66 protein-coding genes, 1 other RNA gene and 1 CRISPR repeat array (1 of these 68 cut by a window edge) are annotated in these 51,231 nt (G+C 60.6%); of the genes, 53 read left to right on the top strand and 14 right to left on the bottom strand.

The window, feature by feature from the left end:
* Positions 1-170: 170 nt before the first annotated feature.
* A CRISPR array of direct repeats spans positions 171-1,541; the repeat unit is 29 nt; unit sequence CGGTTCATCCCCGCGTGGGCGGGGAACAG.
* Positions 1,542-1,621: 80 nt separating this feature from the next.
* From cas2e to BW967_RS16135, 12 genes are all read right to left on the bottom strand, one after another.
* Complete coding sequence (cas2e, locus tag BW967_RS16195) at positions 1,622-1,909, bottom strand: type I-E CRISPR-associated endoribonuclease Cas2e (protein WP_076486135.1); 288 nt, start codon at positions 1,907-1,909, stop codon at positions 1,622-1,624.
* Complete coding sequence (gene cas1e / locus BW967_RS16190) at positions 1,906-2,862, bottom strand: type I-E CRISPR-associated endonuclease Cas1e (RefSeq protein WP_076486146.1); 957 nt, start codon at positions 2,860-2,862, stop codon at positions 1,906-1,908. The genes cas2e and cas1e overlap by 4 nt, the downstream gene beginning before the upstream one ends.
* Complete coding sequence (cas6e, locus tag BW967_RS16185) at positions 2,859-3,530, bottom strand: type I-E CRISPR-associated protein Cas6/Cse3/CasE (protein WP_076486134.1); 672 nt, start codon at positions 3,528-3,530, stop codon at positions 2,859-2,861. Before cas6e ends, cas1e begins: the two co-directional genes overlap by 4 nt.
* Positions 3,527-4,210 carry a type I-E CRISPR-associated protein Cas5/CasD gene (gene cas5e / locus BW967_RS16180; protein ID WP_076486133.1) on the bottom strand — a complete coding sequence of 228 codons (684 nt, stop codon included), beginning with the start codon at positions 4,208-4,210 and terminating at the stop codon, positions 3,527-3,529. Before cas5e ends, cas6e begins: the two co-directional genes overlap by 4 nt.
* Positions 4,210-5,295, bottom strand: coding sequence for a type I-E CRISPR-associated protein Cas7/Cse4/CasC (gene cas7e, locus BW967_RS16175; protein ID WP_076486132.1), 1,086 nt, complete (start codon positions 5,293-5,295; stop codon positions 4,210-4,212). Before cas7e ends, cas5e begins: the two co-directional genes overlap by 1 nt.
* Positions 5,292-5,786 (bottom strand): type I-E CRISPR-associated protein Cse2/CasB, encoded by a 495-nt coding sequence (gene casB / locus BW967_RS16170; RefSeq protein ID WP_076486131.1) that lies wholly within the window; start codon positions 5,784-5,786, stop codon positions 5,292-5,294. The genes cas7e and casB overlap by 4 nt, the downstream gene beginning before the upstream one ends.
* On the bottom strand, positions 5,783-7,252 hold the full coding sequence (casA, locus tag BW967_RS16165; RefSeq protein ID WP_076486130.1) for a type I-E CRISPR-associated protein Cse1/CasA: 1,470 nt from the start codon (positions 7,250-7,252) through the stop codon (positions 5,783-5,785). The genes casB and casA overlap by 4 nt, the downstream gene beginning before the upstream one ends.
* A gap of 79 nt (positions 7,253-7,331) precedes the next feature.
* Entirely contained in the window at positions 7,332-9,836 is a 2,505-nt protein-coding gene (locus tag BW967_RS16160) for a CRISPR-associated helicase/endonuclease Cas3 (RefSeq protein ID WP_083952292.1), read from the bottom strand.
* A gap of 114 nt (positions 9,837-9,950) precedes the next feature.
* Positions 9,951-10,682, bottom strand: a complete 732-nt coding sequence (locus tag BW967_RS16155; protein WP_076486129.1) for a terminase small subunit — start codon at positions 10,680-10,682, stop codon at positions 9,951-9,953.
* 2 nt (positions 10,683-10,684) lie between these two features.
* Positions 10,685-11,605 carry a hypothetical protein gene (locus tag BW967_RS16150; protein ID WP_076486128.1) on the bottom strand — a complete coding sequence of 307 codons (921 nt, stop codon included), beginning with the start codon at positions 11,603-11,605 and terminating at the stop codon, positions 10,685-10,687.
* A 346-nt stretch (positions 11,606-11,951) separates the two neighbouring features.
* A complete protein-coding gene (locus tag BW967_RS16140) occupies positions 11,952-12,884 on the bottom strand; it encodes a hypothetical protein (RefSeq protein ID WP_076486126.1) in 933 nt (310 codons plus the stop codon).
* 26 nt (positions 12,885-12,910) lie between these two features.
* Positions 12,911-14,101: a tyrosine-type recombinase/integrase gene (locus BW967_RS16135; RefSeq protein WP_076486125.1), complete on the bottom strand. Its 1,191-nt coding sequence runs from the start codon at positions 14,099-14,101 to the stop codon at positions 12,911-12,913.
* A gap of 647 nt (positions 14,102-14,748) precedes the next feature.
* On the opposite strand from BW967_RS16135, the gene BW967_RS16130 reads away from it, so the two are divergent.
* Entirely contained in the window at positions 14,749-15,039 is a 291-nt protein-coding gene (locus BW967_RS16130) for a hypothetical protein (RefSeq protein WP_139327850.1), read from the top strand.
* A gap of 9 nt (positions 15,040-15,048) precedes the next feature.
* Here the strand turns inward: BW967_RS16130 and BW967_RS16125 are convergent, their stop codons facing one another.
* Both BW967_RS16125 and BW967_RS18985 read right to left on the bottom strand, forming a co-directional pair.
* Positions 15,049-15,543: a hypothetical protein gene (locus BW967_RS16125; protein WP_076486123.1), complete on the bottom strand. Its 495-nt coding sequence runs from the start codon at positions 15,541-15,543 to the stop codon at positions 15,049-15,051.
* A complete protein-coding gene (locus BW967_RS18985) occupies positions 15,540-16,460 on the bottom strand; it encodes a S24 family peptidase (RefSeq protein WP_245826584.1) in 921 nt (306 codons plus the stop codon). The genes BW967_RS16125 and BW967_RS18985 overlap by 4 nt, the downstream gene beginning before the upstream one ends.
* Positions 16,461-16,611: 151 nt before the next feature.
* On the opposite strand from BW967_RS18985, the gene BW967_RS16115 reads away from it, so the two are divergent.
* From BW967_RS16115 to BW967_RS15870, 52 genes are all read left to right on the top strand, one after another.
* Positions 16,612-16,905 (top strand): helix-turn-helix domain-containing protein, encoded by a 294-nt coding sequence (locus BW967_RS16115; protein ID WP_076486122.1) that lies wholly within the window; start codon positions 16,612-16,614, stop codon positions 16,903-16,905.
* Positions 16,902-17,228, top strand: a complete 327-nt coding sequence (locus BW967_RS16110) for a hypothetical protein (protein WP_076486121.1) — start codon at positions 16,902-16,904, stop codon at positions 17,226-17,228. Before BW967_RS16115 ends, BW967_RS16110 begins: the two co-directional genes overlap by 4 nt.
* Positions 17,218-17,370, top strand: coding sequence for a hypothetical protein (locus tag BW967_RS18775; RefSeq protein WP_175610472.1), 153 nt, complete (start codon positions 17,218-17,220; stop codon positions 17,368-17,370). The genes BW967_RS16110 and BW967_RS18775 overlap by 11 nt, the downstream gene beginning before the upstream one ends.
* Positions 17,367-17,648, top strand: coding sequence for a hypothetical protein (locus BW967_RS16105; protein WP_076486120.1), 282 nt, complete (start codon positions 17,367-17,369; stop codon positions 17,646-17,648). Before BW967_RS18775 ends, BW967_RS16105 begins: the two co-directional genes overlap by 4 nt.
* A complete protein-coding gene (locus BW967_RS16100; RefSeq protein ID WP_076486119.1) occupies positions 17,648-17,887 on the top strand; it encodes a Lar family restriction alleviation protein in 240 nt (79 codons plus the stop codon). Before BW967_RS16105 ends, BW967_RS16100 begins: the two co-directional genes overlap by 1 nt.
* Before the next feature lie 55 nt (positions 17,888-17,942).
* Complete coding sequence (locus tag BW967_RS16095; RefSeq protein WP_245826582.1) at positions 17,943-18,791, top strand: ParB/RepB/Spo0J family partition protein; 849 nt, start codon at positions 17,943-17,945, stop codon at positions 18,789-18,791.
* A 1-nt stretch (position 18,792) separates the two neighbouring features.
* Positions 18,793-19,260 (top strand): hypothetical protein, encoded by a 468-nt coding sequence (locus tag BW967_RS16090; protein ID WP_076486117.1) that lies wholly within the window; start codon positions 18,793-18,795, stop codon positions 19,258-19,260.
* Between the two features lie 5 nt (positions 19,261-19,265).
* Positions 19,266-21,491, top strand: coding sequence for a Mu transposase C-terminal domain-containing protein (locus tag BW967_RS16085; protein WP_076486144.1), 2,226 nt, complete (start codon positions 19,266-19,268; stop codon positions 21,489-21,491).
* 29 nt (positions 21,492-21,520) lie between these two features.
* Entirely contained in the window at positions 21,521-22,288 is a 768-nt protein-coding gene (locus tag BW967_RS16080; RefSeq protein ID WP_076486116.1) for an AAA family ATPase, read from the top strand.
* Positions 22,288-22,887, top strand: coding sequence for a hypothetical protein (locus tag BW967_RS16075; protein WP_076486115.1), 600 nt, complete (start codon positions 22,288-22,290; stop codon positions 22,885-22,887). Before BW967_RS16080 ends, BW967_RS16075 begins: the two co-directional genes overlap by 1 nt.
* The gene (locus BW967_RS16070) at positions 22,878-23,243 is read left to right on the top strand and encodes a helix-turn-helix domain-containing protein (RefSeq protein ID WP_076486114.1); all 366 of its coding nucleotides are present in this window, start codon (positions 22,878-22,880) and stop codon (positions 23,241-23,243) included. Before BW967_RS16075 ends, BW967_RS16070 begins: the two co-directional genes overlap by 10 nt.
* The gene (locus BW967_RS16065; RefSeq protein ID WP_076486113.1) at positions 23,236-23,460 is read left to right on the top strand and encodes a hypothetical protein; all 225 of its coding nucleotides are present in this window, start codon (positions 23,236-23,238) and stop codon (positions 23,458-23,460) included. The genes BW967_RS16070 and BW967_RS16065 overlap by 8 nt, the downstream gene beginning before the upstream one ends.
* The gene (locus tag BW967_RS16060) at positions 23,453-24,103 is read left to right on the top strand and encodes a DUF3164 family protein (RefSeq protein WP_076486112.1); all 651 of its coding nucleotides are present in this window, start codon (positions 23,453-23,455) and stop codon (positions 24,101-24,103) included. The genes BW967_RS16065 and BW967_RS16060 overlap by 8 nt, the downstream gene beginning before the upstream one ends.
* A gap of 73 nt (positions 24,104-24,176) precedes the next feature.
* The gene (locus tag BW967_RS16055) at positions 24,177-24,458 is read left to right on the top strand and encodes an HU family DNA-binding protein (RefSeq protein ID WP_076486111.1); all 282 of its coding nucleotides are present in this window, start codon (positions 24,177-24,179) and stop codon (positions 24,456-24,458) included.
* An RNA gene (locus tag BW967_RS16050) (hammerhead ribozyme type II) lies at positions 24,458-24,529 on the top strand. Before BW967_RS16055 ends, BW967_RS16050 begins: the two co-directional genes overlap by 1 nt.
* A gap of 6 nt (positions 24,530-24,535) precedes the next feature.
* Entirely contained in the window at positions 24,536-25,501 is a 966-nt protein-coding gene (locus tag BW967_RS16045) for a hypothetical protein (RefSeq protein WP_076486110.1), read from the top strand.
* Between the two features lies 1 nt (position 25,502).
* A complete protein-coding gene (locus BW967_RS16040) occupies positions 25,503-25,721 on the top strand; it encodes a hypothetical protein (RefSeq protein ID WP_076486143.1) in 219 nt (72 codons plus the stop codon).
* Complete coding sequence (locus BW967_RS16035; protein ID WP_245826581.1) at positions 25,718-26,167, top strand: regulatory protein GemA; 450 nt, start codon at positions 25,718-25,720, stop codon at positions 26,165-26,167. Before BW967_RS16040 ends, BW967_RS16035 begins: the two co-directional genes overlap by 4 nt.
* Positions 26,164-26,361, top strand: coding sequence for a hypothetical protein (locus BW967_RS16030; protein WP_076486109.1), 198 nt, complete (start codon positions 26,164-26,166; stop codon positions 26,359-26,361). The genes BW967_RS16035 and BW967_RS16030 overlap by 4 nt, the downstream gene beginning before the upstream one ends.
* Positions 26,361-26,585 (top strand): hypothetical protein, encoded by a 225-nt coding sequence (locus BW967_RS16025; RefSeq protein WP_076486108.1) that lies wholly within the window; start codon positions 26,361-26,363, stop codon positions 26,583-26,585. The genes BW967_RS16030 and BW967_RS16025 overlap by 1 nt, the downstream gene beginning before the upstream one ends.
* Entirely contained in the window at positions 26,585-26,953 is a 369-nt protein-coding gene (locus BW967_RS16020; protein ID WP_076486107.1) for a helix-turn-helix domain-containing protein, read from the top strand. Before BW967_RS16025 ends, BW967_RS16020 begins: the two co-directional genes overlap by 1 nt.
* Before the next feature lie 73 nt (positions 26,954-27,026).
* Positions 27,027-27,959, top strand: a complete 933-nt coding sequence (locus BW967_RS16015; RefSeq protein WP_076486106.1) for a lysozyme — start codon at positions 27,027-27,029, stop codon at positions 27,957-27,959.
* Positions 27,959-28,471: a 3TM-type holin gene (locus BW967_RS16010; RefSeq protein ID WP_076486105.1), complete on the top strand. Its 513-nt coding sequence runs from the start codon at positions 27,959-27,961 to the stop codon at positions 28,469-28,471. The genes BW967_RS16015 and BW967_RS16010 overlap by 1 nt, the downstream gene beginning before the upstream one ends.
* Positions 28,468-28,728: a hemolysin XhlA family protein gene (locus BW967_RS16005; RefSeq protein ID WP_076486104.1), complete on the top strand. Its 261-nt coding sequence runs from the start codon at positions 28,468-28,470 to the stop codon at positions 28,726-28,728. Before BW967_RS16010 ends, BW967_RS16005 begins: the two co-directional genes overlap by 4 nt.
* Positions 28,715-29,218 carry a DUF1804 family protein gene (locus BW967_RS16000; RefSeq protein WP_076486103.1) on the top strand — a complete coding sequence of 168 codons (504 nt, stop codon included), beginning with the start codon at positions 28,715-28,717 and terminating at the stop codon, positions 29,216-29,218. Before BW967_RS16005 ends, BW967_RS16000 begins: the two co-directional genes overlap by 14 nt.
* Positions 29,215-30,870 carry a phage terminase large subunit gene (gene terL, locus BW967_RS15995; RefSeq protein WP_076486102.1) on the top strand — a complete coding sequence of 552 codons (1,656 nt, stop codon included), beginning with the start codon at positions 29,215-29,217 and terminating at the stop codon, positions 30,868-30,870. The genes BW967_RS16000 and terL overlap by 4 nt, the downstream gene beginning before the upstream one ends.
* Positions 30,870-31,022 carry a hypothetical protein gene (locus tag BW967_RS18770; protein ID WP_175610471.1) on the top strand — a complete coding sequence of 51 codons (153 nt, stop codon included), beginning with the start codon at positions 30,870-30,872 and terminating at the stop codon, positions 31,020-31,022. The genes terL and BW967_RS18770 overlap by 1 nt, the downstream gene beginning before the upstream one ends.
* Complete coding sequence (locus tag BW967_RS15990) at positions 31,019-32,395, top strand: DUF935 domain-containing protein (RefSeq protein WP_076486101.1); 1,377 nt, start codon at positions 31,019-31,021, stop codon at positions 32,393-32,395. Before BW967_RS18770 ends, BW967_RS15990 begins: the two co-directional genes overlap by 4 nt.
* Before the next feature lie 65 nt (positions 32,396-32,460).
* Positions 32,461-33,963: a PBECR2 nuclease fold domain-containing protein gene (locus BW967_RS15985; RefSeq protein WP_245826580.1), complete on the top strand. Its 1,503-nt coding sequence runs from the start codon at positions 32,461-32,463 to the stop codon at positions 33,961-33,963.
* A 103-nt stretch (positions 33,964-34,066) separates the two neighbouring features.
* Entirely contained in the window at positions 34,067-34,621 is a 555-nt protein-coding gene (locus BW967_RS15980; RefSeq protein WP_076486100.1) for a phage virion morphogenesis protein, read from the top strand.
* 269 nt (positions 34,622-34,890) lie between these two features.
* Positions 34,891-36,006: a hypothetical protein gene (locus BW967_RS15975; RefSeq protein ID WP_076486099.1), complete on the top strand. Its 1,116-nt coding sequence runs from the start codon at positions 34,891-34,893 to the stop codon at positions 36,004-36,006.
* Between the two features lie 12 nt (positions 36,007-36,018).
* Positions 36,019-36,363, top strand: coding sequence for a DUF2190 family protein (locus BW967_RS15970; protein WP_076486098.1), 345 nt, complete (start codon positions 36,019-36,021; stop codon positions 36,361-36,363).
* Positions 36,364-36,374: 11 nt separating this feature from the next.
* Entirely contained in the window at positions 36,375-37,331 is a 957-nt protein-coding gene (locus BW967_RS15965) for a major capsid protein (protein ID WP_076486097.1), read from the top strand.
* A 64-nt stretch (positions 37,332-37,395) separates the two neighbouring features.
* A complete protein-coding gene (locus BW967_RS15960; protein WP_076486096.1) occupies positions 37,396-37,623 on the top strand; it encodes a DUF7210 family protein in 228 nt (75 codons plus the stop codon).
* Positions 37,624-37,690: 67 nt separating this feature from the next.
* Positions 37,691-37,966: an Acb2/Tad1 domain-containing protein gene (locus BW967_RS15955; protein ID WP_076486095.1), complete on the top strand. Its 276-nt coding sequence runs from the start codon at positions 37,691-37,693 to the stop codon at positions 37,964-37,966.
* A complete protein-coding gene (locus BW967_RS15950; protein WP_076486094.1) occupies positions 37,963-38,394 on the top strand; it encodes a gp436 family protein in 432 nt (143 codons plus the stop codon). Before BW967_RS15955 ends, BW967_RS15950 begins: the two co-directional genes overlap by 4 nt.
* A complete protein-coding gene (locus tag BW967_RS15945) occupies positions 38,388-38,819 on the top strand; it encodes a phage tail terminator protein (protein ID WP_076486093.1) in 432 nt (143 codons plus the stop codon). Before BW967_RS15950 ends, BW967_RS15945 begins: the two co-directional genes overlap by 7 nt.
* Before the next feature lie 2 nt (positions 38,820-38,821).
* Entirely contained in the window at positions 38,822-39,025 is a 204-nt protein-coding gene (locus BW967_RS15940; protein WP_076486092.1) for a hypothetical protein, read from the top strand.
* A 2-nt stretch (positions 39,026-39,027) separates the two neighbouring features.
* Entirely contained in the window at positions 39,028-39,954 is a 927-nt protein-coding gene (locus BW967_RS15935) for a phage tail tube protein (RefSeq protein ID WP_076486091.1), read from the top strand.
* Positions 39,955-39,964: 10 nt separating this feature from the next.
* Complete coding sequence (locus BW967_RS15930) at positions 39,965-40,342, top strand: hypothetical protein (RefSeq protein ID WP_076486090.1); 378 nt, start codon at positions 39,965-39,967, stop codon at positions 40,340-40,342.
* 125 nt (positions 40,343-40,467) lie between these two features.
* Positions 40,468-40,695 (top strand): DUF1799 domain-containing protein, encoded by a 228-nt coding sequence (locus BW967_RS15925; protein ID WP_245826579.1) that lies wholly within the window; start codon positions 40,468-40,470, stop codon positions 40,693-40,695.
* Between the two features lies 1 nt (position 40,696).
* A complete protein-coding gene (locus tag BW967_RS15920) occupies positions 40,697-43,720 on the top strand; it encodes a phage tail tip lysozyme (protein ID WP_076486088.1) in 3,024 nt (1,007 codons plus the stop codon).
* A complete protein-coding gene (locus BW967_RS15915; protein ID WP_076486087.1) occupies positions 43,717-44,475 on the top strand; it encodes a hypothetical protein in 759 nt (252 codons plus the stop codon). Before BW967_RS15920 ends, BW967_RS15915 begins: the two co-directional genes overlap by 4 nt.
* On the top strand, positions 44,475-44,987 hold the full coding sequence (locus BW967_RS15910) for a DUF1833 family protein (protein ID WP_076486086.1): 513 nt from the start codon (positions 44,475-44,477) through the stop codon (positions 44,985-44,987). Before BW967_RS15915 ends, BW967_RS15910 begins: the two co-directional genes overlap by 1 nt.
* Positions 44,984-45,382, top strand: coding sequence for an NlpC/P60 family protein (locus BW967_RS15905; RefSeq protein ID WP_076486085.1), 399 nt, complete (start codon positions 44,984-44,986; stop codon positions 45,380-45,382). The genes BW967_RS15910 and BW967_RS15905 overlap by 4 nt, the downstream gene beginning before the upstream one ends.
* Complete coding sequence (locus tag BW967_RS15900; RefSeq protein ID WP_076486084.1) at positions 45,376-48,045, top strand: phage tail protein; 2,670 nt, start codon at positions 45,376-45,378, stop codon at positions 48,043-48,045. The genes BW967_RS15905 and BW967_RS15900 overlap by 7 nt, the downstream gene beginning before the upstream one ends.
* Positions 48,038-49,147: a hypothetical protein gene (locus BW967_RS18575; protein ID WP_108188652.1), complete on the top strand. Its 1,110-nt coding sequence runs from the start codon at positions 48,038-48,040 to the stop codon at positions 49,145-49,147. The genes BW967_RS15900 and BW967_RS18575 overlap by 8 nt, the downstream gene beginning before the upstream one ends.
* Positions 49,147-49,680 carry a hypothetical protein gene (locus BW967_RS15890; protein ID WP_076486083.1) on the top strand — a complete coding sequence of 178 codons (534 nt, stop codon included), beginning with the start codon at positions 49,147-49,149 and terminating at the stop codon, positions 49,678-49,680. Before BW967_RS18575 ends, BW967_RS15890 begins: the two co-directional genes overlap by 1 nt.
* Positions 49,681-49,698: 18 nt before the next feature.
* A complete protein-coding gene (locus BW967_RS15885; RefSeq protein ID WP_139327849.1) occupies positions 49,699-49,986 on the top strand; it encodes a hypothetical protein in 288 nt (95 codons plus the stop codon).
* Between the two features lie 133 nt (positions 49,987-50,119).
* Positions 50,120-50,794, top strand: coding sequence for a hypothetical protein (locus BW967_RS15880; protein ID WP_076486081.1), 675 nt, complete (start codon positions 50,120-50,122; stop codon positions 50,792-50,794).
* 5 nt (positions 50,795-50,799) lie between these two features.
* Complete coding sequence (locus BW967_RS15875; protein ID WP_076486080.1) at positions 50,800-51,111, top strand: hypothetical protein; 312 nt, start codon at positions 50,800-50,802, stop codon at positions 51,109-51,111.
* Between the two features lie 3 nt (positions 51,112-51,114).
* Positions 51,115-51,231 carry the 5' end (the start) of an SUMF1/EgtB/PvdO family nonheme iron enzyme gene (locus BW967_RS15870; protein ID WP_076486079.1) on the top strand. It continues 963 nt past the right edge of the window, so 117 of the gene's 1,080 nt are visible here — the first part of the coding sequence; its start codon is at positions 51,115-51,117; its stop codon lies off the right edge, out of view.

The raw sequence follows: 51,231 nt of genomic DNA, 5'->3' as shown, positions 1-51,231 counted from the left end.
AGCATTTTGGACTGCGAGCGCCTATCGCTCCGCATTGCCTGAGCGGATGCTTCGCGAAAAAGCACTGCGGGGCGCGATCGACTGCTTTGGGCCGAGCACGTTGGTAAGGCCAAGACCAACGTGAGGGGCGGGGAACAGCCTGCCGTGGTGAGTGCAAGCAGGATCGCACGCGGTTCATCCCCGCGTGGGCGGGGAACAGCAACTTCTCAAGGGTGGTGGTGCTATCACCGACGGTTCATCCCCGCGTGGGCGGGGAACAGACAATCCGCGCGGCGGCGTTGGCTTTCTCTGCCGGTTCATCCCCGCGTGGGCGGGGAACAGGAAGGCGCTCGCGAAGCGTCAGAGAAATTTGGCGGTTCATCCCCGCGTGGGCGGGGAACAGGGTCAACAATGGGGGGCTTTGGAAATGAGCGGCGGTTCATCCCCGCGTGGGCGGGGAACAGTTGTCGGGCTCACGCTTGGCGCGGTGCAGGAGCGGTTCATCCCCGCGTGGGCGGGGAACAGCGTCGCCAGTCGGATCAGCGCCGCCGTTACCGCGGTTCATCCCCGCGTGGGCGGGGAACAGACCTTTCGCGCTTGCCTGCGGAATATTCCGTCCGGTTCATCCCCGCGTGGGCGGGGAACAGGCAGCTTTGGTCCAGTTTTTCATGCGAAATTCCGGTTCATCCCCGCGTGGGCGGGGAACAGGGCCTGACGGATTTTGCGCTGAATTTCCGGCCCGGTTCATCCCCGCGTGGGCGGGGAACAGAAGGCGGGGGACTTACTAATATGCAACCCGCGCGGTTCATCCCCGCGTGGGCGGGGAACAGATGCGCGCCAGATAGGCCGGGCCGCCAAGCATCGGTTCATCCCCGCGTGGGCGGGGAACAGTCCCCTCCATATGTAAGTAGAGCACGGGCCTGCGGTTCATCCCCGCGTGGGCGGGGAACAGCTCGCGATCTTCCCAAACGCGCAGCCCATCGGCGGTTCATCCCCGCGTGGGCGGGGAACAGGAAACAAGCGATGGCATTGTCACATAGTAACCCGGTTCATCCCCGCGTGGGCGGGGAACAGCTAACCAGCGTTCCGTCATCAATGGCGAGCGGCGGTTCATCCCCGCGTGGGCGGGGAACAGATATCACCACCAGCAAGAAAGCAATGCAGCACCGGTTCATCCCCGCGTGGGCGGGGAACAGCAATATGAGGCGGTGATTGCCAACGCTGCGTTCGGTTCATCCCCGCGTGGGCGGGGAACAGAGCCGTTGTCAGCAGTTGAGCGGTCACGCCGTCGGTTCATCCCCGCGTGGGCGGGGAACAGTGCAAAACTGCACCCATGGCAACCAAGGTATTCGGTTCATCCCCGCGTGGGCGGGGAACAGAGCGGCCATTTCCTGACGATAAACGGCATCGGCGGTTCATCCCCGCGTGGGCGGGGAACAGGAACCACGAAACCTTTTTCCGCACGATCCGGCCGGTTCATCCCCGCGTGGGCGGGGAACAGGGCTCAATGTTTCGATGAATGGGCTAGCAGCGCGGTTCATCCCCGCGTGGGCGGGGAACAGTCTTCCTGTAGACGCTTGATCTACCAAGTTTTTCACAATGTCAAAGAGCCTACCGATTTTGGAGCGGCTTTCCCCTCGCCTTAACGGGGTTTTTCGGGCCTGAAACTCACCAGTTTCAAACCGTCAAAATCCACGGGCACCCGACGGTTCGTGCCCGCAGTTCGAAAATCATAGCCCTGATCTGTTGGCGCTTTCCAGACCATCACCGCATCCCCCTGATCAAGCCCTGTCAAAACCTGATCCCAGATCATTTCGCGGGTCTTGGCGGAATAATCGCCAACATAGACACCGGCACGGACCTCAACGAGCCAAGCCGCCAAACGCCCGCGCAACCTTGGGGGCGCGTTCGAGACCACCACCACAATCATCCGCGATGCCCTGCATCCCCCGATTGCCCCTTGGGAAAGGCGACCGGCATGGCTTCGGGCGGGGGCTCGGGGCGTGGTAAGTCCCCCGCGGACAGCACCTCTTCAATCGCGGGAATAATGCGCCCCAAGAGCCCCGTGCGTCGAAACGCATCGCGGCAGGCAAGACGCACGGCACGGTCGGGAGACATATCGAGTTTGCCCTTTGCGGCTTGCCCCGCAATCCGGAACGCCTCTGGCACCACGGTTTCAAGTTTGAACAGATCTGCAATGTCATAGACGAAAGAGAGCGGTTTGCCCGAGTGCAAAAAGCCAATCGCAGGGGCGTAGCCTGCGGCGAGAACCGCCGCTTCGGACAGACCATGAAGACAAGCGGTGGCGGCAGAAAGGCAGCGGTTCGGGGTATCGCCCGCCTCCCAATCGGCGGGGTCATATTTGCGCCGCTTCCATTCAACGCCATGTTGCTGCGCCAAAAGGGCGTAGGTTTCGCGCACCCGCACGCCTTCTATACCACGCAACTGATCGATAGAGCGGCGCGCCGGGGCCTCTTCGTCAAAACGCATTGCAAACATTTTGCGCACAACACGCAAGCGCGCGGCATCATCAAGCGCGATGCGAGCCTGCCACAAAAGCCGATCTGCGCGCGCCCCGCCGGGCTGGCCTGCCGAATAAAGCCGCACACCGCCCTCGCCCACCCAAGTGATTAATGTGCCCACGCGGGCAGCCAGCGCCACAGCCGCATGGCTAATGCGCGCGCCCGGTTCAAGCATGATGCCAGCAAGCCCCCCCACAGGAATTTGCGTGCGCGTGCCATCGGCATTGACCGCTACAAAAGCCCCATCAAGCACGTCAAGCTTGGCGCGCTCCACAAAGACAAGCGAAGCGCGATCCTTCATCGGGATCGGTTTTGGCGGGGCCAAACCGGGCAGCGAGGCCCCCTGCCCCTTGGTGCTCATGGCGCGCGCCGGATTAGCATCAAACCGCAACCAAAAGCCTTTGCGCGCCCAAACCCCTGAGAAACTTGTGCAAGAAAGGCAGCGGGATCGGTGATCTCGATGTGTCCGGTCAGATCAAGGATCCCGAATTGCGGCTGGCCCTTACGCGGCCCGCGGTGGCCTTCAAGCACCTCGACCGAATAATCCTCTGCTTGCGCCTGAAGCAGCTTAAAGCCCGCCTTCTCTCCTTGCCGAGACAGCCAAGCCATCCCTTCGGTTTGCGCTAGTGCCATCCGTTCTTCGGCCCGCGCGTCTTTCGGTAGTGTGTGCAGCGCATCCATCACCACATCAACCCGTGCGCCACCGCGCTTCATCCGCGTGGCATTGGCGCGTAATGAAAACTCAAGTTTGGTTCCTTCGGTCAGGGCTGGAGCGAAGGGCTTGATCCGATGCTGCGTAAAAAGATCAGTCTGCAAAGGCGCGCGCGCCGAAAGGACAAGAAACTTGCCCGCCGCTTCCTCGCGCCACAAAAAATCACGGCGACGGTCTGTCCCATCGGCAAAAAGAGACCAAAGCAGGTTATGGGCGGCAGAACGGCGTAGCCCTTCTGCAGACGGCATAAGAAGCGGTGCAAGGGCTTGTGCCGATGGGGAACGCGCCAACGAAACTTGGCTCAGATAGAGGCTCATGGCGCAGCCTCCAATACGATTTCCACCGCGCGACGCGCCACCATGCGCGGTGCGAAATGCCAAAGTTTGCGGTCTACAGGGCGATCATGCACCACCTCCCCCTTCGTGGCCCCCTCGACAAGCGTCCGCGCCACCGGGACGCCACGCGCACAAAGCCACGGCGGCGCGGAGAGATGCGCCAAAGCGTGCTCGGGCGTTTCGGCTTGCACCAGTTTTGCGCCGGGCGGGGCTGACAGCGGGCAAGATTTACGCCCAAGATAGAGGGTAAAATGAGGCTTTTTTAACGCTTCACACAGCGGCTCAAGCCCCTCGCCTTGCACCGCCACCCCATAAAAAACGCCCGCGCGGTAATCACGCAAAGTAATGGTGGTATTGGTGCGCCCGCGCGCATCGCGAAGGGCCTCGGGGCGGGAATTGGGGCGTTTTGCGGCAGCGGTGGGCACAGTTTCAATGGTGTGATAATCGCGCAAAGGCGCCCCGGCCTCAAAGATCGCGACGGAAACGTCAAGCGCGTCAAGGGCGGCAAAATCCCCTTCACGCCGGATGCCAAGCGCCGCCCCCATAAGCCCAAGGATCGCCGAACGACCGGGCCAATCCAGCGCGCCGCGCCGTTCATGCCCGGCCAGTTCGCCCATTGCCCCAAGGCTGGCGGACAAGCCAAAGATGAGGAAGGGCTGCATCACGCCCCCCGAACCGCATCAGCCACAAAGGACACGATCTCCTCAAGCGTGCCATCGCCCGCAAGCGTATCGAGCGTGCGGAAGGCTTCGGGCTCACCCGCAAAATAGCATTGGTCGATCTTTGCCGCAGTGCTCTCAAGCGCCTTGACCGAGGCTGCGCGCAAATCATTGGCCTGCAACGCGCGTAATTGCCGGTCAACGGGGGTAAAGAAGGCCCCAGACAAATCGCGCGGGGCGCGCGGACCGCATTCAGCACGGATGTGAAACGCCATCGGATGATGGGCAAAGCTGTTTTGCTTCCCGCGCGGCGTGGCCTGCGCCAGTGACCGCGCAAGCGCCTCTATCCCTTTGACGGCCAAGTCTCGATCACCGGCGAGGTTTTCGATCAGCAAATCGGCGTTCACGCAGACATAAAGGTAATAGATGCCTGAGCCAAAAGCGGTTTCGCCCAAATGGCCTGCGCCGGTATCTTCGTCCTTGTTGAGGTCATCCACCGCCGAATACCAGTCTTCTTCGGCCTGCGCTGCATGGGTGGTAATGGCATGGCTCACCTGCACCGCTGCATCGCGGTTGAAGTCTGGATCATCGGCCAGCATCCGCCCGAACATAGCAATGTCGATCGCGCCATCGGCACGGCGCAGCACCATCTTTTTCAGGTCTTTATCGGAAGGCAGCGCCTCACCGGCGACGATCTTTTCCGCTAATTCCTCGGCCAATTTGCGCTCAGCGGGGGAAATAAAGGCAAGCGTGGTGGCTTTCTTGCCGCCTTCCTTCTTGTCCTCGAGCTTGCCAAAAATCACCGCCACCTTGTCGGCGGCCTCCTGTGCGGCTTTGTCTGACGCCCCTTTGCCAATCAGATGCTCCACCAACAAGTCATGCAAAAGCTTGGTGCGCTTGCCCATTTGATCAGCCAAATCGAGCGCAAAAAAGCTGCTTTCGCGCAGCGCGCGCTTAAGCGATTGCGACGAGAGCCGCAACCGGGGCACGCCGCCCACCATCGCCTGCTTCGGGCGCCCCTGATCATCGCGGTTCGGGTTCGAGGGGCCATAGCTTGTGAGCAAGTGAAATTGCACGAAGGTCGTCATTGGGTTTTCTCCTCAATCGCTTTTGCGGGCGCATCAGCCCCGAAATAGTCAAAGCACCAGCGCGGCCGTGCCGCCTCCCAGTGCAAAATGTCTGCGGCAAGAGCCGCGACATTGCATTTGTGGTCTGCCATCGTGATCGCGCGACGCATCAGATCGGTCAGTTCGGCCCCTTCCGCGCGGATCAGGCGTTGGAAACGCAGCGGCGAGAGCACTGGCTCCACACCGCCCAAGCGCCGCGCCAGCCGCGCGCTGGTATGCTCGCGCACCTCTGCCAAGAGCCCGGCGAGTTGCACCAGACGCTCTGCCTGCATAGGCCCAAGAGACAAATCCCGCGCCAGTTCCTGCACCGCCGGTTCGCACAAAACCGCCATCGGCGCGGCCCGGCGCAACCGTGCCGCCAGCGCCTTTGCCGATGAGGTTTCACGCGCGGCGATATGCTTGCTCCACCAACCCAGCACCACTGCTCCCGGCCCTTTTGGCTCCTCACTCATGCCGCTTTTCCTTTCTTTTTCTCTGGCAAAGGCAGACCAAGCGCCTCGTAAATCGCTTTGCCCTGCTTGCCGTAACCTGCAAAGGCGAGACCAAGGAACTTCCACGCATCGAACAGCTTTTGCATCTGGTCCGTTTCGCGCGCCTCAATGCCCTCGAACGCCAATTTCTCGAACTGTCCCATTGCCTGGCGTTTAAGATCGCCGAGCCATTCCGCGGTTGGATCGCCCCCGGCCTTGATCGTGGCAAGATGCGCGAGGAACCGAGTTTCGGTCTCGGCAAAAAAGGCCTCGCGTTGCGCCTCACGGGCCTCTCCACCGGCGAGAACGAGCTCCAATGCTCCGCGCAGGGCGACGCCCGCCGCCTCTGCGGCTTCGATCAACCCCGCAAGGCAGATCCAGCCTTCGTCCGGCAGATCGAGCACCGGCTGCACCGACATAATGAAATCGCGTGGCTTCATATTATCCATCGCCCAGCCCGCAACGATCATTGTGCCGCCGCCGCGCCGCCCGTTCCAGTCTCGCCAGCACAGGGCCAATTCAGACAACTCGTTGTCTTTTTGCTCTACGACAATCCCAAGCCAGTTGCGATAACCGAACCGCCCGGCACGCGGATGCTTGGGCAACCATTCGGGGCCCGGTTTCATTCGGTAATAGGGGCTAAGCGGGTGTTTCCAGAGCGCGTAATTCGTGCCGTAAGGCCGCTGGATCACGCCGGTTACCCGATCCCCCTCGGCCACAAGCCGCAGCCGACGCGGCTGACCGAAAAACGCTTCAGGGCCAAACAGTCCCCCCTCGGGCGGCAAAGCCTGCTGCCCCTTGTCGGAAATGCGGGTGGGCCGCATCCAAGGTAGGTCCGCACACTGAGCGGGCACACCATAGGGCACATTCGCCCAGATCAACTCCCATAAACTTCCCAGCCCCTCGCGCGGATCCACTAGGGTGACCAGCGGCCCGCCACCCCGCATTGACGTGCGATTGCCCGCCCCGCCCGCAGGGGCGAAGGCCTGAAACGTGTAAAGCGCCATCGCGGCCATGGGCAGATCGAGAACCGTATATCGGTTCCGATGCACCATGAGATCAGCATTGTTTTTGGCTGTATTGCCCCCGGAACTATCAATGAACAGCATGTCGAGCGGGTTTTCCGCCCCCGTGAGCGGCTCGAAATCCTGTAAAAACCGCGGCCCGTCGCCCAATAGGTTGAAGGCGGGTGCAAAGGTCGCCAACTTCTCACGTAGCCGCGCCGGATCGGGTGCGGTGCGGCGTTTCCAGTCGGTCACATCGGCGGGCGGATCGGCCAGAAAGACCAGCCCAGTCAGCAATTCAAGGCAGGCAATATTGAAATCGGGGCGGCTCCAGTCGGGGGCCACAACATCCGGCTCCGTCATTTGCCAAGGCGCGATGACCTTTTGGGAACCATCCCGGCATCGCACTGAAATCCAAGGATCTTCAATCAAATTGAGCGTCATTCACACCTCCGCCCACAACCAATACGCGCAATGAACCACCTCCGAAGCCCGCCGTAAATGGGGGCAATTCTTTGAGGTGTCAGGAAATGTCACCGTCAAACAACAAGCCAAGTGACCTGTCATAGCGCAAGCCCTCGCAAATCGTGCCGTCCTCTGTCACCAGACAAACCTTCAGATCGGCGCGCTTCCACTCGGGCCAGTCTTGGGTCACCGCGCGGATCTCTGGCGCGGCTTGATCAGGCAACGGCAATTTATCGAGCCGCGCGGCACGTGCCGATACCTCTGAAAGCGCCCAAGCCTCGGCTAACGAAAGGCCCTCTCGTTCTGCCCAAGGCTCAAGCCCATTAGGGGTGGAGCGCGCCAAAACGAGGGTGCGGCTCGGCCCGCCAAGGCGTGTGGGGTAGCTGGTGTCTGAACTGGCCCCGCCGCCATCGCGATAGCCCGCAGCAAGATCAACAAGATTATGCACCGCCTGCGTGCGATGCGCGGCTGCTTTGCCCAAGGCCTCAACCTCTGCACGCCCCAGCACCTCAGGCACGGGTTCCGCCTCAGGCCCATGCACAGCCTCGATCAAAGCGCGCAGACCTTTTGGTGCTTCGATCCGCCCTGCCGCAAACACCACCCGCGCGGTGCGCCAAACATCGGCAAGGTCATAAACCCAAGCCCCTCGCCCCAAAGTAACGCGCAGCCAACGATCATCCGCGACATGGTCAGGGTCCGGAGAGAGCACCTGCAAAACAGGTGCCGCGACCGGGCGCCTGGCATGCGGGCGCTCGTCCATATGCCGCCAAAGCCGCCCGGCCCGCTGGATAAGCGCCGCGATAGGCGCAAGGTCGGTGACCATCACATCGAAATCGAGGTCAAGCGAGGATTCGAGCACCTGCGTGCCAACCAAAGTGAAGCCTGCGCGCCCCGTTCCCGCTTTACCAACCCGTGCCAGGACCTCAGCCTCAATCCGCTTACGGTCGCATAGAGCAAACCGGGCATGAAGCAGATGCGCGAAAATCCCTTCGGCCCGTAGCGCCTCGACCGCGGCAACCGCCTCGTCAACCGAATTGCGCACCCAAACGCAGGCTGCCCCCTGCCCCGCAGCTTCCGCGATATGCCCCACAGCCCGTTCAACCGCATCCAGCCGCTCGACAAGCACCGGCCCTTTCACTGGACGTGGGTCAGACGGAAAGGCCGTGATCGCGTCTCCGCGCGCGACCGTCAAGGCGGGATAAGCCGGGCTGACAGGTCCACCGCCATAGGTCGCCAAAAGCCTTTCGCGCAATGCCATCGGAAGGGTCGCTGTGAGCAAAATCGCAGAACCGCCGGCAGCATGGTGCATCTGCAACAACCGCTCAAGCTCGGTGGCGATATATGGCTCGCCCATCTCATGCACCTCGTCCACGATGAGTATCTTCGAAGACAAACCGAAATGGCGTAAGCTTTGGTGCCGCACCGGTAGAACTGACATCAGCGCCTGATCAATGGTCCCCACGCCGACATCGGCCAAAAGCGCGCGGCGACGACTTTCCGCCAACCACGCAGTGCAACCGGGTTCATCTTCGTGCCGCTCCCCATCCGCTATCACATCGCGAAAATCCGCAGACAGTCCAGCGCGACCATGCGCCAATGTGAGCGTGGGTTGGGCAAACATACGCCCCAAAATTAGCGCCGCCCGCCGAAACATCGCGTCCGCCGTCGCCATTGTGGGAAGGGCGAAATAGAGCCCGCGCCCCTTACCCGCTTGCACCATGCGATGCGCAAGAATCAGAGCGGCTTCCGTTTTGCCCGCCCCGGTTTCATCCTCGATCACCGCAAGCATTGGCCCTTTGGGCAAAGGCAGATCCGTGCAGGCCGCCTGCATCGGGCGTAGGGTAAAATCGAAAACAGGCCCACTCTGAACCGCCGCTCCCGATAGGCCAGCTTGCGCAACAGCGACCGCAGCGGTCTGGCGCGCCTGCGCAAGATAATCTGAAAGGTCCGGCCCCGGTGCCTGCGCCTTGAACCATCGCGTATTCGAACCCACCCAGTCGGCTGCCGCACATAACCCCGGCAGCCACCATGAAAACCGAACCGCCTCTGGTAAAGCCAACCCTTCTAGTGAAGCCTCTGGCCATAGGGCGCAAAACGCTTCAATTACCTCCGCAGCCGCGTCTGCCCCCATACCAACATGACGCACAGCGTTCATGTAGTCTCGGATACGAGGGGGTTTCGGCAATGTGCCCAAATTGAGGCTTGGCGGCTTGCCATGATGCCCGGCCACAGCAGCGTAAAGCGTGCAGCGCGTGTCAGGATCGCCGCCCATCCTTGGCGCGAGCAAGTCATCATGCTTGTGCAACAACACCTCGGTCAATTCCCAATGCCGCGGCCCTTGGGCCTGCGCACCCCGAACCATCGCACGAAAACTGTCGCTGATTTTGCCGAGATCATGCAATGCAATGAGCAAAACGAAAGCGTCTCGCAAGTCAGGAGCCAGTTGAAAAGGGGCGATCAAACGCTCAGCAACGGCGGCAACATCCAACATATGATAAACCGCTGGATGCTCTGGCATCCCTGCGCATTCAGGACTCTTGCCGGGCCACTCTAGAAGCAACATTCTGACCTATGCATTGGAACTTAGGGAATATTTTTCTTAGCAAATTGATGACGCAACTTGAATATCTGCCATCCTTCGAACTCAAGCAATTCTTCAACAATTCTGGCCTTGGTATTACCGCTTAAGCGGCGCCTTTGAGCTCGCACCCAACAGTTGGGCAAGCATGTTGCGAAACGGAGCCGCGGGATCTGCCTGGTTATTTGCCTTGAAGAGGCCAAAATGCTCGGCCAACAATTCCAATGCTTTCAAGCGGCTAGGCGTCTTCAACTCAATCCCATTGCGTGTTTGCCTTACCCCTTCAAATAGAGCCAATTCATCTGGCCCTAGATTTGCGCTATCGGCATACCAAACATAGCGAATGCCCAGACCATCGCATTCCGGGCAATTGGGGTCTGGACGCGCAGTGAGCCTGTATCCAAAACCGCCCGAGGCGAGCGGAACCTTACGTCCTTCAGCCTGCGCAGAATCACAGGCTTCACGGTATTCGCGCGCGCTACGCCAATGAAACTCATGGCTCTTCCCCCAACAGTAACGACAAGCACCAAGGTGTAAAGCCATGAGATTACGGCGGTCCGCAAAAGCAATCCGTGCGAGTTGCCGTATAACGTCATCTCCACTCAGCTTGAGTCGCGCTGAACGCTCTGCCTTCAACACGTTGATCTGAGCCATCACGCGCGGATCCTTGAGCAAACGGCTGGCCTGTTGATCTGCATTGGCACGTGCGTAACCCGCGCGGATTGCGGCCTGCGTCGCGTTCAGATCAATCAGATATTCCTGACAAAAGCGCTGCTGGCGCGGGTTTACTGGGCGAACCAGTGAGTTTGGCAATGAAGAGGGCAATGCCATGTTCAAACCTCAGCTTGAGAAGCCAAATGGGATTTCGACATGGTAAACGATCCAGAGCGTAACCTTGACAAACCTTGGCTTTTTTCAGCTTTCTGGGACTCGACTTGTAAAAGCCGTGCTATTGCGAAACGCGCGTTGCGGCCTGCCGTACCTGAAATCGCGCCCTGAGCCGCGTCATATCTGCCATCAACCTGTGAGCCGCCGAAAGATCGACCGCGCACCGGCTTTTCACGGTTGTTGATCAGCTTCCCGCGAAAAAATCTTTGTGATGGCTCACCTTTTCCGAGATAGGCCGCCAAGAAATACCCTTGACGCGCTTTGCGGGTATCACGGGCCAAATGCCATGAACCAATTTCACCACAGGCGAATTCGCCTTCCGTGACCTTGTCAGCTGCACGAACATGATCAGCTTCGGACTCATAGGTGATTTTGGCGATGTATGCTGCAAGTTCGCGCTGGTATTTTTCTGATGCATGCAACGCCAAATGCCAATGCTCACCGGCAGGCCCCGCGGACTCACGTACCCATATGTAAAATGGCGGAAGATCGCGACGGGTCATCCATTTCCGCAAAAGCTCCATGAGATAAGAAATCCGCTGTGGGATATGCTGACAACGCAGTGGGTTCACGTCCTCGGCACAAAACAGGCTTTGCCAGCGCAAAGTGAGAAGCGTGTCGAGCGGATGGTTTAGACGGGCAGCGACACGCGCAGCTTCAAGAAACCGGCGCTGAGTACCGATTGGCAGCTCATCGGTCTGATGCGCCAAAGGAGGCTTATACGCCAGATGATCCGCGCAAGCTGAATATATGGTCGAGTTCCGTTTAACCGCGATTTCAGTGAATGTCGCAGGATCAAAAAATGGCACAGGCAAGACTTCTGTCTTGCCGCGATAAATTGGCTTAAGCGCTGCTTCTTCAGTCATTTCCGCCCCCCTCGAAGAGCGCCCGAATATCATCGACGCGCCAAACCGTGGTGCGCGGTCCAAGCTTCAATGGTTGTGGGAAACGACCTGTGCGTACACCTGCCCACCAAGTCGATTTTGACACAGGGATCGGGCCCTCAGGCGCCAATATGGCCGAAAGCCGGACGAGACCGCTTTGTGGAAAGTTCATCTGTGATCACCTTCGTGCATTATTGTCCAATGGCGGACAAGGCGACCCTGGCGGATTCACAGTAAGTTGAGGCAGATTAGCTTTTCAGGAAGACGAATAGCCGCATCGCATTGATATCATTAATACTTATCAGCACTATTCGGTTAACGCCTTACGTTATTCGGGCTTCCAGTCCTTTGGCAGGAACTGTTTGCCGAGTCTAAGATATTTTCGAACCGTGTCGGTTGTCACTTCGAGGCCTAGCAGCGCACAGATCCCTTCGATCTCCTTTGGCAATTTGCTACGTGAAGCGTCCGGATCATATCCATAAGCATCAATCGCGATTGCAGTGAGAAGCTTCGCCATGGAGTTGCGTTCTCTTTGGTCAAGAACTTGTTTCTGATCTAACGCCTCTGAGACCGGAGCCAAGATGCGCCCGCTATCTTCCGGCGCGGCAAAGCGGGTCCTCAACGTGGCGCGAAATGCAGGATCTACGCAAATCGCAACTTCCTCAATCCACGCATGGAAGTCCGTCAAATTTATCTGCGCTTCCGGGGCCACCGGATCACAGCCCATCGCGTTAGCGATAAGTTCGTAACGGTCCTCGAGGAAAAGCAGTACTTCGTCCGCTTCTTCCGAACGCCCATAGCTCTGGCAGATGATATCATAGCTTGCCTCCCGAGGATCACGACCAAGGCTCAAGAAAACGGCCTGTTCAAGCGTTACACTTCGAAAGGCACTCCAATAGTCTAAGTCGATTTGCTTTCCCGCAATCGCCCAAGCACCCAAGAAATCCTGCGGCAGCCTTACCTTAAGATCATCTATCTCATGGAATAATTCTGCAAAACGGCCTTGCGGATCGAAGAGGGGGTTGAGCCTGGGCGCATCACTTGCAAAGGGTATCGACCGAAGCTCTTCAAGAGATAGAAGTGCGAGCCTTCGTGCGAGTTTGTCGCGCAATGCCGCACGTTCTGCCTCAAAACGGTCGTACACCTCCGGAAAGGCTGGACCAACAGACTGGAAGGAGACTGGCCGCGCCCAAAGGGCAACTTCGCCAAGTGCGGCTTCTATCAACTCAGCACTTGGATCAGCCTTTGTCATCTCTGGCATGATCTTCTCCCGCTTTGTTTGCACATTCACGCGCTGGTTCGAAGGGTTTCGAGATAGTCCGCCCACCACTGGGCTAGACGCACGCGCTCATCCCAATGTTCGCCACGGGCATAGGCGCGCCGGACATCATTTTGCTCGATGTGCGCCAAGGCCCGCTCAATCGCATCCGGGTTCCAAAGACCGCTTTCGTTTGCGAGCGTCGAGAAACTGGCGCGAAACCCGTGGGAGGTCATCTCGTCTGCGCCAAACCCCATGCGCCGCAATGCGGTGTTCAGGGTGTTCTCGCTCATTACGCGCCGGGGAGAAACCAGCGAGGGGAGCAAAAAGCCTGTCCACCCCGTCAACTCTCGCAATTCATGCAACAACCTAACGGCCCGATCCGATAAAGGGATGCGATGCGGGCGACGCATTTTCATCCGTTCGGCTGGGATCGCCCAAATCCGTGCATCAAGATCAATCTCTTCCCAGCGCGCCTGACGCAATTCGCCTGGACGCGGCACCATTAGAGCAAGAAGCTCAAGCGCAATTTTCGTGACCCGCTGCCCCGTGTAAGTCTCAATTGCCCGCATCAACCCACCCAGCGCCTGCGGATCAATGATCGCCGCTCGCGGCTTCGCTTTAGGCCGAACGAGTGCATCACGAAGCGCGTAGGTTGGGTCCGTCTCAGCAACACCATTCGCAACAGCATAGCGAAACACAGCGCTGATTTTGGCGCGCAAACGCTTGGCAGTTTCATAGTTACCCTTCGCCTCAACTTTGCGCAAACACCGCAAAATCATTTGGGCCGATATTTCAGACATCGGTTTCGCGCCAAAATCGGCAATAGCCATCGCAAGAAGCCACTCATTCTTTGCCAAAGTGGTCGAGGCAAGTCCCTCCTTCCGCGTCTTCTCAAGAAAGGCTTGCGCCTGGGTCTCAAAGGTTACCCCGCGACGCTCGAGTTCCGCACGCTTACGTTCTTGCTTTGCTGCACTCGGGTCCCTCCCATTGGCGACCATGGATCGCGCCTCATCGCGTGCAAGCCGCGCCTGAGCTAGGCCGATTTCCGGGTAACGGCCGATTGAAAGAAGTTTTTCTTTGCCATCAATGCGGTATTTGAATTGCCACAGACGTGCGCCGGTGGGTTTGACCAACACGAACAATCCATCAAAGTCCGAGACTTTGTAGGATCTATCGCGTGGCTTCAGGTTTCGAATCGTGACATCGGAAAGCGGCATCTGGGGGTATCGCCTCTCGGGTGCTTTTCCCGATACCCCCACCCATACCCCCAAACCGGAGGGATCTTAGCGGATCACGTTGGAGCGCATCGGTGTAGGGGGGGACTACCTTTGGCAGAAAGGCGGACAGGGCACAGAACGCCCCATAACAGCCCGAAAACATAAGGAATAAAGGGCCATAGCGGGCGAAAGACGACCCAAAAGAAATGCAAGTTATGGCAGAAGAATAGGGAGAAAACTTGCATTTGGACCGCATTCTCTGTCGAAACGACGGCGAGCGCAGCGCAAAGTCGCGCAAGAGATAACGTATTGAGAGAACAACCTTATAAGGCCATCAGGGAAAGCCTAGAGCCGCAAACAACCATCCGAGTTCGTCGGGACCAATGGCAGAAACTCGGATGATGCGTCCGAGTTTTGCGCGGTGCATCCGAGTTTCGCAAATCTCCAATAAAATAAGGGCAATCTGCCCGCGAAGGCGCGGATAGTGCCGCCACGAAACTCGGATGGTCGAAAAGTGTCAGGATCGAGGCCCACGCGCCGATCCTGACGGCGACACGCTGAGCCAACAGGCGCTTGTTGGAGATTAGACTGCAAGCTAGCATTACAGGGGATATTTCCCGGATAAGGTCTAGGTCATGAGATATTTGATGACTGTCGCGATATTGGCGCTGGCTCCGGCCCTAGCTCAGGCACAGGATGGCAGAGCACTATGCGATGCCACCGCAAAAATGCTGAAAAGATCAGTCGATGCGACAGTGGAGCAGGCGCAACAAGTGAACGTGCAGAGAGTTGAAGTGAGCTTGTGGTTTGACGTCCCGCCCACGCGGCGAGACGAGCTAGAAGACTTCATCGACAAGCTGATGGAGCGCCAATTCGCTGAAATTGACCAGATGATGGAAGATGGCAAACTGATCCTGTCCATCTGCCAGGGGCACTGAGGACAGCGATCAAGCGGTTAGATCGGGCCAATCCGGATGCGCGCGTGCGGCGTCACGTCTGGTGTAGGTACGATAGTCGCACCCGCATCTTTCACACTCGCACCCATCCAAAGGAAACGGCAGCAATTCGTCGACGCGCAGCCATCGCCCGAACAACTTGAGGGCGCCATCGCACAGCGGATCTGGCCCCAAGCTCTGAAGCGTGACATGCGTGCGACTGCCATTCGACACTGCGTCGCGAATCTGCCCGACGCGATACTCCGACTGGACCCGAGAGATCACGTAGCGCGTCAAAACCCAAAGCATCTGTCCCTCGATGCGATCCGTTGTTGCTGCAGGGATGCGTTTTCCACGTACTGCCATCTCAACAAGTTCAGCGACTTCTAGCTCCGAAAAATCGTGCCTCAACACGCACTGCGTCAAAGCCTCTCGGACCATGGGCATGATATCGACACTCTGGCCGAAACCGATGACATCGACAAAGTAGCTACCCTGTCCGCTCACGGTGTCCTCCCAAAATAAACCACTCGGCCAACGACGCGGAGTTGGTCGACGGAGTCAGCCCCGAAGATTTCGACCGGATAGCCTTCCTCTGCGTTGTCTGAGACGAGTTCGAGGCGGCCGTCGAGACGCCAGCGGGCGCGCTTGACCAATAGACGGTCTGACACGTTGAAGACGTAGATGCAGCCATGCTCGACCTCGCGCTGGCTGTGATCGACGACGAGAAGCGCGCCGTCGGGGATGGTCGGCTTCATCGAAGTTCCGCGCGCCCAGATGACCGAGCAGTGATCCGGCCTCGCGCCCTGATTGGAGAGGAAGCGGCGAGTGAAAGCTACCACACCATCGGCCTGCTCTGAGACCGGGACAGCTCCCGGCCCGGCCGAGGCCTGCACATCGTTGTAAATTGGCAATTTGACAAAATCCGGTTGGTTGAAATCCATGATTGGCTGAACTGGGTTTGGCTCTCCGTCAGTATTCTTGCCTCGAGACACATGATCCCCGCCCCGCAACTTCATGAGTTTTCGATTTGACGCAAGCAGATCGGTCACAGTTTCGATCTCACGGCTCAACTCAAGTGCAGCCGACGCGGACATATTTGTCCTATCAGCATTGCGAAGAGCCTTCAGCTCGCGATCATAGAATGCTTCGACATAGCGACCATCGCTGTCCGATACGGGGCGTCCTGAGGCAAGCCATTCGTAGCTCGCGCCCGATAGCGCTACGACATCACGAAGCACGCTGAACGGCGGCTCTGCACCGCCAAAATACCTCTTTAACTGCTTGTTAGATTTGCCAGTTTTCTTCGCAATAGCGTCTATCCCAACAACATCAGACACCGCCGCCAGCCGAGCGCCGAGGTCGGCCTCGCGGTTCACGTCTGGTGGCGTGTTGTCATCTGATTGGTGGTCAAAAAAGAACATCCGCCAATTCAGACAAATCTGTCCTTTACATGGGACAGATTTGTCCTTACTCCTTTTCATATGCAGACGACTAAAGCCGCCTGCGATTGCAACAAGTGACACTGAAAAAAGCCGATGCGCCAACATCGACTTTCAACAGGAGGCCAACCAGATGAGTAAAATCTGGACGAAAGCCCAGATCAAATGTGCCCTAGAAGAAGCGGGCATGACCCTGACGGGTCTTGCCGAGCTCGCGGGCATCAATCCGAGCCAGATGCGGTCCGTTTGGAGCCGCCCTTCGCGCCCAGCCGAAAAGGCTATCGCCGAATTTCTCGACGTGCCCGCGGCGGAACTTTTTCCGACTCGTTATCCCATTCGGAAGTCCTCGCTCCTTTCTGCCGAGAATGAGGCCCGGATCGCAAGGGAAAAGGCGGCGCGTCTTTCTGACAAAGGAGCCGCCGCATGAACCCGATTTCGTCCAAAGACCGCCCCCTTCTTGACGGGTCTGCCGAGGGTTTTCGGCGCTCGGCGGGTGATCTGGGGGAAGTGATCGCGATCCTGTCGGGCGGTGTGCGCCCTGATGATTGGACCCGCTCACGGCTCGCGCAGAGCCTGCGCCAGTTGCAAACCTTCTTGATTGCCGAGGCGCATGAGCAAGAGGGCCGCAAGGCCGTGAGCGAAGACGCGGCACTGCGCGCGGCGGTGGCCACGATGATGGCCCGGCCTGTGAGCGTGGCGATGCCGGTCTCGGGGATGGGGCCGATCACGGAGGTGGGCCATGCTGTCTAATCTCGTGCATCAATTCGCGCAGTTTTCGAGCGCGATCCGGCCTGCGCGCTTCGCAAGCGGTTGGTGGATCATCATTGCCATGACTTTCGGTCTGACGTTTTGGGTGCGGCTCGTTCACCTGATCGTAGGGTGGCTGCAATGATGGTTCGTCATTTCCACAGTGGTCCCCGCCCGACGATCAAACGCCATGCCGCAGCTGTGGCGCTGGCAAAACGTCTTGAAAGCGAGCCTGCCAGTGCGTTGGTTTCGGCTTTTTTGGCAGCCACGCTCGGCGATGTGCGGGTCAGTGGTGATCGTTTTGAAGCCCGCGCCTATGGATTTCGCGCCACTTCGGTGCGGAACCGGGCGCAGGCGGTGCGCAACTGGATGGTTGCGGTGACCGCCGAGGCCAAGGCGGCTTCGATCGGGAGGGTGGCGTGATGGCGCAAGTTGCGTTGAAGCCATGCCCGTTTTGCGGGGCGCAGGCCAAGCTCTATGGCACGCAATCCGACGGGTATTTGCATTGCCCGAATGATGCCTGCCCGGTGAAGCCTTCGGTCTTCGCAAAGCGTATCGGCTTCAAGGGCAGCTTGATCGACGCTTGGAACACGCGCGCCACGCTACCCGCCAAAGATGCCGAACAGGTAGATCATTTGTTGGCAGCCCAAGCGGGCTGCTGACGTGGCGCGCGGGCATTTCCCGCCGCTTTGAAGGTCAAAACAAGTGGATACAGGCATGACTACCGGACGTTTTACCGAGATCGCGGTCGATTTGATCCGCGTGCCCGAAGATCGCGCGCGGTCGTTTGACCCAGATGGGGCTGCTGCGCTGGCGGGCCTTATTGAGGCGCAGGGGCTTATGCACCCGATCACCGTGCGCCCGCATTTTTCCCATAGCGACGACCAGCCCGCCTATGTGCTGGTGGCGGGGCTACACCGGCTGCGCGCCTTTGAGCAATTGGGTCGCAGCGCGATCCCCGCGCGGGTGGCGGCCGAGCAAAGCAATGACGAAGCGCGGATGGATGAGGTTTTGGAAAACCTTGGCCGCAATGAATTGACTGCGCTGGACCGCGCGCAGCATCTTTATGAGCTAAAAGTGGTCTATGAGCGGATGCACCCGGAGGCGAAGGCAGTTAGTGGCGCAGACCTAGCTGCAAAACGCTGGAATTCGGATGCGGGCGAAATCTTTTCGTTCGCATCGGCAACCGCTGAGAAGATCGGCCTGTCAAAGCGCGCCATTCAGATCGCCGTGAAGATCTGGACGGGCCTGACGCCCGACAGTCGCCGCCGCCTGGCAGGCACCAAAACCGCCACCAACCAATCGGAAATCAAGCTGCTTTCGCAGCAATCGCCCGCCCGGCAGGAACGAATTTGCGACATGATCCTGAGCGAGCCGCCCGTTGCCGGGGGCGTGGGGGATGCGCTGGTGCTGATTGAGCGCGGGGTGCGGCCTGACGTTTTTGAAAAACGCTATACCGCCGCGCATAAGGTGATTGCCGATCTGGATGATGTGACGCTGGACCGGGTGCTGTTGGCGCATGAGGCGCGTGTGATCGCCTCCCTCAAGCGGCAGGGGAAAATCTGATATGCCTCCCCGTCGCCGTGATCCTTTGACGAAAGACCTCTTCGAGTGGCAGCCGCCGAAGGTGGCTCTCGGCTACAGCGCCGACGTCATTGGGCGTGGGCGGCTCGACAGCAAGATCGCGCGGATCATCGCTCATGCACTGCGGGATGCGCGCGATAACGGTCTGAACCGCGCCCGCGTGGCCCGTGAAATGGCTGACTATCTTGGCCGCCCGGTCTCTGAGGCGATCTTGAACAAATGGGCTTCGGAAGGGTCGGACGAGCATCGGATCCCGCTCGACGCTTTTGTCGCGCTGGTCCATGTCACCGGTGCGCGCGATCTTCTGGGGTTTGTGCCGGGCGAATTCGGTCTGACGGTCATCGAGGATGAATATGCCGCGCTGATCGAAGAGCGGCTGCTTGAAGAGCATATCGAAGAGATGCAGGCGCGGCGCAACGCGCTTGCCGCACGCCGGAGGGTGAACCGGTGAAAGATATGGTCACCCGTCAGGAATGGTTCACCGCCCGCGAACTGGCTGAGGCTGTCAGCCGCAGAGGTCTTGCTGGTTATCCCAAGAGCGAACGAAACTTTCGGGCCTTGGCCGAGCGCCAAGGATGGAATGAAGGCCTGCTTGCCCGCAAGCGCGCCGGGCGTGGCGGTGGGATGGAATATCATTTCTCAGCCCTACCCACCGATTTGCAAGCCGCTTTGGCGGGCAGTGAGGCGAAGACCTGCGTGGTTCATGCCATGAACGCGCAGGCCCTGCGCGAAGAGCGCCAGCTTGATGCGCTGCGCGCTGCCCATCAGCCCAAACATGCCGTTGGCGCGCGGGAAGCCCGCGCGGAGATCACCCGCGCGATCGACGCTTTTGCCGTGGCCAAGGGGCAAGGCCGCGCTTGGGCGATCCGGGCCTTCTTGGAGGCACAGAATGTCCATTTGGCCCGGATCGCGGCAAGTGAGAAGATCGCCGATCATCAGCCTGTCACCCCCGCAGAAGCAAAGCTTTTGCAACGGCCTGACCCAATGGTCGAGGGCTTTGGCGTCACTGCGGACACAATCCTGACAGCCAATGCGCGGGCGCGAGGAGGAATTGCAAAGCTGTCGGAACGGTCCTTGTGGCGTTGGTTTCAAGCGCGCGATGCAGGCGCGGTGGTGGCTTTGGCGCCCGCGCCGACGAAAACTGTCGATCCAATCCCTGCAGGTTTCGCGGGTTTCTTGAAGCACTATGCAATCGGCACGAAGCCAGACGCGACCGAAGCGCTTTCCGAGTATCTGAAAACAGATCCGCCAGAGCATCTACGCCTGACGATTTCGCAGGTGCGGTATGTGCTCAGGAATAAGCTCAACGATATTGAGCGCAATGTCGGGCGCGAAGGACTGCTGACGCTGCGCTCGCGTATGGCCTATATCGAGCGCTCGACAGAGAACCTGTTGCCGACCACGGTTTACACCGCCGATGGCAAAACCTTCGACGCCGAGATCGCCGATCCGCGCTCGCGCCTGCCGATGCGCCCCGAACTGACCTCGATCCTTGATGTGGCGACCCGCAAATGCGTGGGCATTGCGGTGAGCCGGAAAGAGAACGTGATCGCGGTGACCGAGGCCCTACGTCGGGCCTGTGAGAACCACGGCATTCCGGCGATGTTCTATACCGACCGCGGCGCAGGCTACAAAAACAAGACCTTTGACACCGAGGCCAGCGGTCTGATGGCGCGGCTCTCGATCACAAAGATGCATGCTCTGCCCTATAACAGCCAAGCCAAAGGCATCATCGAGCGGTTCAACAAAACCGTTTGGAACCCGCTGTCGAAACGGTTCCCCACCTATATCGGGGCCGATATGGACAAGGAGGCGAGCCAGTTCGCACATCGTAAGACCCGCCGCGACATCAAGGAATTTGGCGAGTCACGGCTGCTGATGCCTTGGGAAGAGTTTCTTGATACCTGCGAACGCGCTGTGGCCGAATATAACGATCGCCCGCATTCTGCGCTGCCCCGCTTTGAAGACCCAGAAACCGGAACATTGCGCCACATGAGCCCGAACGAGGCTTGGGCGGCGCATGTGCGTGACGGGTTTGAGGCCCTGTTGCCCGATCCGGGCGAAATTGACGATCTGTTCCGGCCCTATGAAGTGCGCGTCGTGCGCCGTGGTCTGGTTGAATGGAACCGTAACACCTTTTTCCATGAACGGCTTGAAGCCTATCACGGCGTGCGGGTTCTCGTCGGTTATGACGACAATCAGGCCGAGCATGTTTGGGTGCGCGAGATTGCAGATGATGGCGAGCCGGGACCGCTGATCTGTGTGGCCCGTTTTGGCGGCAACCGCACCGATTTCATCCCGCGCACCCTTCAAGACAAAGTCGAGCGGGACCGCCTTGAGGGCCGCAAGAAGCGGGTTCAGGCGAAGTTGCGCGACATCGAGGCCGAGGCCGCTGCGCCGCTCATTGTGGAGCGCCCGGTCGAGCCAGTGGCCAATTTCATTCGGGAACCGCAAGCACCTGAAGCGGTGCGGGCAAACGTGCCGCTAAACGCGGCCAAGAAACCCCGGTTCGCGTCTGATCTCGATTTGGCCCTCTGGGCGATCGAGCACCCCGGAGAAGCGTCGGATGGGCAAATGCGCATCCTTCGTGACTGCATGAACCAACCGACTTCGGTCGAATATTTCCGATCGTCAGGCGTCGACCTCGATGCCCTCGCAAAGCTGCTTCGCGGCGCTGCCTGACGATCAAGACAATGAGGAGAGCATAGAAAATGCGGGATGTGTTTGTCGAGACGGAGAATGTCCGGAAATTTCTTGGGGCGCTGGCGGATCTGGAACATCGCGGGGCGAAAGAAGCCTGCATGGTCGTGGTCGACGGCAAACCCGGCCTTGGTAAGACCTCGGCCATGGCGCGCTGGCAGGCCCAGAATGACGCGGTCTACATCCGCGCACAGGTGGGCTGGGACGGCACGATGTTCATACACAACCTGCTGCGTGAATTAGGCGAAGAACCGCCGCGCAGCAAAGCCAAGCGCTATGAGCGCGTGATCGAGCTGCTGTTCGAAAAATATCACGCGGCGCAGATTGCGCGGCAACCCTTTGGCTGGATCGTCGATGAATGTGACCTCGTTGCTGGCAAACGCGAAGTCATGGAAACGATCCGGGGTATTTCTGACGCTCTGCAGATCCCGACGATCCTTGTCGGCATGGGCACCCTTCGCGACATGATCAAGCGTTATCCGCAGATCGAGAGCCGGGCCCCGCGCCGGGTCCGCTTTGATCTGGCCACGCTTGGCGATGTTCAGGCGCTGATCGAGAAGCGGTGCGAGGTGCCAGTTGCGCCCGATCTGGTCGAATTCGTGCATCGCGCGAGCAGCGGATTTAACCGCGAGGTGGTTGAAGCGATTGGCTATATCGAACGCTTTGGCCATCGGCTGGACGACATTGGCGAGGGCGTCAGCGTTGCAGACATGGCGGGTCAAGTGATCATGCATAACCGCAACACCGGCTCTGCTGTGGCTGTTCCGGGGGCCTACTGATGCGGCTTGCCCCCGGTACTGTTCCCAATGCGCTGATTGACGTTTTGTGTGATGGCGAGACCCATTACCTCGACGCACTTTGCGAGACGATGATCTATTCGAAGGAGCAGATCATCCGCGCGGCGGTAAAGCTTGCGGATCACGGGCTGATGGATCGCCACAGCGAACCCGGTGAATATCGCCTGTCTGAGCGTGGCTTGATCCAGGTACGCAATGGCTTTCGCGTCAACTCTGGCCCCGCCAAAGCGCACGGTAAGATCCGCCGCCAGCATGACACCTTCCGGGTGCGCGCTTGGAAGGCCATGCGCGTGCTTGGCATCTTCACGATGGGCGAAGTGATATCTGCGGCCGAACGTGGTGAGGCGGACCCGAACTACAATCTTCGCCATTATCTGCGGGTTCTGGTCGCGGCGGGGTATGTGATCGACCTAACCTCTAAGGTTCAAGGCACGAAGCTCACCTCGCCCGGCTTCAAACGGTTTCGGCTGATCAAGAACACAGGGGCCTTGGCGCCGGTTTACCGGCCCCGCCCGAAGGTTCTGTTCGATTTCAATACCGGAATCGAGATCAAGATCGGGGAGGCGAAGCCGTGTCCTTGATCGATCTCCCCCCGCCAGAGTGGGTCGAATTGCTGCGCGCGGAAAAGGCCAAAGGCAAGTCAATCACGCAGATTGCTAGCGAGATCGGCATGCCGCGCCCCTCTGTTTCGATGCTGATCAATGGCACCTATCCGGCCAAAAGCCTTGATCTGGTGACGCGCAAGCACGGCGCGGCGGTGATGCGGCTCTATCGCGACCAGATGATGTGCCCGCACCTGCGCCGGGGCATCCCGGCAGAAGACTGCCGCCGCTTTGCCGCGGCACCGATGTCCACCTCGAACCCCGAAAAACTTCGCCATTGGGGCGCATGTCGTGCCTGCCCCATCAACCCGCTGAAAGGAGGCGACGATGTCTGATCGTCTGACCCCGGAGGAGATCGTGACCCGCGCCGGAACCGGCCTTGGGAAGATCGACCTTTGGGGGGCCCGAGGCATCACCATGGTCAGCTTTCAGGAGATCGAAGCCATGGCCTGCCTTCTTGCCGATTGTGGGCTCACGCCGATCTACCCCGGCGCACCGGTGCCCCAACTCACCTTTACCACCACCCGCAACAAGGAACCCCAGAATGTCTGATTTCTCCCCCGCTGCAGTGCCCACGGGCATCGTTGAGGTCAATGGAAAGCCCTACATGGCCGATGCCAAGGGCGCGCTGATGCCTGTCGAACTGATCAAGCCGCAACACCTGCTTGAAGATGAAACCGTGCGCAAAATCATGGGCTTTGCCTTGGCGCTCAGTGATCAGGTCAAGCGCTTCAAAGAGCATACGTTTGAGGATCTGGGCGCTTTCGACGCTATTCTTGAGCAGGAATACAACCTTACCAAGGGTGGCCCGAAGGGCAATCGCACCTATCAAACCCATGACGGGCTGATGAAGATCGAGGTGCGGGTCAACGACTTGATGGACTTCGGCCCAGAGTTGCAAATCGGCAAGGCCTTACTTGATGAATGCCTCAATGACTGGGCCTCTGACAGCCGCCCGGAGATCCGCGCGCTGATCACCAAGACGTTCAACACCGATAAAGAGGGCCAAGTGAACCGCGCCCTTCTGTTCACGATGCTTGGTCTTCAGGTGGAAGATGCCCGCTGGAACCGCGCGATGGATGCGATCCGCGAGGCGATCCGCGTCGTCGGCTCGAAAACCTATTACCGGATCCAGATGCGTAGCGCGCCCGATGCGCCGTGGACTTCGGTGACGATCGACCTCGCAAAAGCCTGAAATTTCCCGGCCGACCACTCCGGCCGATCCCCCCGCCACTCGCGGACCCACCACAGCCAAACAGGAGAGACCCATGGCTAAAACGACCACTTTTTCGAAATCCGATCTGATCGACGCCGTCGCGGCGAAGACAGGTTTTGCAAAGACCAACGTCAAAGACATGCTCGATGCCACGCTTGGCGAAATCACCGACCAGACCGCTGCCGGGTCCAAGGTGACTCTCATCGGCTTTGGCTCCTTTGAGCAGCGGCACAAAAAGGCCCGCATGGGCCGCAACCCGGCCACCGGCGCCGAGGTCGAAATCCCGGCCAGCACGCATTTGGCGTTCAAGCCCGCGAAACCGAAGAAATCCTAACGCGAAACGTTCCTCGGGCGACCGAGGGCGTCGTCTCGGCGTGGTGGCCGGGGCCTGATGAGCAGCTGGAGGATGGAATGTACACCCTGAACCACCTTGCCGACGGGAGCACGGAGCTTTGCGTATTGAAGCCGTTCCGCGTGGCCCTGTTTTACGACCCGGCGTTGGCCGCGACCGTGGCCGAAAGCCTCAACGACTATGAAAGCCTGCGCGAACCGATCCTGCCTGGCTTTGAAGATGCAGGGGAGGAATGCCCCGATGAAGACGAAGAGGTTGTGCTGACCTTCACGATCCATGCGGGCACGCTTGAAGGCGGAAAAGCGACCCGTGATTTTGGCGATGATGATGGCGCGTGGCCGATCGAGAGTGAAAGCGCACCGCGTGATCCGGTGCCGTTGGTGAAAGATCGCGCGGCGGCATTGGCTGAGGTCGAGGGCGAAGGCCCCCACAGCGAAGCGGCAATGCCTGCGCAAAAAGTTGACGGTCGAAAAATCGACGCGAACAAGCTTTTGGATGCCATTGTGGATTCGATGAAACAAGATGTGGCTGCGGAAGCCGCCGCTGAGCAAGCGGAAGCCCCGAAAGCAGAGCCAACCGAGAGCGATTGGGAGGGGGCTTTTGTCGCGATCAAAGGCGGTGCGGGGATGAACGATGTGGCTGAGACACTGGGCGTGCCCATGCCGCAGCTGCGGGGCAAATACGGGATGTGGAGCCGCAAGCAAAAGAAAGACGATGTTCCCTCTCCGAAGGATGCCCCCGCCGCCACCGCGCCTGCCGAGAATGAGACGCGCCCGTTTTGGTGGCGCCAACTGGTCGAAATGCTTGGCAAGCTCGGCTATCGCGACGGCTGGACCGCGCAACGCGATCTTGACCTGATCGAAGGTCTGGCCCGTGGAAAGCAGATGGCCGAAGTCGCGGACGATCTTGGCGTCGAATTCGGCAAGGCCAAGGCGCGCTTCATTGCGCTGACGCCCGATGGGGTGACGATCGAAAAACAAGCGCAGCTTTTGCAGGTGCTGCGCGCCCGTGCCGGGGCGGCCTGAGATGCTGATCTCGACCGATTTCGGGGTGCATATCAACCCGCAGTTCGTCGCGGCGATGGAGTGGGTCACCGGGCCCACTCCGAAGCCTAGCGGCTACAAAGCGCTGCGGGTGACGATGTGCACAGGCGCTGTGTTTCATATTGAGGCGGCTCCGACGAATTTCGGGGCCGATGAGATCGAAGTTGCCATTCTCAAAGCGCATGCGGGAGGTGTTCAGTGACCAACCTCAATGCCGTGATCAATATCGCCAAGGGGAAGCTTGGCATGGCCGAGGATGATTACCGCGCGATGCTTGAACGCGTCACCGGCAAGGCCTCGCTCAAGGTGATGTCTGACCGTCAGAAAACCGCCGTTCTTGACGAGATGCAGCGCATGGGATTTTCCAAAACAAGCGGCAAGCGCCCGCCTGCGAAACGGGCAGACGTTCGCTATTGCCATGTGCTTTGGGGGCTCTTGCACAAGGCAGGGGTGGTGAAGGTGGGCGGAGCCAAAGGGCTCAATGCTTTCATCCGTTCCCGCTATGGGGCCGCGTGGGGCGCAGTGCCGATCGACATCGACCGAATGACCGAGGCCCGCCAGATCAGCACTGTGATTGAGGCGCTGCAGGCGTGGTGCAAGCGGAACAATATTCCGACCGAATTGCCGCGAGAGGGAGAGCAGAAGTGACAGAAGAAGCAGACTTTGCAGATCAGGATTTGATCGACATCGGTGCCAAAATTGTCGAGATGGCTGACCGAGTGCGCACAATGAATATGGCTTTGCCAGGTGCTCTGGCCCAGTGGCACTTCGAGATGGATGATCTAAGGTACAAAGTGACGGTGAGCGTAGCGGGTCTACCTGTAGGCGAGGAAGATGTGTGATGGCCTTCTGGATCGACGGCGACCGTCAAAACCCGTTGCGCCTCAAAAGCTTTTCGTCCTCTGGAACGAGTAGCGGCAAATCTACCATTAAGATCACGCTCGAAACCTCAGATCCTTGGGCGCTCGGCGATGCACTTCGCGGATTGGCAGAGGTGCAGAGATCGCAAAATGACAAACAAGAACCGAAACGGCGGCTCGCCCTTCCTGCGCCGGAGGAACACTGATGACCCGCAATTTTGACGTGCCCGAGTCGCTCGTCGATGTGGCCGAAACTTTCGGCCTTGGCGTGGTGCTCACTCTCATGCAACAGTTTGGTGGGCAGGAGGTCGAATTCCCGCGCAACAAACCATCGTCGGCACTGGTGAAAGCCTTTGGCGAAGAACGGGCGCGGGATCTATGCCATTTCCTCTCGGGGCAACGGCTTTATGTGCCGCATGGCCGGGCAGCAAAGAAGCGCCTCGAGGTGCAAAGGCTTGCCGAGACCGGACGCGGGCGGCGCGAGATCGCCGCAGCCCTTGGGATTTCGCAACGCCATGTGCGACGGCTTGCGAACCGGCCACCAGATCAGCTCCCTCTCTTTCCTAACGATTGACCCCCGGACCTGTGTCCGGGGGTTTTGCTTTCGCGCGCGTGTCAGGGGTGGGGAAACGCGCGAGGAGCAAGAAATGCAAACGAGCGAGCAAGGAATCGAGGCGCTTGTTCTCGAAGAAGGCGAAGTCCTGAAGGCTTATCTGTGCCCCGCGCACAAATGGACGATCGGCCTCGGGCTGACAGCCGCTTCAGGCGTGATTGATCCGAAGCCGGGCATGGTGATTACCAAAGCGCGTTCGCGCGAATTGGCGAAACTGGCCTTGGCGCGCAATTATGAGCCGCGCGTGGCAAGCGCTATGCCGGGTGCGCTGCAGCATGAATTTGACGCTGGCGTGCTTTTCGATTGGAACACCGGGGCCATCCGCAAGGCGAGCTGGGTCAAGCTGTGGGTGCAAAAAGCAGCCCGCGCCGCCGTGGAAGCCAAATTCCGGCTTTGGAACAAAGGCGGCGGCAAGGTGCTGCCCGGCCTCGTCAAGCGCCGTGACCGCGAGTTGAAGATCCTCTTCGATGCGAAATATCCCGTCCTCACGCAGGAGCTTACCTCGAAATCAATCGGCTTTGCCCGGTGGACGCTGACGATGACCGTTGACGAGAAGTTTGAGGCTATGGGGGCTTTTTCGGCGCTCGGCTATAAGGTCGGCGGCAATCCCAAAACGATCGATGCGGCCGAGGTGCGTCGCTTCCAGTCTGACCACGCGCTCACCCCGGACGGCCTGATCGGCCGCGCCACCCTGTCCACGCTGCAGCGCCGGATCGACGCGGCGGCGAAGGCCAAAGCGGCAACGCCTGCGGTTGGGGCAACCGCCTCGGCCGGGGCAACCACGACGCTGCCCGAAGGCACCTCTGACGTCACCGATTGGATCGCGGCGCAACCTTGGGTGATTGGTGCCCTTGCTGGCGTGATCACCCTCTGGGCGCTGTGGCGCGCTTGGCAATACCGCGACGTGATCGCGGTCAAACTCACAAACCGCGCGCCCCGATTGGCCGCCCTGCTTCGGAGCTTCTGATGTCTGCACTTGCAACTCTTGCCGGTTCGGCCGGTCTCAAAGTCGTTGAACGGATCATTGCCAAGAAGTTCGGCGACGGTGCGGGCCAGTTGGCCGGTGATGTCTTGGGCGCCGTGGCCGAGCAGGTTGGCGTGCCTGTTGACCAACTCGACCAAGCGGCGGTGGAACAGCCCGCGCTTGTCACGCAGGCGCTGCGCGACGTCGAAGAGCGTAGCCCGGAACTGATCGCGCTCTATGCCGCAGGTATTGAACTCCAGCGCGCTCAGCTTGCCGCAGAGGCCAGCGAACCGATCTGGATGCGCGCTTGGCGGCCTGCCGGCATGTATCTGCTCGGGTTCCTCTGGCTTTGGAATGTGGTCTTGCTGCATGTCGCGAACGCGGTTTGGAAGCTGGCCCTGCCTCAGGTGCCCTTCGCGGAGCTGGTCCAGATCTCGGGCCTTTACATGGGCCTTTATATGGGCGGCCATACCGTGAAGGACGCGGTCACAAAATGGCGGGGTGGCGGAAAATGACGGACGTACCGGGCCATATTCCCAGCCATTTTGCGGACAGTTTGAACCGGGCGCATCTGCGCCTTGATGGTCATGAAGAGCGGATTCGCAAGATCGAACTCGACGGTGCCACGATGGCGGAATGGCGCAACAACACCACCGACAAGCTCGATTCCATTCGCTCCAGCATCACTTGGCTGATCCGGCTCATTATCGGCGGCCTCGTCGCGGCTGCAATCACCTTCGTTGTCTCAGGGGGGCTGAATGGCACGCAGTAACGAGGAAGCACGCCGCAAGGCCCGGTCTGACTATGTCTTTCGTCGTTTTACGGCCGCCACGATCGCGGCGGCTTACGGGATTTCCGAGGCGACCGTCGGACGCTGGAAAAAGTCCGCCAAAGAACAGGGCGACGATTGGGACCGTGCCCGCACCGCGCATGTAATCGCAGGCGAAGGCGTCGAGGCGGTGGTGTCTACCGTAGTCGAAGATTTCATGATCCAAGCCCAAGAGATCCTCGAAGAAATCAAATCGGGCAATCACACAACCGCGGAAAAGGTGTCGATGCTGGTCTCGCTGTCGGACGCGATGACCAAGATGGCCGCCAGCGCTAAGAAATTTGCGCCGAAGATTTCGGAGCTTGGCGTGGCGCAAGACGTCATGGGCAAGATGCTCGACTTCGTGCGCGAGAATTTCCCGCAACACTCGGCCGCGATCCTTGAGATCATCGAGCCCTTCAGTGAGCGGCTGGCAGAGATCTACACATCATGACCCGGCGGCCGCAGCTGAAGGCCGCCGTCAGCAAACAGGGCTTCCGCGACAAGATCGCGGAGATGGCCAGCGAATTCGCCCGCCACATCGAACTGAACGTCGAGGCGTTCTCGCCCGATCCCGCCGCGAAGAAAGCGCGCTTGGCGCGGGTGGCAGAGCCCGATGGGTTCCAGTTCTTCATGGAAACCTACCTGCCGCATTACGTGAAGGGCGAGCACTCGCTGTTTCACCAGCATATCTTCGCGCGCGTGCCGGAGATCCTCGCCTCGGAAAAGGGTGTGCGCGATCTTTTCATCGCGCCGCGCGGGGCTTCCAAATCGACCCACCTGTCGCTCGGCTTTGCGCTTTACTGCATCGCGCGAGGGCTCAAGCGCTACATCATCGAGATCTGCGACGTCTACGAACAGGCCGCGCTTCTGATCGAGGCGATCAAGGCAGAGCTCACAACAAACGTCCGTTTGCAGAATGATTTTCCTGACGCTTTCGGCGCCGGGCGGCTTTGGCGCGAGGGCGAGATCGTTACGCGCAACAATATCCGCGTCGAAGGACTGGGCGCGGCCAAGAAGATCCGGGGGCGGCGGCACGGCCCTTACCGGCCTGATCTTTTGTTCCTTGACGATATCGAGAACGATGAACAGGTGCGCAGCCCCGAACAACGCGCGAAGCTCTGGAACTGGATTTACCGCGCTGCGCTGAAAGTCGGTCCGCCCGATGGCAGCATGGACGTGATCTGGGTCGGCACAGTTTTGCATTTCGACGCCGTGATCGTTCGCGCGGCCAAGGCACCTTTGTGGAACGTGACCGAATTCCAAGCGGTGGTGAAGTTCCCAGACCGAATGGACCTGTGGGATCAGTTCGAAGAAGTCTATCACAATGATGGAGAGGATGCGGCCAAGGCGTTCTACGAGGCGCGCAAGGCCGAGATGGATCAGGGCGCGGTGGTCAACTGGCCCTCGGTGCAACCGTTGCTGTTCCTTATGCTCGAGCGCGCGGCCGACAAAGCCGCGTTCCAGACCGAATATCAGAATAAGCCGATCAGCGAGGGCAACCCGTTTGGCGATCTGACCTATTGGGTGCAGCCGCTGCGCGAGTGGATCTTCTTTGGGGCAATCGACCCCAGCCTTGGCAAGAAGAGCAAGGGCCGCGACCCTTCGGCAATCTTGATCGGCGGGTTTGATCGCATGGAAGGCCGGATGGATGTGGTCGAGGCCTCGATCCGCAAGCGCCTGCCCGATGTGATCATATCCGACACCATTGCGCTGCAGCGCGAATATCGCGCGCTGATGTGGTTTGTTGAAACCGTCCAGTTCCAAGAATTCCTGCGCACCGAGCTGATGACACGGGCCGCGAAGGAAGGGGTGGGCATTTCGGCAGTGCCGATCACGCCATCGACCGACAAGGATTTGCGCATCGAGCGCCTTCAGCCCCCGGTCTTGGCGGGCTTGATCCGCTTCAACCCCGCGCAACGCACCTTGATCGACCAGCTGCAGCAATGGCCGAACGGAGACCATGATGACGGGCCCGATACACTCGACATGCTTTGGCAAAACACCCTGTTTTACGCCGGAAAAGGCGGCGGCGGGGATATGCTGACAGCGAGCACGCCCACCGGGGGCGACCGCCTGGGCGGCTATCGGTTGGGAGGTCGGTGATGCGTGGACAAGGCCTGACCCTCATTGGCATCGGTATCAGCTTCCAATGGCGGCTTGGTTGGTTTTCCGCAGGTGCCGACGACGCCTTTGATCGCTGCCTGATGATCGGTCCGATTCAACTTCTCTTCACCAACTGCCGGGGGCAGGAATGAGCCGCAATAAACGCCACAACCGTTCTACCGCCTTTGCGACTGAGCCCCGCAAAAACCTGCCTGCCGAGGCGAAAACGCTGATCGCCAATGCGCGCAACGACATCACCATCCCGTTCTTTTCCGGGGTATTACAGAATGCTGACGATACGCTGATCCAGCAGGGCGGCGGCAAGGGGCTCAAGATCTATGATGAGATCGAGCGAGATACCCATGCCGGGGCGATGCTCGAAAAGCGCAAAGGGGCGCTGATTTCACGCGATTGGAAGGTCGAGCCGGGGGGCGAACGCCCGATCGACAAGGACGCGGCCGATCTCGTTGAAGAGATGATCAGCGCCCTACCCTTCGACCAGGTTTGCAAAGATCTGCTTGATGCCACGCTGAAGGGCTTTGCGGTGAGCGAAGTCGTCTGGGCGCGCGAGGGTAATCGGATCAAGCCGGTCAAGATCAAGTCGATCGACCAGCGCCGCTTTGCCTTTGATACCGAGTGGCGCCCCCGGCTTTTGACCTGGACGGCGATGATGGAAGGGATCGAGCTGCCCGAGCGCAAATTCATCGTCCACCGCGTTGGCGTGAAAGGCGAAAACCCCTATGGGCTCGGGCTCGGCAGCCGCTTATTCTGGCCGGTGCTCTTTAAGCGCGAAGGGATCACCTTTTGGCTGCATTTCCTTGAGAAATTTGCCGGGCCGACCATCGTGGGCAAATCGCCGATCGGGTCGTTGCCTGAGGAGCAGCGCAAGCTTCTGAACACCTTGACCGAAGCGCGGACTGCCTCGGCTGTGGTGGTGCCGATCGGCACCGATGCGGAGTTTCTAGAGGCAAGCCGGTCCGGCAGTGTCACCTATGAACAGTTCCTGAATTATTGGGACCGGCAGATCTCGATTGCCACGACGGGCGAAACGCTCACCACGCAGGTGAGCGAAAGCGGCGGCAATCGCGCGCTCGGCGAGGTGCATCAGGAGATGCTCGAGCTTTTGGCCGATGGCGACGGTGATCTGCTCTCGGGCACCCTGACCGACCAGCTGATCACTTGGATCGTCGACTATAACCTGCCCGGCGCGGCGGTTCCGAAGATCTGGCGCGAACGCCCGGAAAACCAGAAAGCCGCTGCTGAGACGAAGAAATCGCAAGCCGAGGCCGACGAAGCCAGTGCGAAGGCGATCCGCACCGTGGTTTCTGAATCGGCGCGGTTTGAAGATGATGACGTTGCGCGCGACTACATCTTGGGCTTCGACATCGCCAACCGGCTGAGTGACAAGACCCTCGATGCGCTGGTCGAGGCGCGCCACGCCTTTGGAACCGCCCCCGCTGCGTCTGACCCGTTCGTGAACGGCGATCCAACCTTCGCCGCCCGCCCGCTCAAAAAAAAAGCCTGACGCATCGGCACGTCTGCTTTGCTGAGCCAGGTGGTCCGGTCGAGCGGATCACTGATCAGGCAATCATGGCCGCCGCGCGGCATTTTACGCGGCGCATTGCAGGTGTTCGCGAGGCGCTCCGAGAGGCCGTCGATTTTGACGCGGCAGCGCAGGCGGTACTTGCGCTTAGCGCGACCTGGACGCCCGATGCCTTGGCAGCCCTCTTCGTCCAGGCGATGCAGCTCGCTGCGCTCGAGGGGCGCGAGGCGGCTTTTGCTGACGGTGATGATCTGCTCTTTGCCGAGCCAGATTTCACCCGTCAGGAGTTTCGTGAGCAGATCGACTTTCTGACGCAGAAGCGGGGCATGCCGACACAGGCTTGGACCGAAGCGATGCGCAGCGATCACGATCGCGCCTTCGTGGTGGCCGGTGTCACCGATATGGCGATGCTTGAGGAGTTCCAGCAAGCAATCATAGAGGGGGCAAAGACATACGACATCAAAGCCTTTGCCGGGGAGTTCGACCGGATCGTTGAGAAATACGGATGGTCCTACAATGGCGGACGCAACTGGCGGATCCGCACGATCTTCGAGACGAACATCCGCACGAGCTACATGGCAGGCCGCCTGCGCCAAATGCGCGACCCGGATATGGTGAAGATCCGCCCCTATTGGCAGTACCGCCACGGCGAAACCCGCGTCCCGCTCAACCCGCGTCCCGAGCACGAAGCTTGGCACGATCTGGTTTTGATGTGGAACGATCCGTGGTGGGATGTGCATTTCCCGCCCAATGACTGGGCCTGCAGTTGCGGTGTGCGCACCCTTTCGCGCGGTGATCTGCGGCGCATGGGCAAAAGCGGGCCAGATCAAGCGCCCAAAATCGTATTGCGCAAGCACCTCGACAAAACCACGGGCCTTGTGACCAATCTGCCCGAAGGGATCGGCTATGGCTGGGACTACATGCCCGGCGACACATGGCAGAGCGCCTTCCGCCGCGAATTGATCGAACCGGCCGAGCTTGGCAATACGACCAGCCGACGAGATCAGGCGACCGCAACCCCGAAGGTGATATCGGTCGACACCCCGGATTCGATCGAGGCTTTGCGCGCCCGCGCCAAGCCATTCAGTGCCACGCTTTTGCCGCCCGATCTGGATCCGGAAGACTATGCGAAGGCCTTCCTTGAGAAGTTCGGGCTTGAGCCCGGAACCTCGAAGCTCTGGACCGATGTATCTGGTGCGCGGATCCTGATTGCGGATGATCTTTTCAAGGATCCCTCAGGCGCATGGAAATCGGTCAAGCGCGGGCATAGCGATCATGTGCTGTTGCTCGCCGAAACGCTGATGGACCCAGATGAAATCTGGTTGTCCCTGCGTGCCATCCCCGACCCAGAGCATCCGGGCGAGTTCCTCTATGAGGTGGTGCGGCGTTACGTTCGCATTGACCCGGAACGTCCGGTATTTGCTCTCTTCGATCTTGGCCGAAAGATTTGGTTCCAAGTGACCGGCTATGGTCCGCAGAACCAGCCCCATCCGGATTTTGCGAATATCCATCTTCAGCGAAACGGGAAACTGATCTGGAAAAGGAAATAGCAGCCCTAGTGCTTGGATCGCCAGACCGACGGGAGTTTGAGGGCAAACACCGCCTCCCCTGAAGACACGATAAAGAGACCACGAGCGAGGAGAGTTTTGAACGATGGCCGGGATCAGCATCAAGGTCGAACTACAGGATTTGGCAGCGCGCGACACTTTGCGTGATCTGCTGACGCGAATGGAGAACCCGCAGCCATTTTATGCCTCGGTGGGCGAGCGGCTTTTAAGCTCGACCCGAGATCGGTTCGAAACACAGACTGATCCGCAAGGTGCGCCTTGGGTGTCACTTGCCCCGCGTACCATCAAACAGCGCCAAAAGCGGGGCCAATTGCCACTGACGATCCTGCGCTCGAATTCAAAAGGCATGGCAGGCTCTTCGCTGGCAGGGTCGATCAACTATATCGCCTCGGCCGAGGAGGTGCGGATTGGCTCGCCGAAGGTCTATGCGGCGATCCATCAGCTGGGCGGGACGATCCAGAAACCCGAAAGCAGCCGCTATATGGTCGGGCGGCGCTTCGCCAAGCGGTCTGAAGAAGGTGGGCGCGAGGTGAAGATCAAGGCTCACACGATCACCATTCCCGCACGCCCCTATATCGGGATCTCGCCCGAGGACGAAATCGGCATTTTGGAGGATGCAGAGGACTGGCTAAGTCAATAACGGAGGATGCCCCGTTTTTTCGCCGCTGAGGGGCCTTGGCCGCTTTTCGGTCCGGATGCCCGCAAAAGACAAACGCCCCCCGTTAACCCCCCGTTAGGATCGCTCTCTCGCGGCATTTGATCCCGGCCCGCAGAATGGCGTTGCGGTCGCGCGCTTCCCCCGCCTATGATCACCTCACCCTAAGCCACCACGCATCCCCCGGACACCTGTCCGGGGGTTTTGCTTTTCGGGCCATGCGAAGGGTGTCTCGTCATCATCAGGACGGACACATGAGCAAGCCCATCACCGCGCGCATTGAGGTTTTTCGCCCCGGCACCTTCACGCCGATGGCTGGCGACCCGATCACCTATTCTGCGGGCGATCTGCGCGCGATCGCTGACGCCTATGATCCAGAAACGGCTCCGGCGCCCATCGTTGTGGGCCACCCCGAAACCGATGCCCCAGCCTATGGCTGGATCAAAAGCTTTCACTATGACCAGCAAGCGGATCGTCTCGTCGCCGAACTGCACGAAATCGAGCCGCAATTTGCCGAACTGGTGAAGGGCGGCCGGTTCAAAAAGGTGTCGATGTCGTTCTTTTCACCGGGGCAGCCCCACAACCCGGTACCCGGCACGTGGTATCCCAAGCACGTTGGGTTTCTTGGTGCGGCCGCGCCCGCTGTTTCGGGGCTGCGCAATGCGCAATTTGCAGGCGTCGCCGATGCAGTCTTTACCGCGAGCTTTGGCGCGCACGGCTTTGAAGAAACCGCCTCGGTCCTGCGCACGCTGCGCGATTTTCTGATTGAGAAATTCGGCATGGAAGACGCCGACAAAGCCCTGCCGCCTTACCGTCTCGAATGGCTTGGCGAGATGGAACTTCCCGCGATGCCAGAACCGTCTGCTTTCGCAGAACAGACGCCCCTCCCCCTCAAACCTGAAAAGGATCCGCCCATGTCTCAGCCCGATCCGGCCTTCGCTGCGCGCGAGGCCGACCTTGCCGCGCGCGAAAAGGCGATTGCCGCGCGTGAAGCCAAAACCGCCCACGATGAAAACGCAGCCTTCGCCGAGGCTCTGGTCACCGATGGCAAGCTTCTGCCTGCCTCGAAAGATCAGACAGTGGCCGTGCTTGATGCGCTGCCCAAAGGGGCCACCGTGGCCTTTGCTGAAGGAGGCCAACAGGTCGATTTGGCCAAAGCGCTGCGCGATATCCTCTCGGCCCAACCGAAGATCGTCCAGTTCGGCGAGACCGATCTCGGTGCAGATCCTGACGCCGCGAAGCCCGCAAGCTTTGCTGCCGACGGCAAGGCGGTCGACGCCGCCGCTTTGGCCACCCACCAAAAGGCGCTGGCCTATCAGCGCGCCAACCCCGGCACGGATTATCTCACCGCCGTGCGCACCGTGTCCTGATCGGAGAACCCCATGCTGCGGACCTATCATTCCATTTTGACGCTGACGGGCACGATGACGGCCCTCTGCAATGCCGGTGATCTTGTCGATTTCAGCGACACGCCGATCACCACCGAAGATCAGCCTGTCAAAGGTGTCGCTCAAAACCCCGCCACCGAAGTGGGGCTCGACATCGCGCTGACCGCGCTTGGCACCGAAACCGTCACTGCCGTCGGTGCGATCGCCAAGGGTGCGCCGCTCTGCACCGCGACCGGTGGCGGTGTGCGCACGGCTGTGCCCGGAACCGACACCAACATCTTCGCTGAAGCCCTGACGGCCGCTGCCGATGGGGAATTCGTTCAAATCCTGATCCGCTGAGGAGCGATCCCATGAACCAACCTTTGAACCAGCGGACTGCGGCCGTTGTCGATCCGATCCTGTCCACCCATGCGCGGGGCTACCGCAACGCCGAGTTCATCTCCGAGGTGCTGTTTCCGCGCGTGCCGATCCCGAACCGCGCGATGCGGGTGATCAAGTTCGGCAAAGAAGCGTTCCGCATGCTGAACACTCGCCGTGCGCCGGGTGCCAAGAAAAAGCGCGTGCAATATGGCTATGCCTCGGATCCGGTGTCGCTTGTGCAAGATGCGCTCGAAGGGCTTGTCCCGATCGAACATCAGCAAGAAGCCGCTTCGGTGCCTGGCGTCGATCTTGGCGCGGGGGCCGTGAACATGGTCTTGAACGTGATCGATCTGGGTCACGAATATGCTGCCGCCCAACTTGCGCGCAGCGCGGCCAATTATGACGCGAACCACAAAGTGGCGCTTACGACCACCGACCGCTGGACCTCCGACAGCTCGAACCCCGTTGCAGATGTGGATGCGGGCAAAGAAGCGGTGCGCCGGTCGATCGGGCGCTACCCGAATACGCTGGTTCTTGGCCCTTCGGCGTTCACTGCGCTGAAGAACCATCCCAAGGTCAAAGAGCAGTTCAAATACACCTCCAAAGACAGCATCACCGCGGAAATGTTGGCGGCCTATTTTGACGTCGCGCGCGTGGTGGTCGGCAAAGCGGTTTGGTTGCCGGAAAATGCCGCCGATGACACGCTGGCCAGTGATGTTTGGGGCAATGACGCTGTTTTGGCCTATGTGCCGATGACCGGCGAGAGCTATCAGGTGCCGTCTTATGGCTACACCTATGAACTTTCCGGCTATCCGCAGGTCCAGCAGCCCTATTTCGAGCGCGACTGCGACAGCTGGATTTACCCGACGACCTCTGAGCGGCGTGTGATCCTGACGGGGGCCGAGGGCGGGTTCCTGTTCCAAGACGCTGGCGCGGCCGCAGCCTAATCGGCGGTCGGTTTTAGGAGCGGGCGGTGCGCCGCCCGCTTGCTTAAACCGACAGGAGCTGAAGATGGCAGACGAAACCGAAGTGGTTTTGACCGGCCCCGCGAAACTGCGCGGCGCTTTCAAAAAACCGGGCGAGACGATCACCGTGACCCCCACCGAACGCGCCCAGCTTTTGGCGGCAGGCGCAATTGCCCCGGATGCGCCTGCCGCTGATCCCGAAATCGTCGTCGACGATCCTCCCCAAGCCGCAAAGACCACGCGCAAGGCGGGCAGCGGCAAGGCGAAGGTCTGAGGAGCCTTTGCCCACGCGCGGGGCGGTCATCGGCCCGCGCACCCCAACGTCCCAAAGGTCAGATCAGATGAGCGCGCATAAAGGACTTCCGGTTTCCGGCTACCGCCCGCAAAGCGACGAGGCGGTTGCCGTGGTCAATGCCAACAAGAGCATCGAAGAGCTTGTTTTGCGTCAACTCGACAGCATGGTCGGCGATCCCAGCGTGGATCAGCGCTGGCTGCAGATCGGCCGCACGCATATCGAGCAAGGCTTCATGGCCGTAAACCGGGCGGCGTTTCAGCCGCAGCGGATCGCGCTCGAACCGAGCACCGTGATCGCCATGCTCGACTGGGCGAAATCATGACCTACGCCACGCTCGACGATTTGATCGACCGCGCAGGCGAAGCCGAACTGCGCCAGATCGCGGACCGTGACCGCGACGGGGTTTTCGATGCCTCCGTGATCGCAGCCGCGCTTTCCAATGCTGACGACACGATCAATGGCTACATCGGCAAGAAATATGCCCTGCCGCTCGCCTCGGTGCCGCCGATTGTCAATGGCTGGGCCGTGAGCATCGCCCGCTACACGCTGCACCGCAACGGCGCGCCCGAGCATGTGGCGCAAGATTACAAGGATGCGATCACAGCGTTGAAGGATGTTTCGCGCGGCCTGATCACCTTGCCAGTTGATGCCGGGGCGGAGCCGCCTGTGGTTTCTGACGCCACCGTGATGGCTGTGCACCCCGCTCCGGTCTTTACCCCCACCAAACTGGCGGGGTGGCGCTCATGCTGAGCGAAATTCTAGCTCATTTGCAGGCCGAACTGCCCAAACCCGCTTGGGCCGGTGTCGAGATCGCCGAGGACATCGATGTTCTCGCGGCCCGCGCGGGCCTTGTCGAGCATGGCACCGCGATCATCATGCCGTGGCGTGAGCGGGCCAAACCGCAAGATTTGATGAGCGGCGGGTTTCGCCAGCAGGTCGAGGCGCAATTCGCGGTGGGCATTGTGGTGCGCCAATACGACCAGCTGATGGGGGCAGATCGCGCCATCGTCTTTGATGCCCTGAAGAAAGACATCGAGGCCGCGCTGGCCGGCCACATTCTGCCCGGTACGGCCAGCCCCTGCGAACTGATCGGCGGCGAAGCAAGCCCGGTGACGACAGGCGTCAGCATTTACGTCCAGACCTGGGCAACCACTCGTTTTCTAACAGGAGCCTGACGATGACCCAGCCCCTTCAAGGCGGCCGCTGGCTGCGAGATCCCGAAACCGGCGCGATGGCGCGCGATGAGAATACCGAGGCCCTTGAGGCCGATGCGAAGCCCCCGTCGGCGGAGGGAGAGGCACCGGGCACCCTCTCAACTGACACCTCCGCCGATACCAACACCCCCGCCAAAGCGAAGGCGACGAAAGCGAAAGGACGCTGACCATGACTTCCCGCCGTTGGCCGACGCTGGCCATGCTCCACAAGATCGAGGCGACCTATGGCGCCGATGCCACCCCGGCCGCTGCCGATGCGTTGATCGCCACGAATATCAACTTCACGCCCTATGAGGCGACCTCGATCACGCGTGATTTGATGCTGCCCTACATGGGCAACCAAGGCGAGATCCTGACGGCCGAATACGGCAAGATCGAGTTCGACATCGAAATCGCTGGGGCGGGCGCTGCCGGGACCGTGCCGAAATATGGCTCGATCTTGCGTGCTTGCGGCTTTGCCGAGGTGATCACCGCTGGAACTCGCGTAGATTACACCATTGTTGAGGCGGCCCAAGAAAGCGGGACGCTCTATTTCAACTCAGACGGCGTGCAGCACGTCTTCGTCGGCGGGCGTGCCAATGTCTCGCTGAACCTCGTGCCGAAACAGATCCCGAAATTCCGTTTCAGCTACACCGGCATGCTTGGCGCGGTTGCAGATGTGGCGATGCCAACGGTCGCGATGACCGGCTGGACCACACCCGATCCGGTCTCGGCGGCCAACACCACGCTCGCCTTGCACGGCTATTCGGGTCCGACCGAGAGCTTGTCGATCGATTTGGGCAACACGGTCACGCCGCGGTTCCTGATTGGCGAGGAAGAGATGAAGGTCACCGATCGCAAGGCCTCGGGCACGGCAGTGGTCGTCGCAAGCCAGATTGCCACGGTCGATTGGTTCGCAACGGCACGCGCCCGCACGCGCGGCGCGCTCTCGGCGGTGCATGGCAAGACCGCAGGCAACATTGTCGAGATCTCGGCCCCGGCAGTCGAGATCGGCAAGCCGACGCAGGGCCAGACCGACAACATCGTGAACTATTCGCTGCCACTCGGGCTTTGCCCGGTCGCAGGCCGCGATGAGTTGATGATCACCGTGCGCTGAGGAGACCGAAATGGCGAAATTCGTGATGGTCTCAAAGCACCTCTACTGGTGGCCGGTGACAGTGCGCATGCCCGACCCGGACAATGCAGGCCAGTTCCTCGAGCAAAGCTTCGAGATGCAGTTCGAGGCGCAGCCCCGCGAAGCCGTTTTGGCGCACAAAGAGCATTATGACACGCTGACCACGGACCGCGAGCGGATCGCGGCCGACAAGGAGCAGATGCGCGCGGTTTGCCGCAGCTGGCGTGGCGTCATCGATGAAGAAGGCGCGGATGTTCCCTTCGCGCAGGCGCTTTTGGATGACGCAGTGGGCCTGCCTTGGTTTCGCACGGGCGTCATGCGCGCCATCGCAGAGGCGAGCTTTGGCCAGGAGGCGAAAACGGGAAACTGACGGCCGCCGCGCGGGCATGGATCCTCGCGTGGCTGGGCCGAACCGATCCGCACCGCGCTGCAAACCTGACCCCTGATCTTGCCGCACAGTTTGCAGCGATGGGGGCCCAAGTTGAGGCCACGCCGATGGCCGAGGCGGTAATCGAGGTCTGGGCGGGCAACTGGCGCGCCTTCTGCGCTTTCCTCGACCTCTCATCGCAGTGGCGGTGGCAGTTCGATGGCGAGCGGCGGTGGCTCAGTCTCGATTACGCCGGGGTCGATGTGGTGCTTCGGCGCGGCGGCTACGACGACGTGAATTTTTCGGATCTGCAGCTGATGGAGCGCGCTGCGATCGACGCTTTCGAGGGACGGTGAAATGAGCGGACCAATGGTCTATGAGCTGCTGTTTCGAGGCGATGCCTCCAGTGCCAAGGCGGCCGCCGCCGAGGTACAGGCCGCCACCGGTAAGCTGAAGGCCGACACCCAAGCCGCCACCAGCGCCATCGCAAGCGACACCACCGCCACCTTAAAAAACACCGATGCGAAACGCGCGGCCGCCCGCGCCGCGAAAGAGGTAGCCGAGGCCGAAGCTGCAGCGCGTGCTGCCTATGAACAATCGCAATATGGCTGGCCGGTCGGACCAACACCGCTGCAATATCAAACTCCGCCGCGCCAAAACCCTGTGCCCGCGCCGGTCTCGTCGCCCCGTGCGCCATCAACTGGGGCGGCCTCGGCCTATGCCGCGAACCTCTCGTTCCAGCTCAATGACATCGCGATGATGACGATGGCGGGGCAAAACCCGATGATGCTGATGATGCAGCAAGGCACGCAGGTGACGCAGGTCTTCACCCAGATGCGGGCCTCTGGCATGGCAACGGGAACCGCCCTGCGCGGGGCCTTCATGGGCATGCTCAACCCGATGTCGCTTGCCACGATGGCGGTGATCGGTTTTGGCACGGCCGCTGTGCAATGGCTGCTTGACACGGGCGAGGAAGCCAAAACGCTCGATGAGGCTCTCGGAAATCTGGAAAGCTCCACCAGCGCTGTGAAGGCTGCGCTGAAAGAAGCAAAACGTGGCACGGCCGATCTGGCCGCAGATTTCGGCTCCGGCGCCCGTGCTGCGCGTGAACTGAACATCGCATTGCTCCAATTGGCTCAAATGGAGGCCGCGCAACGAGTGCGCACCTCAATCAAGTCTGTTGGCGAAGCGGTCGCCGATATGCATTCAGTTTTCAATTTTGGTGTTGTCGATTCCAGAACGCTCGAAAAGCAGTTCAACCTGACGGCGCGCGGCGCGCAAGAAGTCAGCGCTGCGATCCAGAAATTCGAGATGGCCGACACGTTCGAAAGCAAGGTTGAAGCGGCAAAGGGCATCGCCGAAGCGATGGCAAATGCCGAATACAACTCTGATGGTGCAAATGAAGCTGCGACGAAATTTGGCACATCTGTCGGAACAGCATCCATCCATGCACGCATACTGGAGGGAACGACAGAACAAATCGACGCTCTCACCAAGGAAATCGCGAAATCCGGCATCGACGTACCCTTTGAGACGGCGGCGGAAAAGGGCCAGAAGCTCGCCGATCTGCTCGATGACGTAATGAAGACGCTGGAAAAGACCCGCGCGCCTTTCGACCTTGAAGACGATCTCGAAATGACGCGGCGGATTGGAGAAGCCACGCTGCAATATGGTGCCGATAGCCTTGAGGTGAAACGGCTCCAGATCGAGGCAGAGCGTCAGAATTTCGAAGCACAACTGCGCACGCTCGACACCACCGAAGAGCACAAGAAAAAGCTGCTCGAGCTTTGGGACGCGGCCAAGGGGTTGCAGAGCGTTGATCCCTTTGGGGCGCTCGCCGCTGGCAAAGACTATCTGCGCACGCAAACCGAGTCGCTTGCTAAAACGCAGCTTGAACTGGGCTTGATCGGCCAAACCGAGGCGACGCGTCGGCGCATTTTGGCACTTTATGAGGCCGAGCAGCAGATCCGCGACATGCATCTGGACCCATCCAGCACCATGGCGGCGGACATTCGCGCCACCGCGACAGCCGCCGCTGAGGCCGAGGCACAGCTGGATCGGGTGCGCAGCGCTTGGGAAACCGTGCAAGGCGCGGGCGAGGATGCGATCGACGGCATCATTGATGCGCTCAAGCAAGGCGATATCGGCGGGGCTTTTGAGGCCATGGCGACGGAGATCGAGGGCATGTTCACCGAGCTTGCCCTCACCAACCCGCTCAAGAACGCACTGTTTGGCACCGATTACGCGACGATGGCCGATGTTGGGGGCTTGGGCGGGATCTGGGACCGGCTGACCGGCAAGGCGGGACCGCTCGAAGTGACGGGCGTCAGCTCGCAATCGGTGGGCGCAATGACGGTCACCGCCGCGCAGGTGATCATTAACGGCGGCCTTGGTCTTGGTGCGGCAAGCCTATCTGGTGTGCCGACGGGCGGGCTGGCTGGGTCCGCCGATGTGCAATCGCAGGTCTGGCAGTTCTTTGCGAACAAAGGGCTACAGCCTCACCAGATCGCCGGGATCATGGGCAATGTCAGCCGCGAAAGCTCCTTTGATCCGACGAATGTTGGGGACTTTGGGCAGGCTTTTGGGCTTTTCCAGCACAATGACCGCAAGGGGGCGCTTTTCGACTTCATCGGCGGCAAGGGCAATCTTGGTAACGTCAATGCTCAGCTCGAATTCGCTTGGCATGAGCTGATGACCTCGGAAGCGGCGGCGATGAAGCGGCTCTTGGCATCGACGAATGTGCGCGATGCGACCGCCGCTTTCGCGGGCTTTGAGCGCCCCAAAGGCTATACGCTCGCCAATCCGGCTGGGGCTGATGGCTGGTCGCAACGGCTCGGGGCCGCTGAGGCCGCGATGGCGAAGTTTGGGGCCACTGCGACCACGACCACCGATCAACTCGGCACGATGGGCAACGGGTTCAATTCGTTCGGCGCGGCGCTGAATAACCTGTTCCAAGGCGATGGCGCAGGCGGCAGCGCGGGCGGTTTCTTTGGCAATCTGATCGGCGGCTTGCTCGGCCTTCCGGGCTTTGCGGCGGGTGGGGATCACGCTGGCGGCTGGCGGATCGTGGGTGAGAACGGCCCCGAGATCGAAGCGACGGGCGCGGCGCGGATCTTCAATGCATCGGAAACGCGCTCGATCTTGTCGAGCCCGCCGCCCGCCGCCAATGCGGCCAGCACACCCCCGATCGCGGCCGCACCCGCGCCTGCGACGATCAACATTCACAACTACACCTCCGAACCCATTCAGCAGGCCACCAGCCAAGGGCCGGATGGCGAAAGCATGGTTGAACTGATCGTTGGGCGTCAACTGGCACAGGGCAAACACGACAAGCGCTTGCGGTCGCGCTATGCCCTCAAACCAGAGGTGGTCAAACGATGAGCCTGATGATCGTATGGCCGAAGGGCTTTCTGCAAACACCGAAAAAGCAAAGCTGGACCGGCTCCCCGTTTGAGACCCGTGCGATTTTCTCGCCAGAGGTCGGCGCGCCACTCTACCGGGCTCGCACCACGGCCGAGGCTTGGACCTTCCGAGGCATTTTCCCCTTGGCGGATGAAGCGGAACGGGCGGCCTTCTGGGCGTTTTGGGCAGAGACGTATCGCGGCGTATTAGATTTCCTGTGGCGCGATCCGGCCGATGGCAAGGTTCGTCGCTGGAAGTTCGCGGCGCAAGAACCGGTCAGCGAGACCAATATCACTGGGCTGCACTGGGATATTTCGGTGCAGGTGATCCGCCTGCCGTCAACGCCGTGGTGGGCTTGGCTGATGCCAGAAGGCCCCTTGGTTGCCCCGTTGGCAGCCTATGACATCGCGCGGGGGCTCTTTCACAATGGCACAGCGCAGATCGGCCAAACCGCCGCAATCGGCGATCCGCTTGCGCCCGGTCTGGCGATGGCGCACGGCCTTTGCGATGTGCGGATCGTGTTTGCGAATGGGACCGTCAGCACGCTTTTCGCGGTCGATCTCTCGGCTGGCTGGTGGCCCGAAGCGGCGAGCTACGCCGATATCTCTGGGATCGGGATCTTCGAAGCCGGGGCGCTTGGGGCTGCTCCGCCCCCCAGTTATGCCGTTTTAACAATCGGCGATGCCGTGGTCGTGAACGCCGCAGGTGCGGCATATGTCTTGGAGCAAGCCTGATGACGCAGCGCATCCTCCCGACGGGCACGCGCCAATCGCTTGAGGCGACAGAAAGCGTGCACACGATCCTCGCCTTCGTGACGATCGAGCATCCGAACCTGATCGAACCGATGCGCGTCGTCGCAGATTGTATGGACTACCTGCGCGATGGCTATCTTTGGCAGGGCCTTTTGTTTGGCTTCACGCTGCCCACAGACGGCGATGAAGCGCCCTCGTGCCGTCTGACCGTGCCCAACGTCGATCGCCGGATCGGCATGGCGCTGCGCCAATTGGCAGACCGTGCCACCGTCACCTTAGAAATCTGCTCTTCAGCAGATTTTGATCTTTCGCTCGATCCCAGAGAGCCGAAGGGCACCGTCATGCCCGTCATTGCCCCAACGAAATGGGATCTGGTCGATATCGATTGCAACGTCGCAGAGCTCACAGGTCGGCTGATGATCCGCGATTTCTCTCAAGAGCCGTTCCCGAGCGTTTTCGCGACGCAGGACCGTCTGCCGGGGCTTTTTCGATGACGCGGGTATGGTGGGAGCGTTATATCGGCCTGCCCTTCGGCGAGGGGCCGGGGGAGGTCACTTGCTGGGGGCTGGTGGTCGCGGTTTATGGCCGAGAACTTAGCATCGATCTGCCGCTTTATGGCGAAATCTCCGCGCATGACCTGATCCGGATCGCTCGCGCGATGGAAAAGGGCAAGGATGACGGCTGGCAGGCCGTCGAAAGCCCGCAAGCCTTTGATGTGGTGCTGATGCGCGCCCCGAACGGCGGCGCGGCGGTGGTGCATGTCGGCGTGATGATTGATGAGGCCCGCCTGCTGCATGTGGAAGAAGCGAGCCATGCGGTGATTGTGCCGATCTCGCATTGGAGTGTCGCGCGCCGAATCCTTGGCTATCGGAGACGGTCGCAATGCTGAAGCACGACCACATCCTCTGCGCCTATCGCAGCCCGTTTGGGATTACGCCGCAGGTTCATTGGGCGCGCCCTGGCATCACGCTTGATGAAGCGATCGACGGCTTCAAGCCCGCGCTCCCGCCCGAGTTCCGTCGCTACGGCGTGATTTGCCTCAACGGCCATCCGGTACCGCGCAAAAACTGGCATCGGGTTCGCCCCAAATCCCCGAGCCCAGGACGGCCGGTTGAACTTTCCTTCTCTTTGCCGCCGCGCGGCGGAGATGGCGGCGGCAAGAAAGTCTTTGCCTTCATCGCCTCGATTGCTCTTTCGCTCGCAACGGGCTGGGTGCTGGCGGGCAATATGGCCTCGAAATGGGGTTTGGCCGCCTTCAAAGCCGGGTCTGCAGCGGCCTTTGCGGCGGCGGCAGGCATTCAGGTCGTTGGGGCGCTTCTGATCACCGCGCTCTCTCCTTCCCCAAAGTCAGATAATCAAAGCGACCGCTGGCGCAATGAGGGCACGGCTTCTTTGCGGGGCAACGTCCTCGATCCTAACGGTGCGATCCCGCGCGTTCTGGGCGAGCGGAAGATCTTCCCACCGCTTGGCACTGAACCACTGACCTATTTCGACGGCGCAGACGAGATCGTCGAGGCCGCTTATGTGCTTGCCGGGCCTCATCGGCTCACCGATATCCGGATCGGGGCCGCAAGCGCCTATGACACGCCCGGCGTCGAGATTGAGACGCGTGAAGGCTGGCCCGGAGATCGGCCGCTGTGGCTCTTGCGGCGGCAAAGCCGCACAGAGGCCCCGCAGGCAGAACTGACGCCGCATCAGGTCGATAGTGAAGATGCGAGCCTGCTCGATCCGACGCTTGATCTATCGCTCACCGTGCCGCAGCCGCAGGTCTTGGCGACGTGGGATAAGCCAGATGAACACCAAGTGCAGATGATCTTTGCGCAGGGGCTCAACTTTGAAGGGGGCAGTACCAAGCTCCGCGTGCCCGTCCGGATCCGCATGCGCCAGCGTGGGACGACAGCGTGGCGTAATCTCCCCGAGCTGCATTTCCAGGGGGCATCGCTGCGCCAGATGCGCTCGACCATCCGGCTGGTTTGGACGGAAGAGGCCGCAACGCCCGCTGCCGCAACCTCAGAAGGCTGGGTCGAAGCGCGTCGAAACTGCCCCGATCAGGCGGTGTCCCCTGCTGAAGGGGGCTGGACTGCCGACGATGCCTTTGGTGCGGCGGGCGATGCTTGGATGGATGCGAGCAATCTTGGCACCACGGGAGTAACCGGCGTTACACTTGATCGCTACACGGCAACGATCCACCTTGACCCCGCGCTTTGGCCCCCAGGGCGGTGGGAGATCGAGATCACGCGCGGGGCGGTGTTCACGCAAGCGAGCTATTCCGCCGCAGCCTATACGGTCAACGGCTCGGTCTGGGCGCTCTTCGGCTATCGCGACCCGGCGACCCCGCGAATCGCCATGTCGCGCAACATGATCGCCGACGCGCTGATCTTGTTGCGTTCTGTATCGATTTGGAACGAGACGCCGATCGTTCCCGGCGATATGGCAATTGTGGCGATCCGCGCGCGCAACAAGCAGTTGGATCGCGTCTCGGTCGTCGCGGGCGGATGGGTACCAGATTGGGACGGCGAGGCATGGCGTGATTGGGCAGTCACCGACAACCCTGCACCGCATCTGCGCGACATCTATGCGGGCCGTCTCAACGCCGACGCCTTGCCCGCCGAACTGGTGGACACCGCTGGATTGGTCGCGTGGCGCGACGAATGCAGTGCAAAAGACTGGCGTGTCAACGCCGTGATCGAGGATCAAGGCGCGGCGGCAGCGGCAGCAATCGTGGCAAGTTGCGGTTACGGCCAGCCCTATGCCTCTGAGATTTGGGGCGTCGTCGTGGACCGCGACACCTCGGAGGAAGCGCCGGTACAGTTGTTTACGCCGCGCAACTCGGCCGAGTTTAGCTGGCGTCGGGCGATGCCGCGTTTGCCTGATGGGTTGCGGGTCAACTTCCGGGATGCCGCAATCGACTATGAGGCCCGGCAAATCACCGTTTTGCGCCCCGGTGGTTCGCCGCGCGGTGTGCTAGAGCAGGTCGATTACGAAGGCCTCGTAACCGAGGACGAGGTTCGCGCACGCGCGCGTTATGATCTGGCGCAACCACGGCACCGGGGCACTTATTACAGCCTGACCGCCCCGGCAGAGGCAATTGTTTGTCGGCGCGGCAGCTTGGTTGCGGTGCAACACGACCAGATCGAGCGCCACGGCGCGACCGCCCGCGTAGCCACGGTTTGGCTCAATACTGAGGGTCTGGTCGCGGCGCTGGATCTAGAGGCTGATGTGCCGCTTATATCTCGGCCCTCTTGGGCTGCGATTGCCGATCTGTCGACCGTCGGGGACGTGTCGTTAATCGGGGCGCTCTCGGCCGCGCTGGTCCGGCGCGCCGACGGTTCGAGCACAATCCACCCGCTGATTGGCGATGGCGATAGCGATAAAATCGTCTTCGCCACCCCGGCAAATCCTGACGGGATCAAAGAAGGGACGTTGGTTTCTGTCGGCCTGCACGGCCGGGAAACCCTGCGCTGCAAGGTCTTGGATATCGAGCCGCGCGACGATCTTCAGGCAACTCTGACATTGGTAGACGAGGCAAACGAGGTGCATCACGATGGCTGACCGCTCCCTTTATTCTCACCTCTCCGATCCCGCGCCGAGCGGACTGCAGTTCCTCGAGCAATATGGTGATCGGCTCGGGCAGCTTTTCGCGGCGGCGATCTGGCCCTTGTCCAATGTGGGCGGCACCGGTGATGCCGTGACCGCAACGCTCGATCCACCACTCACCGCAGGTTTGCTCGAGCATATGCGGTTCTCGATCGCGTGGGCGGCAACGAACACGGACAATATGACCTTGTCGATCGATGGCGGCACGCCGGTCCCGGTTCTGACTGCGGCGGGTTTCGCGATGGCAGGCGGTCAAGCGCAAGCCGGAGCGCGGGTGATATTGGAATATGTTGGCGGGGCCTTCGTCATTGTCAGCGGCGGCGGCAGTGGTAGCAGCGCTGCCGATCCTTACTACATCGCGATCACAGCCAGCACGACTTGGGTGAAGCCGTCAGGTTTTGCGGACAACACGCCTGTTCTGATTGAGGCTTGGGGCGCAGGCGGATCCGGTGGTCGCTACAATGGGCTTAGCGTTCCCGGAGGTGGTGGTGGCGGTGGAGGCTATGTTGCGCGCCGCCTGCTCTATGCGGACCTGCCCCCCTCGATCTCGATCATCATTGGCGCCGGTGGTGCCTCTATCACTGGCGGAGACACGGGCAATGTTGGTGGCAGCACCACGGTCGGCACGCTTCTGACGGCTTGGGGTGGCGGTCGAGGCGCTTCCTCAGGAGGAGGTGGTGGTGGCGGCGAAACCGCAGCGGGCAATGGATCCGTTGGTGGCGCACCGGGCGGTGGTGCGGGCGGCGCAACCGCCGCTGGAGATGCTGCGCGGACGATTTGGGGCGGTGGCGGCGGGGGACAAGGCACCAATGCTAACCTTGTCGGCGGCGCGGCGGTCTTTGGTGGCGGCGGCGGCGGCACGGGCTTAGGCAGCTCGACTGGCGGCGCCGCTGGCGGCGTTTCTGTTTTCGGAGGTGCTGGTGGGCGGGGCTGTACCAGTTCTGGCGGCGCGGGGACGGCGGGATCCGCGCCGGGTGGCGGCGGTGGCGGTGCCCATACCGGAGCTTCAGGAGCTGGCGGCCGCGGCGAGGCTCGCATCTGGATCGGAGGTGTTTGATGAACCTAGCACAGATTGAGAGCGGCATCGTTGCCAACGTCATACAAGTCGATCCGACCGCTGTACCAAATTGGGCCGCAGATTGGCCGGAACTTCCTGACGGCGTCGGAATTGGCTGGGCTTGGGATGGCGCGGTTTGGGCGCCACCGCGCGGCCCGGCATCTGAACAGCTCTTGGCGGACGCCAAGGCGAAGGCGTGGCAAAAATTGTCCGAAGCTATTTGCGGGGCACGACTGGCTCTGATCACCGATCTGCCGGGCCAAGAGATGATCTACCTCGCAAAAGAGGCAGAGGCCCGCGCATGGATCACCGCCGAAGCCCCCGTGCTGGCGGATTACCCGCTCTTGGCCGCTGAGGTGGGCATCACGGCCCCAGACGCCGATGCGCTCGCCCAGATTTGGCTGAACCTCTCAAGCAACTGGCGCACCGCCGCTGCACAGTTGGAAGCTCGTCGAATGACCGTCTCCGCTGAGATTGAGGCGGCGGGGACGCTGGCAGACATCGCAGCCGCACTCAGCGCCCTGAATGGCTGACCTGAAACGGAGGATAAAATGGCCTACAACGCAACTAAAAACGTTCCTAAGCACACCATGACGCCGCTGAGCAGTGGCCCTGTCACGGCACTGCGCGCGCAACTCACCAGCGGCGCTGAACTGGAACTGCTCGTCACCACGATCGCCACGGCCCCGGCCGACCGGAGCGGCGCGGTGACGCTCTACCCGCATGTGATCTTGCCGCTTGATACGCCGCTGTCGGCGCTGTGGGCTGAGGCGAGCTCTGGCGTCTATGTGTGGGGCTACAGCCTCGTCGACTGCATCGTGAGCGTGAACCATGCGTGATCTGTTCATCGGGGGGGCGCCAGGATCGCCCTTCGTGCTGGGGCGCGCCCGATATCGCGTCCTCATGATCGGGGGCGCAGTGGTCACCGATGCGCAGGGCCGCGCTTATCTTGTCCGTGTAGGGAGTATCTAAATGACTATTACGGGATTTCCGATTGAGACGGTATCGGGCGATGGGCTCGTTGCGGATCTCAAAGCAACGCGCGGCCCGCAGGGCACCGCGATCATCAAAAACAAATGGGTTGCAACGGGGATGGTGCTGAGCAAATCAGCTACATCCCGGACGTTGCACCTATCCCAATCTGGCACCGTTGGTACGGGCATCAGCCGCGCCAAAATCGACGGTATCGTCGTGGCTCTGCCAGATGTGGCAGATCAGGTTGCCGTGCCGACGAACTTCACAGGCGCGGCGATCATTTACACCGTCTATTTGGTGGCGTCCGGTGGGGCCTATGCCGTGCAGATCGGCGAGACCGTGCCTGACGCAGCGCTCGCGCTCTATACGGTCACAGTCCCTGCGGGTGACGCGGGCACCAGCCTCGCGGCGGTGACGCTTGCAGATGTGCGGACAATCCAACCTGCGCGCGGGTGGGTGACATCGGTCACGCCATTCGTATCGGTCGCGCTGGCGGCGGATTTGCCCTCCACCAACTACGCGGTGGCGGTTGACGTGCTGAGCGCGACAGACCTTGCCGCTGTTGGGGCTGTCACGGTCTACGACAAAGCTGTCAACGGCTTCAAAATCAAAATGTCTGGCAGCGCCGATAACGTCAGTGTGCGCTGGACCGTCCTTAAAGCACCGGAGTAAGTGGCATGAATATCACCAAAATGACCAATGGCCCGGTCATCGACTGGGCGCTAGATGGCGCCGCGCTGACCTTTGCTGGGGCGCTGACCGTGGACCTCGAGGCGGAGGCGCGCGACGTGGGGCGCGCAATCACAGTTTTTGTGGATGCCGCAGGCATGCCCTCATTTGAGGGTGAGAAATATGCTGCCGTGATCGTCGTCCCGCCGCGCCAATACACCGAGTCGGAGGTCGATGAAGAAGCGGTCATCGTGCCGCTGGCGATCAATTTGGACGCGGTGCAACTGCAACTGTGGGCGCTGCCCACCAGCGAGGGCTAAGCCATGTCGATTATTATTTCCGCGCCGGACGCGCTGCGCCAATCTGTCGAGGCTGCCTCTGGTGGTCAAAATACGGTCCTCTATGACGTAGCGGGCTATCCCTCTGTCATGTGCGTGGTG

This window comes from Rhodobacter aestuarii (assembly GCF_900156655.1).
In the GTDB taxonomy this organism is placed as follows: Bacteria; Pseudomonadota; Alphaproteobacteria; order Rhodobacterales; family Rhodobacteraceae; genus Rhodobacter; species Rhodobacter aestuarii.
The sequence above is the reverse complement of the archived record's forward strand: the minus strand, read 5'-3'. Positions and strand labels throughout refer to the sequence as shown.

What these genes read in the sequence shown, in the direction of transcription:
- cas2e (WP_076486135.1), bottom strand. Translation starts at nt 1,909, where the DNA reads ATGATTGTGGTGGTGGTCTCGAACGCGCCCCCAAGGTTGCGCGGGCGT.
- cas1e (WP_076486146.1), bottom strand. Translation starts at nt 2,862, where the DNA reads ATGAGCACCAAGGGGCAGGGGGCCTCGCTGCCCGGTTTGGCCCCGCCA.
- cas6e (WP_076486134.1), bottom strand. Translation starts at nt 3,530, where the DNA reads ATGAGCCTCTATCTGAGCCAAGTTTCGTTGGCGCGTTCCCCATCGGCA.
- cas5e (WP_076486133.1), bottom strand. Translation starts at nt 4,210, where the DNA reads ATGCAGCCCTTCCTCATCTTTGGCTTGTCCGCCAGCCTTGGGGCAATG.
- cas7e (WP_076486132.1), bottom strand. Translation starts at nt 5,295, where the DNA reads ATGACGACCTTCGTGCAATTTCACTTGCTCACAAGCTATGGCCCCTCG.
- casB (WP_076486131.1), bottom strand. Translation starts at nt 5,786, where the DNA reads ATGAGTGAGGAGCCAAAAGGGCCGGGAGCAGTGGTGCTGGGTTGGTGG.
- casA (WP_076486130.1), bottom strand. Translation starts at nt 7,252, where the DNA reads ATGACGCTCAATTTGATTGAAGATCCTTGGATTTCAGTGCGATGCCGG.
- BW967_RS16160 (WP_083952292.1), bottom strand. Translation starts at nt 9,836, where the DNA reads ATGTTGCTTCTAGAGTGGCCCGGCAAGAGTCCTGAATGCGCAGGGATG.
- BW967_RS16155 (WP_076486129.1), bottom strand. Translation starts at nt 10,682, where the DNA reads ATGGCATTGCCCTCTTCATTGCCAAACTCACTGGTTCGCCCAGTAAAC.
- BW967_RS16150 (WP_076486128.1), bottom strand. Translation starts at nt 11,605, where the DNA reads ATGACTGAAGAAGCAGCGCTTAAGCCAATTTATCGCGGCAAGACAGAA.
- BW967_RS16140 (WP_076486126.1), bottom strand. Translation starts at nt 12,884, where the DNA reads ATGCCAGAGATGACAAAGGCTGATCCAAGTGCTGAGTTGATAGAAGCC.
- BW967_RS16135 (WP_076486125.1), bottom strand. Translation starts at nt 14,101, where the DNA reads ATGCCGCTTTCCGATGTCACGATTCGAAACCTGAAGCCACGCGATAGA.
- BW967_RS16130 (WP_139327850.1), top strand. Translation starts at nt 14,749, where the DNA reads ATGACTGTCGCGATATTGGCGCTGGCTCCGGCCCTAGCTCAGGCACAG.
- BW967_RS18985 (WP_245826584.1), bottom strand. Translation starts at nt 16,460, where the DNA reads ATGTTCTTTTTTGACCACCAATCAGATGACAACACGCCACCAGACGTG.
- BW967_RS16115 (WP_076486122.1), top strand. Translation starts at nt 16,612, where the DNA reads ATGAGTAAAATCTGGACGAAAGCCCAGATCAAATGTGCCCTAGAAGAA.
- BW967_RS16110 (WP_076486121.1), top strand. Translation starts at nt 16,902, where the DNA reads ATGAACCCGATTTCGTCCAAAGACCGCCCCCTTCTTGACGGGTCTGCC.
- BW967_RS18775 (WP_175610472.1), top strand. Translation starts at nt 17,218, where the DNA reads ATGCTGTCTAATCTCGTGCATCAATTCGCGCAGTTTTCGAGCGCGATC.
- BW967_RS16105 (WP_076486120.1), top strand. Translation starts at nt 17,367, where the DNA reads ATGATGGTTCGTCATTTCCACAGTGGTCCCCGCCCGACGATCAAACGC.
- BW967_RS16100 (WP_076486119.1), top strand. Translation starts at nt 17,648, where the DNA reads ATGGCGCAAGTTGCGTTGAAGCCATGCCCGTTTTGCGGGGCGCAGGCC.
- BW967_RS16095 (WP_245826582.1), top strand. Translation starts at nt 17,943, where the DNA reads ATGACTACCGGACGTTTTACCGAGATCGCGGTCGATTTGATCCGCGTG.
- BW967_RS16090 (WP_076486117.1), top strand. Translation starts at nt 18,793, where the DNA reads ATGCCTCCCCGTCGCCGTGATCCTTTGACGAAAGACCTCTTCGAGTGG.
- BW967_RS16085 (WP_076486144.1), top strand. Translation starts at nt 19,266, where the DNA reads ATGGTCACCCGTCAGGAATGGTTCACCGCCCGCGAACTGGCTGAGGCT.
- BW967_RS16080 (WP_076486116.1), top strand. Translation starts at nt 21,521, where the DNA reads ATGCGGGATGTGTTTGTCGAGACGGAGAATGTCCGGAAATTTCTTGGG.
- BW967_RS16075 (WP_076486115.1), top strand. Translation starts at nt 22,288, where the DNA reads ATGCGGCTTGCCCCCGGTACTGTTCCCAATGCGCTGATTGACGTTTTG.
- BW967_RS16065 (WP_076486113.1), top strand. Translation starts at nt 23,236, where the DNA reads ATGTCTGATCGTCTGACCCCGGAGGAGATCGTGACCCGCGCCGGAACC.
- BW967_RS16060 (WP_076486112.1), top strand. Translation starts at nt 23,453, where the DNA reads ATGTCTGATTTCTCCCCCGCTGCAGTGCCCACGGGCATCGTTGAGGTC.
- BW967_RS16055 (WP_076486111.1), top strand. Translation starts at nt 24,177, where the DNA reads ATGGCTAAAACGACCACTTTTTCGAAATCCGATCTGATCGACGCCGTC.
- BW967_RS16045 (WP_076486110.1), top strand. Translation starts at nt 24,536, where the DNA reads ATGTACACCCTGAACCACCTTGCCGACGGGAGCACGGAGCTTTGCGTA.
- BW967_RS16040 (WP_076486143.1), top strand. Translation starts at nt 25,503, where the DNA reads ATGCTGATCTCGACCGATTTCGGGGTGCATATCAACCCGCAGTTCGTC.
- BW967_RS16025 (WP_076486108.1), top strand. Translation starts at nt 26,361, where the DNA reads ATGGCCTTCTGGATCGACGGCGACCGTCAAAACCCGTTGCGCCTCAAA.
- BW967_RS16020 (WP_076486107.1), top strand. Translation starts at nt 26,585, where the DNA reads ATGACCCGCAATTTTGACGTGCCCGAGTCGCTCGTCGATGTGGCCGAA.
- BW967_RS16015 (WP_076486106.1), top strand. Translation starts at nt 27,027, where the DNA reads ATGCAAACGAGCGAGCAAGGAATCGAGGCGCTTGTTCTCGAAGAAGGC.
- BW967_RS16010 (WP_076486105.1), top strand. Translation starts at nt 27,959, where the DNA reads ATGTCTGCACTTGCAACTCTTGCCGGTTCGGCCGGTCTCAAAGTCGTT.
- BW967_RS16005 (WP_076486104.1), top strand. Translation starts at nt 28,468, where the DNA reads ATGACGGACGTACCGGGCCATATTCCCAGCCATTTTGCGGACAGTTTG.
- BW967_RS16000 (WP_076486103.1), top strand. Translation starts at nt 28,715, where the DNA reads ATGGCACGCAGTAACGAGGAAGCACGCCGCAAGGCCCGGTCTGACTAT.
- terL (WP_076486102.1), top strand. Translation starts at nt 29,215, where the DNA reads ATGACCCGGCGGCCGCAGCTGAAGGCCGCCGTCAGCAAACAGGGCTTC.
- BW967_RS18770 (WP_175610471.1), top strand. Translation starts at nt 30,870, where the DNA reads ATGCGTGGACAAGGCCTGACCCTCATTGGCATCGGTATCAGCTTCCAA.
- BW967_RS15990 (WP_076486101.1), top strand. Translation starts at nt 31,019, where the DNA reads ATGAGCCGCAATAAACGCCACAACCGTTCTACCGCCTTTGCGACTGAG.
- BW967_RS15985 (WP_245826580.1), top strand. Translation starts at nt 32,461, where the DNA reads ATGGCCGCCGCGCGGCATTTTACGCGGCGCATTGCAGGTGTTCGCGAG.
- BW967_RS15980 (WP_076486100.1), top strand. Translation starts at nt 34,067, where the DNA reads ATGGCCGGGATCAGCATCAAGGTCGAACTACAGGATTTGGCAGCGCGC.
- BW967_RS15975 (WP_076486099.1), top strand. Translation starts at nt 34,891, where the DNA reads ATGAGCAAGCCCATCACCGCGCGCATTGAGGTTTTTCGCCCCGGCACC.
- BW967_RS15970 (WP_076486098.1), top strand. Translation starts at nt 36,019, where the DNA reads ATGCTGCGGACCTATCATTCCATTTTGACGCTGACGGGCACGATGACG.
- BW967_RS15965 (WP_076486097.1), top strand. Translation starts at nt 36,375, where the DNA reads ATGAACCAACCTTTGAACCAGCGGACTGCGGCCGTTGTCGATCCGATC.
- BW967_RS15960 (WP_076486096.1), top strand. Translation starts at nt 37,396, where the DNA reads ATGGCAGACGAAACCGAAGTGGTTTTGACCGGCCCCGCGAAACTGCGC.
- BW967_RS15955 (WP_076486095.1), top strand. Translation starts at nt 37,691, where the DNA reads ATGAGCGCGCATAAAGGACTTCCGGTTTCCGGCTACCGCCCGCAAAGC.
- BW967_RS15950 (WP_076486094.1), top strand. Translation starts at nt 37,963, where the DNA reads ATGACCTACGCCACGCTCGACGATTTGATCGACCGCGCAGGCGAAGCC.
- BW967_RS15945 (WP_076486093.1), top strand. Translation starts at nt 38,388, where the DNA reads ATGCTGAGCGAAATTCTAGCTCATTTGCAGGCCGAACTGCCCAAACCC.
- BW967_RS15940 (WP_076486092.1), top strand. Translation starts at nt 38,822, where the DNA reads ATGACCCAGCCCCTTCAAGGCGGCCGCTGGCTGCGAGATCCCGAAACC.
- BW967_RS15935 (WP_076486091.1), top strand. Translation starts at nt 39,028, where the DNA reads ATGACTTCCCGCCGTTGGCCGACGCTGGCCATGCTCCACAAGATCGAG.
- BW967_RS15930 (WP_076486090.1), top strand. Translation starts at nt 39,965, where the DNA reads ATGGCGAAATTCGTGATGGTCTCAAAGCACCTCTACTGGTGGCCGGTG.
- BW967_RS15925 (WP_245826579.1), top strand. Translation starts at nt 40,468, where the DNA reads ATGGCCGAGGCGGTAATCGAGGTCTGGGCGGGCAACTGGCGCGCCTTC.
- BW967_RS15920 (WP_076486088.1), top strand. Translation starts at nt 40,697, where the DNA reads ATGAGCGGACCAATGGTCTATGAGCTGCTGTTTCGAGGCGATGCCTCC.
- BW967_RS15915 (WP_076486087.1), top strand. Translation starts at nt 43,717, where the DNA reads ATGAGCCTGATGATCGTATGGCCGAAGGGCTTTCTGCAAACACCGAAA.
- BW967_RS15910 (WP_076486086.1), top strand. Translation starts at nt 44,475, where the DNA reads ATGACGCAGCGCATCCTCCCGACGGGCACGCGCCAATCGCTTGAGGCG.
- BW967_RS15905 (WP_076486085.1), top strand. Translation starts at nt 44,984, where the DNA reads ATGACGCGGGTATGGTGGGAGCGTTATATCGGCCTGCCCTTCGGCGAG.
- BW967_RS15900 (WP_076486084.1), top strand. Translation starts at nt 45,376, where the DNA reads ATGCTGAAGCACGACCACATCCTCTGCGCCTATCGCAGCCCGTTTGGG.
- BW967_RS18575 (WP_108188652.1), top strand. Translation starts at nt 48,038, where the DNA reads ATGGCTGACCGCTCCCTTTATTCTCACCTCTCCGATCCCGCGCCGAGC.
- BW967_RS15890 (WP_076486083.1), top strand. Translation starts at nt 49,147, where the DNA reads ATGAACCTAGCACAGATTGAGAGCGGCATCGTTGCCAACGTCATACAA.
- BW967_RS15885 (WP_139327849.1), top strand. Translation starts at nt 49,699, where the DNA reads ATGGCCTACAACGCAACTAAAAACGTTCCTAAGCACACCATGACGCCG.
- BW967_RS15880 (WP_076486081.1), top strand. Translation starts at nt 50,120, where the DNA reads ATGACTATTACGGGATTTCCGATTGAGACGGTATCGGGCGATGGGCTC.
- BW967_RS15875 (WP_076486080.1), top strand. Translation starts at nt 50,800, where the DNA reads ATGAATATCACCAAAATGACCAATGGCCCGGTCATCGACTGGGCGCTA.